The following is a 57,049-nucleotide window of genomic DNA, read 5'->3' on the forward strand; positions in this document are numbered from 1 at the left end:
TTGGCCGTAATAATGGGCGTGGTCGCCGTTCTCGGGGAGTTGCTCAAAAAGGAGAAAGGCCCACCTAAAGCTGACCTTGCAGAATCCCGCCACTGGCTGCTGACAAAGCATGAATGCGTGCTGTTTGATCTGCTAACGCAGTGCTTACCCGAGGGCATGCACATCCATAGTAAGGTTCGCTTGGCCGACTTAATCCGCTTAAAGAAAACGCAGGACCGTAAAGCATACGGCTCGATGCGGGCCCGTACGGACCGGAAACACGTCGATTTCGTAATCACGCGAGGATCTAGCGAAATAGCCTTTGCGGTCGAACTGGACGACTCGTCGCACCAGAGAGAAGATCGAAAGCAGAGAGACCAATTCGTTGATAGCGTTTTCAGCGCGGCAGGAATACCGCTGATCCATGTTATCGGAGACGCTAGCAAGATGACCCCAGAGGAAATCCGGGCTAAACTGCCATTAATGCCGCCGAAGCTGTAAGGCGTCTCTGCTTGTCTAGGTGTCATCAGTAGGGTGGCGAGGTTAACTTAGATGTTAGGCGTACATCAGCCTTATGTATCGAGACTGGGCTTACATACGCCTGACGTAAAGCAGATTGACAATTACTCCCTATAGTATAAGCCTCACTGAACTGATGCCGGGAACCATGGGTAAAGACTCGGCCAAGATTCAAGTAGTCGTGGACAAGAAATTCAAAAAACGCATCGAAGAAGCCGCCCGCAGGGACGGACGTTCTGCCTCCAACTGGATGCGTTTTCTTGCCGAACGAGCACTCGAATCGATGGCCCCCAAGAGCTGACCGTTAAAGGGATTGAGCCGTTTAACGGGATTTTTTAAATACCGTATAATTCGCACAATAAATATTATGTCTAAATTATTGCGCTGGTTTTTCAGGGTTTAAGGAATCCCCTAACCCGTTGGTTACGAAGCCTTTTTAAGGCGCTTCTCCACTTCTTCGCGAACAAGCAAGGCAATCCACTGCGACATTGTGCGGTCTTCCTTGGCCGCAACTTCACGCACTTTGGCCTTCAATTCCTTGCTGATAATCACGCCGATATGGTCTGAGTCTTTGCCTCTGCTACCTGACATAATGTTAGGTACCCTTATACGTTTTTAAATAGGAGTCAAACAGATTGACCGGCGTCTTATGCCATCTCATAGTCAATGGCATAAGACGCCATCAGATGAAGCTCAATCACCAGAAACGACTCTCCCCCTACTCGGGCCGCTTCGTCTCGTCATCAGCTTTAAATCGTCCCTGTAGGATTTTCTGTCCCTTCCGTGCGTTGGGTAGAATCAAGAACTTCGCGACAAGGAACATGACTGTTCCGGCGAATAAGAAGACTCCGACGACAAGTCCGATCATCAATTTCCAAGGGAATTCTGGGCTTACAATTTCATGCATGGCTAATGGCGTGATTAATGGGTTCCGTAGGCTGCTACCTGCGGGGCCTTACTTTTACCACTCTGTAATACGTTAGGACAAGACAAACCACTCAACCGAAGGAACCGAAATGACCACCGAGACAAGAAACCTAATTCTGAGATTACGCCGTAATGCGGCTTCAGCTCTCCGCGAGTTTCGCGCATGTGAACGAACAAACGATAGGGATTTAGACTATAGGGAAGGCATCCACTTCGGATCGTACTCCGGCTTTAGGACTGCGGCAGCCATGCTCGGGGACTCCAAGATTCAATCGATACCTCTATGGCGGTCGCTTCGCTGCCGCAAGTTCAAGTCCAAGGGAAAGGCCGTGGCATGAGCATTCTACATAAATTCTTTACCCGCACGGGGCGCTGCTCTGTGTTCTCTCATAAGCCAGAAGCTGCCGTTAGTGGCGTTCCACTGTCAAAGATTTATCGCTTCAGCGTCTACGGCCCCATGAAGCCAGATGCGGGTGATCCTGATGGGAGACACTTCTGTGAAGTCAATTTAGATACAAGCGCGGCGGGGGACGGAATTGTTCTTGCCCGGTTGCATGATCCGTCAGACGCAGAAGTGATTGAATGCCTCTTGAATACAGGGCTTGAGGTTTCTCGCGGGTTTGTCGTCCCACAGTTCGACGATTCGGATTACAGGGAAATTAAGGAGGAGCCCGAGTCATGAATATTGAACCCAAATATTCCTGCGAGGCTGAATACCAGAAACGTCTGGACGACGCGGTAGCAGAGTTGAGTTTTGCTGTCGAGCACGAGGAAATTTGCGTACGAGAGTTCATGGGCGTCTGTGCATTTTGGGGCGTACTCCCCAGCGCGGTATTTCGTGAAATTGAGGCCAAAGAAGCGAAAGCAGATGGGGGTGAGTCATGAGCACGTGCAATGCCCTATCGGCTTTGGAAGCTGTCCGTGAGCAGGTTAACAGGGTTCACTGTGGCCTATCGCATTCCTTCGGTTGCATGGGTGAATGTGCTCTAGAGGCTATGCGGGATGAACTCCTTGTGTTCATTGAAACTCAAATTTTGCTGTATCCGGCAGACCCTTCTAGCGGGCTGGCATCGGTTCGTCGGTCCGCAAGTGGTAACGGGGGTGAGGCATGAACTCTGCTCATACGTGTCTCACCCCTCAATCGCTGCTCGCGGTGTTGCCTCGCCGCAAGTCGCCGGTCCGCTTCCGTCGTGATACCTTGGCCTATCGCCTCCGTCTTGCTCGTTGGCGTCTTGTGACACTCACACTCAATAGAGGCCACCAGCCGAAGGCGGGTCTCCCGCCATCACTGACTGAACAAGCTTTAGCTTGTTCCCCTGCTCTATCTACTGTTTTTCCTTTTGAGCCTGATTTATCAGGCTCCCCACTCCTCCCGCCATCCACCCACTTGCAAGGCTGTACTCAGCCTTGCCCGCTAGAACACTTTGGGACGGCGAAGCGGACCAAAGGGGGGCGAGCGTGAGCAAGCCCCATCAAAGTCCCCTACTCCATCCTTCGCAACGGTCTAATCCGGTCGCATGTGTCGAAGCTAAGCAGGAGAAGGAAGCGCGTCGGGCACGGCTCACGGCATGGCGCTATCCTCCCGAATGTGAGCCCCAATATGATGATCCTTTCTGCACAAATGAGATTCGACAATCCGCTATCCGTCAGCAATTGGAAGACTTCGAATCTGACTCTGATACTCGTGAGGTTATCCTTACACGCTATGAGCCTGCGAACTGGTGGACCTCTTACGGTGCGAAAAAGAAGCTCAAAGAAATCGAGAAGAAGGGCATCCCTAATCTAACCGATTCTCGTTTTATTACCCTCACCTTTGACCGGGAGCGCTATCCCGATCCTGATCGCGCTTTTGAAATCGGCAGGGAGCATATTCGCAAATTCATGATGCTCCTTCGCAAGTATCTTGGTGTTACTGAAGACGAATGCCCCCACGCGACAAAGCTGGAAGTGCATGAAGACGGTTGGCCGCATTTTCATATCCCATTCCTTTACCGCAAAAAGTTCTCCTACGAGACTATGCGCTTCATTCATGAGGCATGGGGCAAAGGCCGTACTAACGTCCGTCGCATCAAAGGTGCCACTCTCGAATATGCGCTTAAGTATGTTACTAAATTTGTGGACCTCCCCGAATGGATTCTAAACCGCGTGAGAATCCGCGTATGGCAGCCCTCGCCGCATTTTTATACCAATTGCGCCCCCATTTCTAGGCGTCCTCCCGCCGGAAAACATAAAACGCGTAAGGAAGAAAAATCCCCTACGATTGGAGAGAGAATAGTGAACTGGGGGCGCTCAATTTCTGTTCGCTACACTGACGGTAAGCACTCCCGGCGATACCGGGTTTATAGCAACACTGGCTTCACTGATCTTCTGGTACGCGAATCCGTTGAAATGCTTTCGGGCAATGAGCATGTCAAAATCCGCTCTGCCCATGAACTAGTAACTACACAAGAAAGACTAAACCAATGCCTAACGAATCAAAGCCTACAAATGAACTGACTGCACCTCTGGCCGTAGGGTCAGCCTTTATTGAAGGGATTGTTCTCCAAACAGAGACAATCAAGGGTATCACTCGCAAGGAAAAGGGCGAACGCCCTTATCATTTGCAAAAGACAACGCTCCTGTGTCACGGCAAGCCTGTTGTCATGACAGAGTCTCGTCGGGGTGACGATGGCCCTTTGCCTCCGATTCCGGTCCAAGGCTCTGTACGTCGTTTTTCGATTACTCCTAGCATGCAGGACAATGGAATTCTCTGCCTCAACGGTGCTCTCGAATCGAAAATCTGACGCGCCCGAGTGCTGTACAGGCCGCTTGCGGCCTGTGCGGCACGGGCGCGGCCCCTTTCCTTGTTAAAGGGGCATGTTAACTGTGGATAACTGCCCCTGTATTTAGAAATCAATACACTTTCGGCCATGTGGCCGGGAAACGAAAACAAAACCATCAAACTACTGAAACAATGCATAAAATCAAAAATATCCTGAGTGTTAACGGCATGAAGCGCGCCTACCTTATCGGTGGGGGTACTGTTTGCATGACTGCTGCTGCACATGCTGAATCTGCCGATCCCCTTGGCGATCTTCAGAACGGTATCGACGGCGCCACCGGCATCGGTATCACCGTCGCCGGTGTGGCGGTCACGGTGTTCCTGATCAAGATGGCTATGAAGTTCGCTCGCAAGGGCTCTTAATCGTCAATCGTCTGGCCGGAGGGGTATTCCCTCTCCGGCTTTTATTTCTTCTACTGTGAAACCTTATATCCTCCGCTTGTTTTTCTGCTTCTGCGCTTTCTTCTTTTTGAGTCTCAGCGTAGAGGCCAGCACTGGGCTAATGGTTGCTCCGGCACTGGCGGTCAACTTCGTAACAGAGGCAATTCTATGTTATCTTTCAGGAGCTATTTTACCGGTTGTTTGGTATTTCTTCTGGGTGCTCTGAGCCTGTCCGCTCAGACTATCACCGTTAATGTTGACGCATACGGTTACTATGGTGGCCGCCCTAGTACCGTCGAACACTTCCAAGGTGATGACTGGCAAAGAGGGGCATTTACCTTTACTGACGGGGAAACCAAAACATGGCACACGACCTCTAGCTATTATATGCTTCGGGTTGACAATGTTGTACTTACCCATACCGACGCAGCGGTCGATGTGACTGTCACACAGTACGAGCACGACACGTCCTTAGCGACTACTGCAGGTACTTGGTCGTTCAATATTTTCTTTAGCGGTAACGGAACAAATCCCGGTGATGTTTACATGTACATTACCGCTAATTATTCTGGCGAAACTACTGACCCCGATCCTGATCCTGATCCCGATCCAGACCCGTCTTATCCTGATGGCTTTGCTGAAGTCCATACCGGGCAGTCACAGCAAATTCATAATGGCACAGACGAGACTCAAACTTATGTTTATACTATCGTCTATGAGGACGGGACCAGCGAAACGAGACAGGTAGAGCTTGGTCCGGGTGAGTCTTTTACTGTAGGTGCGCAGGATAAGGATCGTGCGTTTAAGATTTACATTTACCAATTAGATGAGGGTGATCCTGATCTTGTTTATGATGGAAACTCTACACTTGTGCAGGTCGTAGATAGTGAAGAAAATGACGTGCCATGGCTTGACGATGATATATCGCTCAAGAAAACGGATTCTAACGGTGATGTGACAATTGTGCATGACAACGATATTGAGTCTGAAGATAGAACAACGGTCGTTGATACCCTCACGCTGGACGAAAATCAGGAAGCAAGACACAAAGAAGCCCTTAAACAGCAAGACAGTCTCTGGAACTCCCAGAAACAGGAGCACGATCAAACACAGGCTAAGCTCGACATATCCAATTCAGAGCTATCAAACATTGACGGTACTTTAGGTGAAATTAGCCAGTCTCAGCAGGAAACGCGTGATGCTCTTTATGGTACTGAGGAAGACGGTTCTGAAAGTAGTCTGTGGGATAAGGTCAAGAAGTTGGTTAGTTTCTTCTTCCCTGACGACGGGGATACCAATGACTATGATTCAATGTCAGACGATCTTGTCTCTGACGGCGAAAGCTATGGTGATGGCTTGGCCGAAGGTTGGGACAATTTGAGCCCGGGCTCTGTTGGTGGGTCTGGTAGTGCTGATGGAGACTTTCAAGTCGATATTGCTGGGTTTGGCATTATCGACTTCAACCCTATGACGGCCTTGCCTCCGTCGCTTGTGACGGCCGCGACTATTGTCCGTGAGGTCATTCTCTGGCTTATCGTTGTTTGGTTCATCGTTGACGGTATCAAGATTGTGAGAGGTGAAGTCCCAAACTGGTTCAAGGTAATTCCTGCACCTCCTGTCACTGGTCCTGAGAATGTTGTCCCTCTAGCTCCACAAATCAAAACTTGGACTGTTGGCGCTGCTGTTATGGCCATCTTCGTTGTCTTGGCTGGCGCGTTGATCGGGTATTTAGACAGTCGTGTAGGCACTTTGTCTGACGGCAGTATGGATATTATGTCAGCCGTTACGGCTAATGTTCAATTCACCGGCCCATTAGGGCTGGCTTATGATTTCATGGATATGTTTTTGCCTCTGGCCGCTATCTTTAAGACTGCAACGGTTCAAGTCGGCATGCTGGCTATCGCCTTCGTTTCTGGTCTTACCGGTAATGCCATCGGTCGCACTGTAAACTTTTAATGTATTGAAATATGGATACAGAAACCTCATTGACGGCGGCGCAGTCTCTACAGTGGTTTTTCTACGGTATGGCCACCGTAATCCCCTTTCTCGTGATCAAGATTGCTAAGCGGTTATCCTCTCAAACGGTAAGCGAGATTTCCAATGATTAGTTTCATACTAGGGAAGCCGGGCGGGGGAAAAACGCTTTTCAGCGTGCAGAAGGCCGTTGAAATGCTGGTGCAAACAAGTTGCGTTATCATTACGAATGTAGAGTTTAAGCTGGGTGAGCTTAATGCCTACATTCAGCGCAAATATCCTGACGCAAACGTGGATATACATGAGCGGATAAAGATTCTTGATCGTGAGGAGGTTCCTGAGTTCTTCCGACACCGATCAGGCGGTCTAGTCTTGCCTGAGCCACCAGACAAGGACGCATCAGGAAAAAAGCTACCGATTAAGGAGTTCAATCGGCAAATGGACGTTTATTTTACGCCGATGAATGAAAAGCCGGAATACCGGCAACCGGTCTTTTACATTATCGACGAAACGCACGACTTTTTCAACGCTCGGGATTGGGCATCTACGGGGCGATACGTCCTGTTTTACATGAGTAAACATCGTCACTTGGGAGACGAGATTTTCCTTATTACTCAACATCTGGACCAGTGTGAAAAACAGCTTCGTAATCTGGGGGAACAGTTTCACAATATCCGCAATTTTTATCATCGTTCTTGGGGTCTGGTTAAAAGCCGTGGCCGATTCAAGCGGGATAGCTTTTATCAGCCTCCACTTGGTAACGCTAAGGCTTATGAATCGAGCAGTTTCCAATTGGATGCTGCTGGGGTAGCTAAGTGTTACCGTACTCGTGGCGCTCTTGGTGTTGTTGGCACTACAGAGCAGCGGAAACCGGTCAGCAATAAGGGTAAACTGCCTTGGTGGTCTACGTGGGTAGGCCTCGGGGCTGCAGGGATCGCTATTGCTATTGGCTTCTGGCAAGCTCCAAAGCTTCTCGGGAATTACTTCGCGGATATGAGCGGCTCTGTGGCTGATAAGATTGTTCCCGGCGCATCAGGTAAACAATTGGGTCAAATGCCTGCTACGGGCAGTGTTGATGCGTCTGATGGCAATGCCGTGGCAACTGTAGAGCCTACAGACGAAACCGACCGTTTACCGCCCTACTCGCGTGAAGCAACTCCGCGCTTTTACCGCAAGTTCAATGTGATTGAATTTCGCGATAAGAAGACAGTTACCGTTGTCCTGGACAATGGCACGATTGTCACCAGCAACGATCCTTTCTTTGAAGGGTATACTTCCCAGCGAACCGTCAGGATTGGTGGCATCATCTTTTATCCTCCCGAAAATAAAAGACGTGTTCGCACAATAGAAGATACGAGTGACGGCGTTTCCTCTGAGCCAGATATGGGCGGTTTGCAGTTGGTTAATCAACCTTCTGATACTTCGAAAAAGACGGCCTCCGTCAACGTGCGTAGGCCGTCTGAGTCGCTTTCAACGTCTGAAAAATTGAAGGCCGCTCGGGAATCTCTGTCAGATAAATTTAAGAAGACTCGGAATGATCATCAGTCTAATTGGGACTAAATATGAATGATATCGGCAAACTGGTGGCGTGTTTGTCGATGGTTGTGGATCATTGGACCCGGCAGCATATTCGTTATGGCTGGGGTGTCGTTTTGGGCCGCTTGGCATTCCCTCTCTTTGCTTACTTCGTCGCCTGCGGGGTCTCTAGAACGCGAAACGCGCGGTTGTATGTCGTGAGACTCTTAGTCCTCGGTCTAGTCACAGAGCCAATCTCACGCTTCGTATACGGGATGCATAGCCTGAATGTCTGCTTTACACTGGCGGCGGGTGCTGCGCTTTTGGCTGTGGAATCTCGGAAGCTCAATCTCCCTTGGCTTCTGTTGTCTCCTTGTGCGCTGTTCTCGGACTATGGCGCTTCAGGCGTTCTTGTCGTCTGGCTATTGGGGCACTCGCGTATATCACTTGCGATACTTGTTCTTATTGTCTCAACCGGCATGCATCCTTACTTGGTTATCGGTTATGCCTTCGCTGCTTCTTTTATTGCAACCATTCGTACCTTCCCCTCCGGTCCACGTCTTTTGCCGTGGTGGGTCTTTTACTCTGTGTACCCGGTACAGTTTTTGTTTGTCACACTGATATAGGCATTGGCCATGCAAATGGAATTTGAGTTTGTTCAACGGCCTCCGGTCGTGTCCATCGTGCATCGTAGAATTAAGGCCGGTGAGGTCATTAAAGTGTCCTCCTGTGATCCATCTGTGAGAGCTTTCTACTCCACTAGGTATCGTAAGGAAGCTATGCGTTGTGCTCGATATCTTGCCACTCAGATCAAAACGGGTATTGTATTCGTGTGGATCGGCAAGGATTGGGGCGTTAGGACTCCGCTACCAGCCTTCACAAGATAAGTATGTCTTATCGGAAGTCATTCAGGGATTCAAAAACGATTTGACCCTGAAGCTCATTCCCTGCTCACGCTGGGGGTAAAAGACTAAATATTATGTCTAAATTATTGCTAGGCATTTGAGAGGTAGTAAAAACTGGCAGATCCCCTGCTTCTTAAGCTTTGACGGAGGTGCGTCGTCCTCCCTAGCTTAACGATCATACTATGTCCGACCCACTTTTCCCTTGGTTGACCTCTCGACATGCGGGCGTGCTGCTGCACCCCACTTCACTGCCTGGAGATTTGGGCATCGGCAAGCTGGGGCGTGAAGCTCGCCGGCTGATTGATTTTCTCTCGGCGGCCGGGATGCGCTACTGGCAACTGTGCCCGATGGGCCCGACTGGCTTTGGCGACTCGCCCTATCAATGTTTTTCGGCGTTTGCCGGTAATCCCTACCTGATTGATCTGTATCCGCTGGTCGGCTTCGGACTGCTCAAGGACGACGAGCTGAAGCCGCTACGACGCCTTCCGGCTAATCACGTCGACTACGGGGAGCTTTACCAGCGGTTTTGGCCGATCCTCGACCTCGCCTGCGAGCGTTTCGATGGTGCCGCCGATGGACTTCCCGGCTACGGCAGTTATGTCGAATTCTGCAAGCGCGAGGAGGAATGGCTGAGCCCCTATGCAGCGTTCACGGCCTGCAAGGCGCACTTTGGTGGCAAACCTTGGTCCGAATGGCCCAAGAAGGTTCGCAGCTACGCCGCCTTCCAAAAGAGCGACCTCCCCGGCAAGCTCAAGGCACAGATCGAGGCTGTTCGCTTCACGCAGTACCTGTTCTTCAGTCAGTGGGGCGAGCTCCGGAGCTATGCGGCGGACAAAGGCGTGGAAATCATCGGGGATATCCCGATTTTTGTCGCCTTTGACAGTGCGGATGTCTGGTCGCGCCCCGAGCTGTTTCAGCTCGATGCCAGTGGCCAGCCGACGGCTGTGGCGGGTGTGCCGCCCGACTATTTCTCCCCGCTGGGACAGCTGTGGGGAAATCCCCTCTTCAACTGGGATGCGCTCAAGGCCGAGGGTTACGCCTGGTGGCTCAAGCGCCTGGAGGCAAACTTCGCGCTCTACGACGTCGTGCGGCTGGACCATTTCCGTGGCTTCGAAACCTACTGGGCGATCCCTGCCGGCGCCAAAGACGCGCGCGGCGGAGAATGGAAACCCGGCCCTGCACTGGACTTCTTCAAAGCGGTGCAAAAAGCCATGCCCGAGGCGAAGCTCATCGCCGAGGATTTGGGCGAAATCACACCCGCTGTGCGCGAGATGCATAAGGCGACCGGCCTACCCGGCATGGCGATCCTGCAGTTCGCGTTCGGGTCCGGCTCTGATAATCTTTACCTCCCGCATAACCTGGACCGCAACAGCGCGATTTATCCCGGTGTCCACGACAACGACACCACGCTGGGCTGGTACCGCTCGGTGGATGGGCGGACGCAGGACCACTTCCGCCGGTACTTCGGCGTGGACGGCTCCGTGCCGCAGTGGGACTGCATCCGTGCGGCCTATCGCTCGGTGTCACGGCTGGCGATCATCCCGCTCCAGGATTTATTTAACCTCGGCAGCGAGGCGCGCCTGAACCGCCCCGGCGAAGCCATCGGTAACTGGCAGTGGCGCTACGGCTCCACCCAGCTCGATGCACTCTGGCGCGAGAGCGCGGCCTACCTGCGCAGCCTGGGTGATCTCTTCGGACGCCTGCCGGAGGAATCAGAGGAGGAATAGCGTAAATCTGCTTCGCCCTACTCGCTCGCAGACAGAAAGCCCTGCGTGAGCTTAAGCGTCTGCTCGGGCTCGTCTTCCAATAAGTAGTGCCCGGCGCTGTCGAGACGGTGGACCTGCGCCTGCGGGAAGCGCTGCTCCCACTCGACGAGGAAGTCTTTATTGAAGCAGAAATCCTTCATGCCCCAGATGATCTGCATCGGGTGCTCCGCCAGTGCCGGCAGGTGCTCCTCGATGTCCACCAGCGTGGGATAGCTGGGATGGACGGGGCTCATCGGAATGTCCTGCACGAAGCGCGCCACGGCCACTCGGTCGTGCCAGTTGCGGTGCGGGTGCAGGTAGCCGTTTTTGACGGCCTCGGGCAGTTTTTTCTCCACGGCCATGCAGGTCGCGCTCCCGGCAAAACCATTCAACGCGCGTACGAAAAACTCTCCGATCAGCGGAGCCCGGCAAAGCCCGATCTGCCAGGGCATACGAGCAGACCGGAATGCCGCCGTATTCATAACCTGAATACGGCCAAGGCGGCCGAGGTGTTGCAGGGCGGCTCCTATGCCGATCGCACCACCCCAGTCGTGGACGACGAGGTGAAACTTTTTCAGATCGAGCGTGCGGATCATCGTATCCAGATGCTCGATACGATTCGCCAGACGATAGCTGAAATCCTGAGGCTTATCCGAGAGGCCCATGCCGAGGTGGTCGATGGCTACGCAGCGAAACTTGTCCCGCAGGCCGAGGATGAGATTACGGTAAAAGAAGGACCAGGAGGGATTGCCGTGAACAAATAAAACGGCCTGCTCCCCTGCCCCCTCATCCACGTAGTGGACGCGTCCGGCGGGCGTTTCGAGCCAGTGAGACTCAAAGGGGTACAGCGTGCGCCAGTCAGAGCTTGTCGTCATTGGGAGGCGGTTTGGTTTAGCACTCGAGGGCGAGCATGAGACAGCACAGACCGCTGCCGATACCGAGCAGCGCAACCTTGTCCCCGGCTGCGATCGCACCGGTTTCGAGGCCCTTGGAGAGTGTCAGCGGGCACGAGACGGACCCGGCGTTACCGAGCGTCTCAAAGGTGCTGTAGTCCTTCTGCGGAGCGATACCGAGCCCCTCCAGCAGTTTGACCTGATGCTGGCGGCCGACCTGGTGGCAGACGATGCGCGAGGGCGATTGCTCATCCCAGCCAGAGGTTGCCTTAAACTGTGTCCATGTGCGCTGCGCGAGCGCGACTCCGGCCTCCAGCAGTGCAACTGCGTCGGTCTGCATCTCCAGCCCACCTGCGCCAGCGGCATCGCCCTCACAGAGGCGGTTGGCCTCGGAGTCTGTCTGGGCCACGGCGGAGTGCAGGAGCGGCGAGCCCGCGGGTGCTAGGTCCTTACGGGTGAGCACGGCGGCCACACCACCAGCGCCGATGGTGAGATTGGCGAAAAAGGGTTTCACCTGCTTACGGGTCAGGGCCGGGTCGAGCAGCTGGGCCAGTGTGCGCTCGAGGAGGGGCTTGCCGTTTTCGCCGGAGACGAGCAGCGCGCGCTCGATCTGGCCGGACTCGATCATCCCGGCGGCCATAACGAGGGCGTTCATGAAGCCGAGGCAGGCGTTGGAAAGATCGAATAGCTGGGTCGTCGCGGGCAGGCCGAGTGCACCGTGGACATAAGAGGCCGTGGATGGCTCGAGCCGGTCACGGCAGACGCCACAGTGTATCAAAAGGTCAATACGCCCACGCTCTTCGGCGGGAAGTTTGGCGAGCGCCTTTTCACCCGCCTGGGCGGAGATAAAGGAGGGCTTCGTATCCACGGGCCAGAAACGGCGCTCTCGGATACCGGTCATCAGCTCAAGGCGTCCGGCGGGCAGTTTTACACGCTCGTAGAGGGGGCGCAGATGCTCCTCGATGTCCGCAGAGGTGACAACCTCGGGGGGCTCGACATGGGCGAGCGCTGCGATGGCGACGTTTGTAAAGCGCATGGCTTAAACCTTGGGCCGCATGGCGGCGTCGATGACTTCACGGTCGAAGTAGTTCATGTCCATCCCGGCGTTGACGACGAGCGACTGGCCGTTGATGCCGCTGGAGCACGGGCTCAGCAGAAAGGCTGCGGTGTTGGCAACCTCCTGCGTGGTGACGGCCTTTTTGCGCAGGGTCAGTTTTTCTGCGAAAAGGTAATTCTCCAGATAGCCGGGGATGCCGGCAGAGGCACTGGTCTTGAGCGGGCCGGGATTTACGGTGTTAAAGCGCACCTCGGTGTCCGCGCTGAAGGACTTCGCCAGGAAGCGCGTGGCGGAGTCGAGGGCCGCCTTGATCGGCGAGAGGTAACCGTAGTTCTCGGCCGTGACCTGCGAGGAGATGCCGATGGCAACCACGGAGGCCGCCGGGTCGAGATAAGGCTTAAAGGCACGAGCCAGCTCGACGAGCGAGAAACAGCTGATGGTCGTGGCCTGCAGGAAGTCCTCGCGGCGGGTGCCGTGAAAGGGCTGCGGCCCGGCGCTGAAGTTGGCGAAAGCGATCGAGTGCACGAGCCCGTGGAAGGGGCCATGCTCGGGACCAGCGGCCTCGGCGAGGGCGTTGATCTGCGCCTCGTCCTCGACGTCGCAGACGTAGACCGGGCGACCGTCCAGCAGCTTGGCGGTAGACTCACGGCGCTCCTCGGAGCGCACGCTGTAGACGACCTTGGCACCCTCCCCTTCGAGGATTTTTGCGATATGCCAGGCGACGCTCTTACGGTTGGCGACGCCGGTGATCAGGAAGGTCTTACCTGTGAGATCGAGAAAGCTCATGCCTCAGCCTTGATCATGGCCAGGACGAATTCAAGCGTAACGGCGGTCTTGCCGTCTTCGCGCTTGATCACGGCCTTGAGAAAGTGGAAGTCGGCCATCGTCTTCGTATAGCTGACGTCGATGATGAAGGCCTCGCCGGGGCGCACCATGTTCTTGAACTTCGCCTCCATGATGCGCGAGAGGATCGGCGTACGATTAGCCATGTCCACGCCTGCGCCCTCCATGCGCTTGACCAGATAGATGGCAGCAGTCTGAAAGGCGGATTCGCACAGCAGCACGCCGGGCATGAGCGGGTTACCGGGGTAATGCCCCTCGAAGTAAAACTCGTCCGCGCGCAGGGTGCGGCGGGCTGTGATGCCGTCTTCACGCAGCTCGTCGACCTCGTCCACGAAGAGGAACGGGGGGCGGTGCGGAATGGTTTTTACGAGATCATTCATAGGAAAGTATAGGGTAAGAGTATCAGCCTTGGGCAACGGTTTCGCCGCGCTTGGCGGCGCAGAGGAAGGAGTCGGCCTTGCTGGCGACGATAACGCCATAGTTGATCGTACCGAGCCAGCCAGACATGATGATGCCGACAGAACCGGCGTGGTAAAGACCGGAAACCTGCTCGGGCAGCTCCATGGAAACTTTCAGGCCCTCAAACTTCGTCCCGAAGGAAGTGCCGCCGAAGTGGCGCGTGTAGCTGTGCACGGTGCGGGGGGTGGCCGCCTCCTGCCAGTCCACCTTTTGCCGGATGTCGGGGATAAACTTCTCCAGTCCGTCCAGAGCCTGTGTGATGATACGCTCCTTGGCGGCCGAGTATTCGGTGTCAGAAAGCTTTTCCCAGTCCTTCCAGCGGGCATTCAGCGAGGCCACGATGGCGTAGCGGTCCACCGGGTTCTGCGGGCGGGTCTCCGGATAATAGACGGAAAAGGTACGGCTGGAGGTGTTGAAGTCCGTCAACTCGTCGCTGGAGAACTCCGGGGCCTCCGAGGTAAAGACGAGGTCGCCGATATTCGGGATCGACTCTCCCTCGCGGATGCCGAGGTAGACCTGGCACGAGCTGGTGTTGACGCGGACCTTTTCGGTCTCCTCTACAAACTCAGGCTTGAAGCTCTCCTTACCGGCGAGCTGGAGGACGGTGTTCTTGATATTGGAGTTCGAGACGACAGCCTTACAGGCGATGTCACGCGGCTCCATGCCGCGGGCACAGGCGCGAACGCCAACCACCCGGCGCTGGCCCGTGGCGGGGTCGTCCTCGGTGTAAACATGCTCGACGAGGGCGTTTTTATAGATCTCAACGCCGTTTTTCTCCAGCTCATCGGTCATCCGGGAGATGAGCTGATCGGTGCCCCCCTGGTAGATGTAGACGCCCTTGCTCATGAAGTTCGAGAAGACGATGCCGTAGGTGATGGCAGGGTCGTCCCAGGTGGAGCCGTTGGCGTAGGCGATGGGCTCCATGAGCAGGCGGTGCACGTCGTTACGGCCGGGGAAGAACTCTTCGAACATCTCCTTCGTCGTGCGGGTGTCCCGGTCGTAGTAGTTCATCTGCCGCAGGTGCTCGAAGAAGGCCTCGACCCGCTCGCGGGGCACCTTGAAGGTCTCCTGCAGGATGCGCGTGAAGTCCTCCCGCGTGAAGGTCGTGTCGATGTTGAACTGCGGGTTGATGAAGCGGATGGACTTGATCTGCTTGATCGAGTCGGCGATTTCCTTTGTCCAGTAGCGGCGGCAGGACTTGATCATGCCGACCGGGAAGCCGTGCAGGGAAATGTCGAAGATGTGGCGGCGCGGGCGCTTAAACCACGTGGCGAGACCGCCAAACTGATAGTGGTGCTCGAGGACAAGCACCTTGTGCCCCATCTTCGCAAGGATGTTCGCGCTGGTCAGGCCGCCCAATCCGCTGCCGATCACCACCGCATCGTAGGAGCCTTTGACACCTTCTAGCCAGTCTTTCGCCATAAGTAAAAAGGCAGAACGTAAGCCCCTTTGACTTATGGGCAAGGGCAAAGCGACACTCAAAAACCGCGCACGCTGTCCGGGGCCTTCTCCTGAGCCTCCTGGTCGGACTCGGCGTTGGCGACCTGCCGGGTCTCCAGCATGACCGCATCCAGCTGCGGGCTGAACAAGATCAGCGTGCCGCCCTTCTTGTTCGCAAGGACTTGCTTGTCGGCGCGTTGGAAATTGTAGCCGATCACGCTGGGGGCGGCGTTCTTGGCGTCAACACGCTCCCAGTTGGAGTCGCCTTTGTTTAAAACGAGGATACTCTCCATCTCGTAGCGGCTCATCGGGGCGCCCGCCCTCCGGTAGGCCTCAAAGACGGAACGCCCGTTATAGTAAATGACGTGCACGGTCCAGCCGTCGGGAAAGGGGTTTCGACCGGGCGTCTCCAGATCACTGGTGGCGGCAGCCTCGGCCTCTGCAGGCTTGAAGTATATCACCTGCTCGACCCCTTCGGGCAGCAGGGCGTAGATGTGCTTATACGGGATCGAGCGGTCCGCGAGCATCACCTCCTGGTTGCGGGCAGGGACTTTGACTGCGGTACGGTTTTTCAGCATGCGGCCCTCCAGCTCGCTCTGGGTCTCCCCAATACGAGCGGTGGCAGCAGATGCGGCTGCAAGCGTGAACAGGATAAAGACTTGGACGGGGCGCTTAAACTTCAGCATTTGCGGTGGGGTTATGACACGGAGTTTATCCCCGTAGAGGGGCACCGCAAATCTAATCATTCAGCCAATAGGGCGGCTGCGGAACATGGTCTAGAAACCTTCGAGACTGACCGAAGCCATGCCCTGTGCCTCCACATCCTGCGTCGCCGAGGCCTCCTCCTTGACATCAAAAACCGCCAAGTCGAAGTCCGTATCGAAAACCAGCATGTAGCTGCCCTTGGTCAAGGCGCGTACCTCGCCATCCTCACGCACCATATTATAGCCAAAGGCGCTCGGTTCGGCGTCTTTCGAGCTGACGCGCTTCCATTCCGATTCGTCCTGGTTGATTTTCAGGATACCCTTTTCCTCGTAGCGGCTCATCTTTTCACCGCAGCGGCGATAGGACTCAAAGACGGAGACATTGTCCACGTAGACCACATGCATGATCCATCCGGGAGGCAGCAGGGAGTCTGCACGGCGGCGAGTCTTGTCATTACCAGCGGCAGCTATCCCCTCCTCCAGGTCGGAGGTGGTGGCCTGGCCATCCTCGGCGAGCTTATAGTAAACCTCCTGCACAGATCCTTCCGGAAAATACAGTATCTCGGTCCGGTACGGGACAGAGTCGAGCCCCAGAAGGATATCGGCACTGCGGGAGGGCAGCTTCACGGCATTACGCCCGGAGAGCATGCGACCCTCCAGTTCGCTTCTTTTTTCGCCAATTCGCGCGGTGAGAGTTGTGGCGGCTAAAGCAGCCGCGGTGAGGATCAGGCTAAAACGCTTTAAGTTCGACATTTAGGGTATCTTTACAAAATAGAGTTATCTCGCTTGGCGAAATCCGCAAAGAAAAATCTTATGCCATCCCTTTTTTACAATGATTTTGATAATGAACGTCATGGCGCAAACCATGGTGGTTCAGACGCCGACGAACGCACAGCCTTTCAGCTCGACCGCGACCGGGTCATCTTCTCCTACGCCTTTCGCCGCCTGCAGTCCAAGACCCAGGTTTTCCAGTCCGGGGAGTACGACTTTTACCGTACCCGGCTGACGCACTCCCTCGAAGTCGCCCGCATCGCCCGCTCCATCGGTGAGCACCTGAACCGCGAACACCCGGAGGTCGACCTGGATGGGGACCTGCTGGAAGCTGTGGGGCTTTCGCACGATCTGGGGCACCCGCCCTTCGGGCACATTGGCGAGCGTAAGCTCAATGAACTGATGGCGTCATGGGGCGGTTTTGAAGGCAATGCGCAGACTGCCCGCATCCTGACCGAGATATTCTGGCAGCGTAAAGATGGTCCACGCGGCATGCAGCCGAGTCGCGCCTTTCTGGACGGTGTCCTCAAGTACAAGGCCCTCTGGCTGGACTGCTGGACCCATCAAACACCGACCACCGACGCCACCCCGCCGGACAACCATTTCCTCTACGATGACCAGGCGGTGCTGCGCGACTTCGTCGCGGGTGGCGAGTGGCCATCCTCCTCAACAGAGCCGTACCTGGCCAATGCCGCCAAAAGCCTCGAATGCCAGGTCATGGACTGGGCCGACGACACGGCCTACTCTCTCCACGACATCGTAGACAGCGTCAAGGCCGGCTACCTGACCCGGGCCTCTGTCGAGCGCTGGGCTGAGGATCAAGGGGAGGAAACGGCACGATCGCCCGTACTGCTCTCCCTGCTGGACCAGCTCGAAAAAGACCACCTAGAGGCAATCTTCGCGCGCAAGCTGGGCGAATTCGTCCGCTCGTCCACGCTTGAGCCCTTTGAGGGGGTACTGGCCGCACAAACGGCACGCTACCGCTGGCGCCTCTGTGTGCCGCAGGAAATCCAGGATGAATGCGCCCTGTACAAACGGATCGCGTTCAACCTGGTCTTTCGCTCCCCTCGCATCCAGCAGGTCGAGTTCAAAAGCGGATTCCTGATTGAGCGGCTCTTTAACGCCTTCTTTGACTGCCACCTCAAGCCCGGAGGCAAGGGCTTGAAGCTCCTGCCGGAGCCTGCCCTGAGCTGGGTGGAGCGCGAGACAGAAATCCCCGCGCGGGCGCGGTTACTGTGCGATTACCTGACGCAGCTCACTGACCACGAGGCGATCCGCCTCTACCGGCACCTCTTCGACCCGGAGTTCGGCTCCATCACAGACCTGCTCTAGGTCTGTGCACGCTTAAGCGCCAAGCTTACTTATCCGCTTCGACCTTCGCCTGATGGAAGGCCATGAAGTTATCGTAATTGGTCCCCATGTAGGAACGCAGCAGGCGTGCATCGGCCTGCGTGAGGTCAACCACGATGAGCCCGTCCACACAGTGCCCGAAGTCGGTATCCACGTTAAAGGAGAGCAGGTTACCGTTCATCTTCAGGTAATGGCGCAACAGAACCGGGATGCCCTTATGGTCGGTTTCAATCTCCGAGATGAGGGCCGAAATATCGTCGATGTCCTTAACCGCTTCGAGGAAGGCCTGCTTTTCGGTGCCGCGGATCTGCGCCCCGCCGCGCGGAGGATTCTTCGCTTTCACAAACTGGGCCAGTGACGGATCCAGCCTGTTTTTACGCAAGAACTTAACCATCAAGTCCTTGGAGATTGCATTGTACTCCTGACTGATGCTGACGGGGCCGAAAAGCGTCTTATACTGCGGATGGCGGCAGACGAACTGCCCGATGCCCCGCCAGATGAGCGAGAGCGAGGCGTGTTTCTTCTGGTACTCAGAGACGATGAACGAGCGTCCCATCTCCAGTGCCGGATCGAGTTTTTCGAGGAAGTCGGACTTAAACTTAAACAGCGTGGAGGTGTACAGGCCGGATTTGCCGTGGGTGAGCAGAATCTCGTCGGTGAGGCCAACGCGATAGGCGCCCACGATTTTGCGGGCCTTCACATCCCACATAAACAGGTGCCGATAGTACAGATCGAAGCGGTCTGTATCCGAGGGCTCACCAGTTCCCTCGCCTACCTCCCGGAAGGTCTTCTCGCGGAGACGTCCCAACTCATCGAGGAGGTTCGGGATCTGCGAGGCAAAGGCGTAGTAAACCTGAAAAACACCGTGCTCGACCAGTAACTGCTCGGACGGGATAGAGGATATCTCCTTTTCGAGGGTCTCAGGCGGCACAGCGGTCGCCAGCGGCTTCTCAGCCCCCGCCTTGCGCTGGACGCGTGGGAAATTAAACTTGCGGCGCGGCGTGTCGTCCATCGCCCGTTTGGCCAGGATATAGGTGTTCAGGCGCAGGTACTGGACGAGCTCTTCGTTAGTGCTGAACTCGGCCAGCTTGCGGTACGGGATCGGGTTACCGACTCGCAGGCGCAGCGTGCTGCCCATCATGCGAATCATCTCGCGCGGCAGCATAAGCGTACGCAGGCGAGGATGCACGAGGCCACCCATGTGAAAGAGCATACCGTTCCCGCCCTCAAAGTAACATGGCACCACGGTCGCCTGAGACTTGTGGATCAGGCGAGCCGTATTCGGCGACCAGGTCGGGTCCGTGATCTGCCGCTGTCTCCAGCGATAGTGGGAAACCGTACCAGAGGGGAAGGTGCCGATACAACCGCCATTACAGAGATGGCGGATCGTTTCCTTCATGGCTTTAAAATTGAAACGTGCCGAGTCGGGGCGGTCGAAGGGGTCCACAGCAATCAGCCAGGGCTTGATCTCCTTCATAACCTCAAGCAGGTAATTGGCCAGCAGCTTGGCATCCTCGCGGACGGAGGTCAGCAGCGCCCCGAGCACAACACCATCGAGGCCGCCATAGGGATGATTACTGACAACCAGCAGGGGCCCTTCTCGCGGGATACGCTCAAGGTCGCGGTCGGAGATTTCGTAGGAAATGTCCATCGCCCGCATGGCCCGCTGGAAGAAATTCGGGGTCGTCGGGTCGTCAACGACACGCAGGTAAGCCTCATCGAGTTCATTGAGCTTGAAAAGGCGTTCGAATGCGGGGCCGGCCGCCTTGTAAGCGACACCCATAGCTCCGCCAGACATACTGTGGCGGATAAGAGCTAGTGGCGTTTCAATACCTTCTCGGGGCATACGTGGGTAGACTAGCGCATTTGCTTCTGAAATAACAAGCGGTAAGTCACACTCTGAGACGGCGTCAGCCGAGACGTGAGAAAAGGTCTAGCGGAAACTCGCGCCGCAGGTGGTACCAGGTATGGGCAAGTCCTCCTGGCTGCTCCTCGGCCCGGTCCAGAAACTTGCTCAGGTACCCCTCTATGCGTGAACGCCTGAAAGGTGCCTCGTCATCGCCTCTCTTTTCTGCCGGATGGAAAGCCTTCTGGAAGTGGCTGAGGGGCTCTTGCAGGTGGTTTTCACGGTCGAGTGCGCCGAGTAATTCCTCAATGTCATGCAGGACATGGCGGGCATCATTTACCTGTGGAATATTTCCATAATCAGCATTGCCGTAGAGGAGAAAATTTACACTGACCCCAAACAATGCTGCGAGACGCTCATGGGTGTCACTGGATGATGGGACGCGTCCATTCTTCCAGGTACCGACTGTAGAGACGGCATTATCCGTATGACTGGCAATATCTTTCAGGGTGAGATCGTGGTAGCTCATCAGGAGCCGGAAGCGCATACTGAACTGCTGCGCGTCAATAGATGGAGAGGAGGCCTGTTGTGACATGGTTGTAGATTATTTCTATCACAAAGTAGAATAATTCCACTTTTTTCATTTACATCCTGTTTCATTTGAGTATCGTCTTCTATCACTCCAAGACAATCTAAAACTTAATAATATCATAATATAACACCACAAACCGCCAACCACCTCACAGGGCATTTTATCCCTGCGCGAATATCATACCGCATGCCATGAACCGCACTGCCGCGAACCGCCTCGTCGACTACATCCTCAACAAACTTGAAACCGAACCCGTGGCCAGCCGCGCCGATCTTTATGAAGACCTTGCCGATTTTCTGCCTAGCGAGGCGATGGCTTGCCAACTACGCGAGCAGGCTCAAACCCTGCGGGATGTGGAAAAACGAGCCCATGCCATCAAGCTGGCCATGCGCTTTTCCTCAACCACGGCCCCGGCCAAGCTTTCATGACTTTTACCGCGATCTCGACCATGAAAGCGAATCATCACTTTGCCTTCCTCCTTCCCCAAAACCAGGAGTGGTTTTCCCCCAAGGAAGTCGCCGCCATCATCGGTAAATCCGACCAGTATGTGCGCGACGCCTTTGACAATCAGCGCATCCTCGGGCATGCCTCCAACGCCCGCTCAACTCAGGTACGGCGCAAGACCTACCAGATCCACCGGGACGGCCTGCTTCTGTTTCTGATGGAAACCGCCAACTACGAGCCGTCCGACTTTCTTCAGCGGCTGACCGGCCTGCTCCGCCACCGCACGCGACCTGAACTGGAAAAACTCCAGGGCGAACTGGGCCGCCTGATCGCGAGGCAATTTTAGACTTTGACCGAGGCGCGCGCACCGTCATTGTTGCGGCATGGGTAACAGCTTCGGCAAGTTCTTCCGTATCAGCACCTGGGGCGAAAGCCACGGGGGTGGCATCGGCGTCGTCATCGACGGCTGCCCGGCCAATATGCCCCTGAGCGCGCAGGAGGATATCCAGCCCGCGCTTGATCGCCGTCGCCCCGGCCAGAGCGACATCACCACGCCCCGTAAGGAGACCGACACCGCCACCATCGTTTCAGGTGTCTACGAGGGCCGCACCCTGGGCACCCCTATTGCCGTCACGGTCCCCAACTCTGATCACCGCCCCGAGGCCTACTCTGAGATGAAGGAGAAGTTCCGCCCCTCGCATGCGGACTTCACCTATCAGAGCAAATACGGCATCCGCAACCACGAGGGCGGTGGCCGATCCTCCGCCCGTGAAACCATCGGCCGTGTGGCCGCTGGAGCCATCGCGCAAAAGGCCCTTCTTTCCGCCGCCGGAGACATCGAAGTCCGCGCCTACGTCGAGCGTATCCACTCCATCGGACTGGACGACTTCGATAGCGGAGAAGCCCCCTCCTACCCCTTTCCGAGCCTCGAAGAGGTCGAGGCCAGCGCCGTGCGCTGCCCGGACCCCGTCATGGCTGAGCAGATGATTGCCCGCATCAAAGAGGCCCGCTCAGTGGGCGACTCGGTGGGGGGCGTTATCGTCTGCCGCGTGCGCGGGCTGCCGGTTGGCCTGGGGGAACCCGTTTTTGACCGTCTGGAGGCCGAGCTGGCCAAGGCCATGCTCTCGCTCCCGGCCACCAAGGCCTTCGAGATCGGAAGCGGCTTCGCAGGCACCCTCATGAAGGGCTCTGAGCACAACGATATCTTTGAAAACCGCGAGGGACGCGTTCGCACCCGTACGAACCGCTCCGGCGGGACCCAGGGGGGCATCAGCAATGGCGAGGAGCTGTATTTCCGGATCGGATTCAAGCCCACCGCAACCATTCTCCAGCCCCAGCAAACGGTCGATCATTCCGGCTCGGAGACCGAGCTTATCGGCCGGGGCAGACACGACCCCTGCGTCGTCCCGCGTGCCGTCCCCATCGTCGAGGCCATGACCTGGCTCGTGCTGACAGACCTGTGGATGGCTCAGAGCGCCCGCCAGGCAGGGCAAGCCCCGCACGCGTGATGCCCCGCGCATCATGCCGGAGGGAACTCATGTTCCCCTCGGCTGCTCTAAATTCATAAACTCAACCTTTCCCCTGTTATGACCGAAGCCTATTTGATCCTCGGCACCCCCGGCTCGGGACGTCGCGAAATCGTTTACGACCTGATCGACGGCGGGTTGCCGAGCGACCAGCCAGTCAACGTCATCCTCACCGAGAGCGAAGCAGATTCTCCCTTTGACGAGCAGCTCGCCGCCCTCCCCCAGGTCGAGTTGATCGACCGCGACGCCAACGACATCGCCCCCAAGCCCGATGACGGAGCCGTCGTCTTTTATATATCGGATGGATCGGCAGACTTCCGGGACGAGATCGAGTACTTCAAGCGCTGGGTGGATGCCATCGGAGCCAAGATGCATCGGGTGATCGTGGTCGTCGACTGTGCGCTGGCTGAGCGCTCCCCCGCTCTGGCGCCGTGGTATGAGGCGCAGATACACTTCGCCGACTGCGTGCTCCTCAATCGCCGAGAGGGCGTGGAAAATCGCTGGATCCGGGAGTTTGAGCAGTTTTTCCACAAGAAGCACTTCCCCTGTGTCTTTGAGATGGTGAAAAAAGGGCACGTGGCCAACCCGCCCCAGCTGCTCCATCCCGAGCCCCGGCGGCTCAGCCACCTCTTTGATAATCTCGATGCGATCGATGAGCTGGAGCTGGACGAGGAAGAGCTCCCGGACGAGATCATCGACCTGAACCAGAAGGGCGACCCCTATCTGGTGCGCCTGCCTTCCGGGCACCGTGAAATCGCCCTGCCCGACATCCGGGAATACCTTTGAGAGCCCCGCGCACGTTTCTTTTACAAAAAAGAAAAAACTGTGCGCAAAGTCGCTTGACAGTCAGCCCCGCGCGCGCTTTTCTCTCACCCTTCCCCGGCTGCTCAGGTGGTGGAATTGGCAGACACGCTGTCTTCAGGCGGCAGTGCCGCAAGGTGTGAGGGTTCGAATCCCTCCCTGAGCACCATTTTACTTTTGCCCGCATCGATGCGGGCTTTTTTTGTGCCTAGGATTGGGGTGCGTGGCTCGGGGCTGAGGTGGGTGCGCCAAGGCAGTTCCTAACGTGTCGGAATTGTAACACGCCGATCCTTGATCCCGTGCGCTTCAAAAGCATCGTGGCATCTGTATTGCTCTGCACAGGTACTCCTGCAATCGGGACCGGCCCAGGCTTTTCTCTCACAACCAACACCGCCGGGCCACTGGCGGCGAAACCAAAGCAAGATCGTGACTCAGACCACCCTCCCCCCTGATATTCGGCAACTCCTCGGCGACGGCAACGAAGAGGCACTGCGCGACCTGTGCCATAGCGAGCACCCGGCCTCCATGGCCGAGCTCATGGCTGACCTGTCGCCTACAGAGGTCTGGCAAGTCGTGCACCTGGTTGAGCCGGAGACTCAGGCAGAGATCGTCTGCCAGCTTCCCGGAGACCTGCAGGCTTCGCTTGTGGCCAGTCTGGGCCGGGCCGATGCCGCCAAGCTGCTCACAGCGATGACGCCTGACGACCGGGCCGATATTTTTCGCCAGCTCGATGATGCCCAGTGCGAGGCGATCTTTCCCGCCTTGGCGAAGGCGGCCCGTGAGGACATCCGCCGCCTGACGGCCTACCCCGAGGGCACCGCGGGCTCGATCATGAGCTCCGACTATGTCTCGTTGGGTCGGAACATGTCGGCCGCTGAAGCGCTTGAACAGATTCGCCTGGAGGCGCCCGACAAGGAAATCGTCTACTACGCCTATGTGCTGGACGAAAACCGGCACCTGCTCGGCTCGGTTTCCCTGAAGGACCTGATCGTGGCCAAGCCGGAAGCCAAGGTCAGCGACCTGATGCGCACGGAGGTCATCAGCACTCACGCCGACGAGGATCAGGAGACTGCCGCCCGCATGATCCAGAAATACGACCTCATCGCCCTGCCGGTGGTCAACGGCGAGGGCGGGCTCGTGGGCCTGATCTCACATGATGATGCCATCGACGTCATCACGCAGGAGCAGCAGGAAGACCTGGAAAAGCTCATGGCTATCAGTGGCTCTCACGAAGCAGGGACCTACCTGAAAACACCTTCGCTGCGGCACTTCCAGAATCGTGCCTACTGGATCGTGGGGCTGGCCGCCCTCGGGCTTGTTTCCGGGTTCATTATCCACAGCTTCGAGGAGTCTCTGGAGGCGCTGATCATCCTCGCCCTCTACATGCCAATGGTCGCCGATACCGGCGGTAACACCGGCAGCCAGTCGGCCACGGTGGTGGTACGCGCGCTGGCTCTGGGCGAGATCAAGCCCGGTGACGCGCTAAAGGTACTCTTTAAGGAGCTGAAAGTCTCCGTCCTGCTGGCGCTGGTGCTCGCAGTCCTGTCCTTTGGCAAGGTGCTGTGGCTCTCGCATGGCACGGAGATCCCGCAGGGGTTCACACTGGATATGATCGGGCTCGCTATCGCTCTGGCCCTCGGGTTGCAGGTAATCACTGCCACCCTGATCGGTGCCGTGCTGCCCCTCATCGCCTCCAAGCTCAAACTCGACCCGGCGGTCGTGGCGAGCCCTGCTCTGACCACGATTGTGGACATCACCGGCCTGCTCATCTACTTCTCGACCGCCAGAATGCTGCTGCACATCTAGTCGCTGTCGGCGGGTACGGGCTACGTAGGCCCGCAAAACCCCTTAAAACAGTCCACCCTGGCTGGCGGCTTCTCGTTTACTGGCGGAGGCCTGACTGTGAGTGATGAGCCACTCGATGCTCATGTTCTCAAAGCCCTCCTGCTCGCCCAGTCGCTCCAGCAACAGCGCCGAGGCCAGCGCATCGTAGAGGGCGCAGTGGTACTTGCCGCGCCGCTGCGGGCAGTGGCGGTCGCCTTCGGCATTGAGGCGGTCCTGTAGCTCAAAGGTCGCAACCAGTTCGGACAGGCCGTAGCCACCGAGGTCCGGGTACACCTGCGCGTAGAGTTGGCGGGTGTCGATCCAGGGGCCCCAGTCGGCGATTTCAGCGCCCTCATGCAGGAAGTCCGGGGAAGCTGGCGGGTAAGCCCACTGAGCCTTGAGAAAGCCATTCTCGACCATGGCGTGGTGGGCGGCGAGCGGCCCCTTTGCGCGCATGCCAGTGAAGCGCTCCCACTCGGCCGCGAACGGCTCAAAGAGCCGCGCCTCATCCTCGACGATCCCATGCTGGGCCCGCTCCTGCGGGGTGATCTCGCCACGCGGGCGGCACAGACGCGTCGCACAGCTGGCGATATCACCGTCCCAGAGCGTAACGACACCGAACTCGACCACACCGCTGCTGCGGCTGCCTTCAAAGTCCACCACATGGATGGGGCAATCTTTCCAATGCATCAATCTGCGGTCAGTTTACAGGCATTGGGCCGGATAAAACAAGTTTTGCTTTAAATATCGCCCGAAGTTTCCAGAGCTGCCGACAGCCTACGCTTGCGCAGGAGCGGTTTATCCAAAAAACTCCCCGCATGGACGCCTCCCTGCGCGACGAACTCAAAGCCTTTATGACCGAGCTGGCGATGGCCAGCGGCGAACTCATCATGCGCTACTGGCGCGACGAGGATAACCTGCACGTCGAGCGCAAGGCCGACTCCACCCCGGTGACCGAGGCCGACCGCGGCGCGGAGAAACTCATGCGCGCGATGATCGCCGAGCGCTACCCCACCCACGGGATCATTGCAGAGGAGTTTGGCAACGAGCGCGAGGACGCGGAATTTGTCTGGGTCCTGGACCCGATCGACGGCACCAAGAGCTTCATCAGCCACGTCCCGCTTTTCGGCACCCTGATTGCGCTCATGCACAAGGGCCAGCCCCTGCTCGGCTGCATTCATCAGCCCGTGCTGGGTGAGCTGCTCATCGGCGATGGCGAAACCTGCACCCTCAACGGCCAGCGCGCACAGGTTCGCCCGTGCGCGGAGCTTTCGCAGGCGGTTTTAACCACGACTGATCCCGCGCTCTTTGCCCAGGGGCAGCACCATGTCGCCGGGCTGGACAAGCTGGCCGGCGAAGTCTGGCTCACGCGGGCCTGGGGCGACTGCTACGGCTACCTGCTCGTGGCCACAGGCCGCGCAGATGCGATGCTCGATCCTGTACTGGAGACCTGGGACCTGATGGCGCTGATCCCGATCATACGCGGGGCCGGAGGCGTGATCACCGACTGGTACGGAGAAGATCCTGTCACCGGGCGCTCAGCCGAGGGCGCAGCCGGAGCCTCTGCGAACAGCTGCTCAGCGATTGCCGCCGGGGTGGACGTTCACCGGGCCACGCTGGGCGTGCTCTTGGGATAATCCCGGCGCGGCACGCGCCCCACGACTGGACGGTTAAAGGCCAGTACCCCTTCCTCCAGATAGCCCCCAAAGGCCATTGTAGGCATGACAGCGGCGGCTTTTCCAAGGATCGTGCCTGGCTGGAGCACGGCATTGCAACCGGCCTCCGAGGCATCGCCCATCAGCGCCCCGAGCTTACGCATGCCGGTATCGACACGGCCGTCCGGTGTATTCACGATCACGCCGCCCTGGTCGAGGCGGAGATTTGCGCAGATGACACCGGCACCGAGGTGAGCCTTATTACCGAGGACAGAGTCACCCACATAGTTAAAATGCGGAGCCTGCACGTTTTCCAGCAGCAGGGCATTTTTCAGCTCGGTGGAGTTCCCCACGACAGAGCCTGCGCCCACGATGACCTTGCCGCGAATGTACGCGCCGGGGCGGATCTCCACCTCCGGCCCGATCCAGCAGGGGCCTTCGATCACGGCGTAGGCGGGCAGCTTGACGGTGCGGTGGATAAAGACCTGGCCGGATATGCTGACCCCGGCGGGGATGTCCGTGTGGGCATCGGCCGCGCCGTCGAAGTCAAACCCCTTGAGGGCTTCGGCGATGTTGGTCACCCACTCCCAGGGGGCGGCATCCGGGCTGAAATGTGCCCCAAAAGGCAGGCTGGCGGGAAAATCGAAGAGGTCGCTGGCTTTCATGGTTCCTGCGGGCAACCTAAAGCCTGTCCGCCCGACGACAAGACATTAACAGATGTCGGTTGCTCGGTTAGCAGTTACCCGTTGTTCAGTTATCGAACAACAAGTAACCGTTTACCGGGTAACCGAATTGTCACCTGTGCGCTTGTTAAAGAAAGTTGCCAGCCGGTCCACTTTATGCTTATAGTTTTACTCCGTAAGTGGAAGGGCTTGCTACTAACCTCAAAATTCCCGACCTGTGGCAGCAGGAGGCGGTGAATTTTCTTCGGGACGGTAAGGATGTCGTCGTCCATGCGCCGACGGGTGCCGGCAAGACCTACATCTTTGAGCTGCTGATGAAAAGCGGCTTCAAGCGTCAGGCCATCTACACCGTGCCTACGCGCGCGCTCGCCAATGACAAGCTCTATGAGTGGCGCCGTCAGGGCTGGAACGTTGGCATCTCCACCGGTGATGTCTCGGAAAAGACCGATGCCCCCGTGGTGGTGGCGACGCTGGAGACCCAGAAGGGCCGCTTTCTCAAGGGCGAGGGTCCGGGCCTGCTCGTCATCGACGAGTACCAGATGCTCGGCGACCCCAGCCGCGGTGTGAACTACGAGCTGGCCGTCGCCTCAGCCCCACCGGGCACACAGCTGCTTCTGCTCAGCGGCAGCGTCGGCAATCCGCAGAAAGTCGTCTCTTGGCTGAAGCGCATCGGCCGCGACGCTGAGATGGTCTACCGGCACGACCGCCCTGTCCCCCAAGACGAGATCATGCTGGAGGGGCTCTCGGGCCGCCTCCCCGGCAACATCCGGGGCTTCTGGCCACGCTTTATCGCACGGGCGCTGGCGGCAGACTTTGGGCCGATTCTGGTCTTTGCTCCGCGCCGTCACGCCGCCGAGGATCTCGCCCGGCAGCTCTCTGCCGCCCTGCCCCTGCCCGAGTGGCTGGAGCTCACCCCCGAGCAGCGCCAACTGGCCGGAGACCCGCTGGCCAAGCTTTTAAAAAACCGCATCGCCTTTCACCACAGTGGCTTGAGCTACCAGCAGCGGGCCGGGCTGATCGAGCCGTTGGCCAAAAAAGGACAGCTGCGCGTCATCGTAGCAACGACCGGGCTGGCCGCAGGGATCAACTTCTGCATGAAGTCCGTCCTCGTCACCGACCGCGAATACCAGGCCGGCAGCCGCAGCCAGCTGGTGCGTGCGGACGAGCTTTTGCAGATGTTTGGACGGGCGGGACGCCGCGGGCTCGACGAAAAGGGCTACGTGCTGGTAGCCCCCGGTAAGCCTCGCCTCAACGAAGCCCGCCCCCTCCAACTGCGGCGCTCCCCCCACATGGACTGGGGCAGTTTTCTCACCACCATGCACGGCGCCCGCAAGCACGGGGAGTCCCCTGTCAGTGCGGCGGATAAACTCGCCGAGCGGCTCTTCAGTGAGCGTCCAGTCGAGCTGGGGCTACGTCAGCTCAATGTCTCGCGTGCACGCCATAGTCTGCGCCAGCAGGCCGAGGCCGAGAGCGCCGCCAACCCTGCCCGCCCGAAGATCAAGGAGATGCTGAACTCCGAGGGCCAGTGGGAGCGCCAGCGTCCGCGCTGCAGGGCGAAGCTGGGCGAAACCTTTATTTATGGCAAAGGCCACTGGCGCAACGCCCTGCGCCTGCCCGAGTCACTGGCCCGCATTCAGATCGGCAATCTCTGCCAGCTCCACGGCGACGAGGGCAAGGTCTACGGGCGGCAGGTCGCCCTGGCGATGCTGCCCCAGAAGGCCAATTCCGGCTCCGTCACGCTGGTAAAATGGATGTACCAGCAGGTGCGTGCCCACTACCAGAAAAGCGACCCGGAGGCACCCGTCCCCGGACGCCGCTGGACGCTGGAGCACTTCGAGCGGGATTTGATCCCGCTGCTGCCGTACTTCACGCAGGGCGGAAAGGTGCGCGATCTGGTCGAGAATAACGGCCTCATCAGCGCACGCCTTGACTACTCCGGGGCGCAGGTGTTCGCCCGAGTCGACTCCCATGGCCGCGCCTTGATCAACCCGCCTTTCCGGGTCGTCGAGCCGCCCCCCTTCCCCACCTTTGCCGAGCTGGCCGGTCCACCCGTCCACGAGAAGCAGCACCGCTCCAGCCCGGCCGAGTGCTGGCATCAGCTCGGTCTTATTGACGAGCACAAGTGCCCCACCCGCCGCGGGGTCATTTTCAGCTTTTTCAACCACGGAGAAGGCCTGGCCATCGCCGCCGCGCTGGAGGACGAGAGCTACGCAATCGAAGACCTCCTCTACGACTTGGCGAACCTGCGCGCGGGGCATCGCTTCGAGGAGTACGAGGACGCCAGCTCACGCCTCGGTAATGTCTGCCGCCTGCGCTACCACGGGCTCACCTGCCCCGGCTATCTGGAGCAGGGCGTGCCCCCCGAGTACGGTAATGGCGCGGCCGAAGTTTTAGCGAAGATCCGCACCACTCCCGGTGCGCGGGCCGAACTGGTCTCGGATAACCTCCGCCATGGCGACATCGAGCGCGCCCTGCTGGAGTGGCGCAGCATCCTTAATCACGTTTGCTTCGCTCCTGACTACGCGTGGGACCGCTGGAAGGAGCTAAAGGAGTTGGCACGGGTCTTTGTGGCCAGCCACTTTGCCGTCACTCAGGTGGCGGAACTCCCCGAGCTCACCCCCGCCCAGCGTGAGCGCTTCAACTGCCGCCTGCGCTGGTAGCGGGTGGCACCCGCTGGCATTGATGGGGCCTTTGCCGGCCGCCAAAAACGACCCTAGCGCCAGCAGTCGCGGCGGTGGAACATGAGTGGGAAGGTGTCCAACCTGGTCAGGATCCAGAGCCACGCGGCAACAAGCAGCGGGGATAAATTGATGCCCATGATGCGGTAGTCCGTCATCATTTTCTGCCCATTGACCAGCGACCAGGTGGCGTAGGACTGGTCCAGGTGCGGAGGCAGACAAAAGTCAACCCAGGCACCGCTCGGATCGAAGCCCAGAATCGGGATCGCCGTAAGCAGCCATAGCGCAAGCGCGAGCAGGCCGGGACGATACTTGAACAGTATCCAGAGCAGCCCGACCAGCCCCAGCAAGGCATGGGCGGGGCGCGTCACGGTAGCGACCCCTAAGACCTGCCAATCGACGCGAATGAGCTCGAAAACAACGCAGAAGACGATGCCTGCTAGGGTCAGCCAGCCGGGAATGGCCTGCCAGCGGAACCGCCGGACGGGCTGAAGCCGTGAGCCCCAGTTCGAGTGTCCGTACGGCCCGTTCCAATCCCTGTCATCCATCGTGTTTTGGTATGAAAAGACCCCCTCCGATAAGCAAGCGGGAACTGCTTCGGGGGGCCGCTTTTTTACCCCGCACTACTGTGGAAGCGTGATCCAGCCTGATGGTAAAAACAAGCGGGGCGCGGTCACCGAAGTGTCCACGCCCCACTCTTAATTATCTACCTGTGAAAAAGGTACTTATTCAGCGGCAGTCAGAGCTGCCCAGTCAACATCGTGCATGTCGCCACTCTTGAGGAACTGCTGATGCATGCCGTAGGCCAGCCCGAAGGTCTGGGGCGTGTAGCCGCTCTGGGCGTGCGTGCAGTAGTCCTGGAGGATTCCCTTGTAGGAGGGATGGACACACTTATCGATGATCTCCTCGGCGCGCAGCTTCGGGTTCTTGCAGCGCAGGTTGGCGTAGCCCTGCTCAGTGATGACCGCCTGCACAGAGTGCTCGGAGTGGTCGATGTGCGAGCACTGCGGGACGATGGCGCTGATCTTGCCACCCTTGGCCACGGACGGGCAGGTGAAGATCGAGAGGTACGCACTGCGGGTAAAGTCACCCGAGCCGCCGATCCCGTTCATCATGCTCTTACCGAGGATGTGGGTGCTATTGATGTTACCAAAGATGTCCACCTCGATCGCGGTGTTGATCGAGACGATACCGATGCGGCGGGCGACCTCCGGATGGTTGGAAATTTCCTGCGGGCGCAGAACCATGCGCTTACGGAACTCATCCAGGTTGTCGTAGATGAGCTGGAGCTTTTCATTACTGACGCTCAGTGAGGTGCCGCTGACGAAGTTGATCTTGCCCTCCAGCATCATGTCCACGACGGAGTCCTGAACGACTTCGCTGTACATGTCGAAAGCCGGAATGTCCGGGTGCTCACCCAGTGCGCTCAGCACGGCGTTGGCGACATTACCCACGCCGGACTGAATCGGCAGGAAGGTCTTCGGGATGCGGCCCTCATGCATTTCCTTGGCCAGGAACTCGGCTACGTTTTCGCCGATCTTCTTGGTGGTAGGATCGAGGTCCTTAAAGGGACGGGCTTCGTCCGGGATATTGGTACGGACGATACCGACGATCTTCTTCGGGTCCACCTTGACGGCTTCGGAGCCGATGCGGTCGCTGACCGAGTAGATCGGGATCTCGCGGCGAGCAGGCGGGTCGAGCGGCTCGTAGATGTCGTGGATACCGCGCAGGGCAGCCGGGTGAGCGCTGTTGAGCTCGATCAGGATCTTGTCGGCGTAGCGGCAGTAGGTCGGCGAAACACCCACCGAGGTGGTCAGGATGATCTCACCGTCGGCAGTCACATCACAGGCCTCGACGATAGCCCAGTCGACCTTACCGAGGAAGCCGTAGCGCACGTACTGCGGTACGACCGACAAGTGCATGTCGAAGTAATTCGTCTCGTTCTTGTTAATGAGCGCGCGCAGGTCCGAGTCGGACTGATACGGCGTGCGCCAGGAGACAGCGTTAGCCTTGGCCAGCTCGCCATCGAGCGAGGCACCCGTCGAGGCACCCGTGAGCACACCTATCTGGAAGGGGCGACCGGCTTCATGCTCGGTGCGGGCCTTGGCGGCGATAGCGCGGGGGATGGCCTTGGCGGCGCCGGCGGGGGTGAATCCGCTGAAGCCGATGGTCTGGTTATGGTTTACCATCGCTGCTGCTTCTTCCGCGCTAAGCACGGGAAACGGCAGGCTGGACTTGGATTTATCGAGGGTTGCCTCCATGTCGGTCGATTATTAAAACTATTCAGAAAGCTTTACTGCATCAGCAAAAATAATGCAACAAGCATCTGTTATTTTCGGAAAATTCTTTCTCAGAAACGCAGCATTAGCCAAGCAAATAGGACGCCAACTCCGTCGCTAAATGAGGCTGCGACCGCACTTAACAGCCGCAGCGCCCTCAGCTATTAGAAACTGATGGCGTTTAGTTAACACGTTCAGTTCGAGCGGCCTTGACTCGCCTCCTCCAGCTCCGTAACATAAAGTTTTAGCCAAGGAATAGATAAAGTTTACATGAAGGTCATTTCGAGAAAGAAGCCCCACTACCCGATCAGTCGGGACTTCCGCTCGTACCTGCGTCAGTACAACCGGGAGTGCGAGCTGCCCGTCGAGTACAAGGACCTCATGCAGTTCCGCCAGGGCGTACCCCTTACGGATCGCAACGGCAAGGATACCCTCTGGGAAACCGTTTTCTACGAGCCGCTGGATTTCCGCCGGATCAATGAAGGGCTGATCCGCATCTACGCCATCCTCAAGGCCGCCGGTAACACGGGCGTGATGGAGCACCTCGTCATCGACCGCATCGACTTTTGCATCTTCGGGAACTCGTGCCCCTTCCGCATCCGCATCGTCAACCAGTACAATGACAACGCGGACTACTTTTACGTCAAAAAGGCTGACGCCTCCCGCATCTACGGGCTGGAGCTGGAGGAGCTGCTCTCCCCCAACTCGATCAACTTCCTCGTCCACAATGAGACCCTGATCGAGCAGCACATCATCGGCATCCCCGGCGACATTTTTATCGACGACTACTTCAAGCGCCCCTCGCTGAACAAGGTCCGCGTCGCCAAGGAATTCATCCGCTTCAACGAGCGCTGCTTCGTCCGCCTGCTCGGGGATATGCGCGCGTACAACTATGTCGTGCGTGTCACGCCGGACTTCGAGGATGAGCAGTATCGCGTACGCCCGATCGACTTTGACCAGCAGAGCTACGAAGGGCGGCGCACGATTTACCAGCCCCAGTTCTTTAAGGACAACCTCGCCGTGGTCGAGCTGTGCACCGGCCTGCTCAACTACGAGACCATGGTCCAGTACCAGAACGAGGAGCGCGCCCTCATCGCCCGGCGTGCCAACACCGCCCCCTACCGCCTGAACAACCTCAAGGTCTGCATGAGCGAGGACCACCTCTCCGAAGAGGAGAAAATCCACCAACTGCGAAAGGAGCTGGCCGATTATCACGGCAACAAGGACTTTTTACGCTGCGAAACCATGGGCGAAGTCGTATTTACAAACATTGAATATTGCTTGTCGTCCGCGGAGCAAATGGGTATTAGTCCATAACCGCTCCAGGCATAAAATAATAATTTACCCTGTACCCCTCAAGTTGAACACGTCTGCTTATGCCAGTTACCGACATCGACACGATCCTGATTAGGCGCTACCCCAACCGCCGCTTCTACGATACCTCACGAAGCGGCCACGTCACCCTCGAAGAAATCCGCGACATGGTAGCCGAAGGCTATACCATCCAGGTCGAGGACTCCAAGACCGGGGAAGACATCACCACCAAGGTCCTGCTCCAGGTCATTATGGAATTCGAGTCCTCCAAGCTCGATATCCTGCCCCGACAGCTCCTCTGTGAAATGATCCGCATCCACGACCGCTTGGCCAGTGAGATGCTCGGCCAGTACTTCTCCACCACCTTCAGCTCATTCGAGGAGTTGCGTGAACGCTCGGGCGCCATCCAGCGCACCCCGGCCACACGTACCCCCGCGCGAGTGACGGCGACGGCCAGCGCTACCGCAGTTGCCGGCTCCCTCGCCCGTCAGCACTAGGATCGTACCTTTATCATACCGACATCTTCGCGACGGAACGGCACGGAGATCGGGATGCGCTGCACCGCGCGTACAGCAAGGCCTACACGAGGCCGTTTTGAATTAGCGACTGACGCCTGCTAGAGACTCTGCGGCTTCAGCTCGTCGGCGACAAAGGCATTGGTCCATGCGTCGAAGTCGCGATCAAAGTCGATGTCCAGCTCCAGACGCTCACGCAGACGCGTAGCGCCACCGGCCACGAGGGCCTCATCCAGACGCCGCGCGCAGCCGCAGAAGTCGTCGTAGGAGGTGTCCCCCAGCCCGACCAGCATATACTCGACACCTGAGACCTCAGCCTCCTGGGCATAGAGTGACTCGCAGAAGTCCACCGCGTCGTCCGGCGGCTCGCCATCGCCCCAGGTTGAGAATATCAGGATCGCGCGGCGTACTTCCTTGAAGCGCTCCAGCGGCCATTCTTCGGCGGCTGTCAGCGTGGAGTCGATGCCTTCTTTTGCACAGCGTTCGTGCAGGCGTTGGGCGAGGTCTTCGGAGTTGCCGGTCATGGTGCCGAAGATGATGTGGTACGTCAGGTCAGATGCTTCCATAGGTCGGGATTGAGAGAATGAGAGAGCGGGATGGTCCGGGATGAGAAATGGGCTTCAACCGCCCCGCTCTGCTCCATGGGCCGAACGCCGGAGACTCACAACATGACCAGGCGTCCGACCCTAGAGAAGCGGGAGGATGCACTCACAAAAATCCCTACCTTAAACTCCGTCAACATGAAAATGAGACTCATGCTCAAATTTAAATTTAAAAGCCTCTCTCATTGAAGTTGATGCATCCAAACCACTGAGATCCAAGCCAACCCATTCCCTACCCGATCAAGGCTCTACCGGAACGAGTTTATACTGTTTAACGGTTTTTTCACCCTCATTGCGCGTAAGTATCTTGATCCATAAGTCATCAGGGTTCAGCGACTCATCCTCAAATCTAATGATCATCCCATCTCGCTTTTCATTTATAATGAGAATCTGCTCCAAAAGAGTGCCGTCAAGATAAGCAGTAACCTGGGATCCATCATCATCTGCAGCAACCATCACGGACGACTCACTTGGCTCATCTGGATCGACAAACACGCTCGAATAGACGCCTGAGGTCGCATGAATCTCCTTCATCTCGCCAGGGTGTACAACGATCTCTGAGCACTCGCAGCCCAGGAGTAAACACACTGGCAAACTCAAGAGCGTGCCTCTCAAAAATCTATATTTCATCAGCATAGCCCTCCCCTCCTAGCGGACTTCGATACCTACCGCACAAAGGTCTCGATCCACTCACCTGCGCGGGCGCAGCAGCTTTTCATAAAGTCCGGGCTCGGTGGCGCAGTCTCCCGCAGTTGCGGTGAGAGCGCATTCTTCGGGTCGAAAGCCTGCAGGTAATAGGCCTGCCCGCCGACCAGCTCGCGAGCGATTTCACCGATGTCCTCCGCCGTATGGATGGCGGGCACGACCGTGGTGCGAAACTCCACCGGGATACCGCTGTGCTTAAGGATGGCGATGGATTCGCGCATCAGCCGCGTCGGCACGATACGCCCGGCGGCTTCGTCATAGCGGTCGAGCGGCGCCTTCACATCGAGCGCGATGCAGTCCACGAGGTTTTCCCGCAAGAGCTTGCGGATCACCCCCGGACGCGTGCCATTGGTGTCGAGTTTTACCAGGAACCCCAACGACTTGATCGTGGCCAAAAACTCCGGCAGATCGACGTGTTGCGTCGGCTCACCACCGGTCACCGTCACAGCCCCGACCTTGCCCTTACGGCGCAGGAGCAGGTCCCAGCACTCGATCTCGTCAACCGCGTTGCGGCAGCGCGCACTGATCAGGTCGCCATTGTGGCAATAGGGGCAACACAGGTTGCAGCCCTGGGTGAAAATCGTGCAGCAGGTCTGACCGGGGAAGTCGACCAGAGAGCAGCGCTGAAGACCGGCGAGTAGCATGTCTAGGGTAATGGAATATTAAACAACGAGAAGGGTAAGAAAAACCGGGCCGATACGCTCGGATGACAGGCTCACGCCTGCGTTATAAAGTATCACTAAAAGCACAGACATTGTCCACCCTAAAGCATAGGACATAGTCCTGCGCTTGATTGACTGGTACATCACTGAATCGGTAACGACATAATTTACGGGGCAGCGAACGCAGTGAGCGATGGGGCGGAGCCCCATCAACGCCAGCAGAGGCACTCTGCACCTACTCCACGGGCAGAAAAACCTGCTCGGTGCGCTCGGGGCGCGGGCGCTTGCTGCCGTTGGTGTCGATGCGTAGCGTCTTGCGGCGCGTGAACTCCGACTGCTTGCCGTCGTTCCACTGGGAAACGGGGCGCAGGTAGCCCACGATGCGCGAGTAGATCTCCGTCAGCTCGCCGCAGTGCGGGCAGTTGTGGTGTTCGCCGGAGAGATAGCCGTGCACCGGGCAGACCGAAAAGGTCGGGGTGAGCGAGAAGTACGGGATGGTGTAGTTCTCGGCCACGCGGCGCACGAAGTCGCGCACCGTGCGCAGGTCGCTCACGCGCTCCCCGAGAAACAGATGGATCACGGTGCCGCCGGTGTACTTGGCCTGCGTCTCCTCCTGCAAGTCGAGCACCTCAAAGGGGTCGTCCGTGTAGCTGACCGGGAGCTGCGTGCTGTTCGAGTAGTACGGCTGGGCGCCGCGCTCGACCTCCTGCGGATTGGCGACGACTGCCTCCGGGAACTGCGCGCGGTCCTTCAGGGCCAGACGCATGGAGGTGCCCTCTGCCGGAGAGGCTTCCAGGTTGTAGTTGTTGCCGGTCTTCTGCTGGTACTCGACCAGACGCTCGCGCATGTAGTCGAGCACTTCGGCGGCGAAGGCCCGCCCGTCGTCCGAGCCGATGTCCTTGCCGAAAAGATTGATGCAGGCCTCGTTCATACCGTTGAGGCCGATCGTGCTGAAGTGGTTTTTCCAATACACCCCGAAGCGCTCCTTCATGTCGCGCAGGTAGTGCTTGGTGTACGGGTAAAGGCCCGCGCTGGTCAGCTCCTCCAGCAGCTTGCGCTTGATCTCCAGTGAGTCGCGCGCCAGGTCCATCAGCTTGCCGAGGCGGCGCAGGAAGTCCTTCTTCGACTTTGATACGATGCCCAGGCGCGGCATATTGATCGTGACCACGCCGACGCTGCCCGTCAGCGGGTGCGCCCCAAAGAGCCCCCCACCCCGCTTCTCCAGCTGGGTGTTGTCAATGCGCAGGCGGCAGCACATCGAGCGGGCGTCGTCGGGGCTCATGTCCGAGTTGATGAAGTTCGAGAAGTACGGGATCCCGTACTTGCCGGTCATTTCCCAGAGCCCGTCGAGGTTTGGATTCTCCCAGTCGAAGTCCCGCGTCAGGTTGATCGTGGGGATCGGAAAAGTGAAGATGCGGCCGTTGGCGTCGCCTGCGCTCATCACGTCGAAGAAGGCGCGGTTGAACAGGTCGATCTCCTCCTGGAAGTCCCCGTACTTCTCCTCCATGAACTCGCCGCCGCGCACCACCGGCTGGTCCCGGTAGTGGGACGGGCACGTCAGGTCGAGCGTGATGTTTGTAAACGGCGACTGGAAGCCAACGCGCGTGGGCACGTTTACATTAAAGATAAACTCCTGCACGATCTGGCGCACCTCGCCGTAGCCGAGACCGTCGTAGCGGATAAAGGGCGCCAACAGCGTGTCGAAGTTACTAAAGGCCTGCGCCCCAGCAGCCTCGCCCTGCAGCGTATAGAAGAAGTTGACCACCTGGCCAAGAGCGCTGCGCAGGTGCCGGGCCGGCGACGACGCGACCTTACCGGGGACGCCCCGGAAGCCCTCCACCAGCAGCTGATAGAGGTCCCAGCCGACGCAGTACACGCTGATCAGGTTGGTATCGTGAATGTGGAAGTCGCCCGACTCGTGGGCATGCTCGATCTGTGGCGAGTACACCTCCTTCATCCAGAAGGTCTTGCTCACCCCGGAGGAGATGTAGTTGTTCAACCCCTGCAGGGAAAAGGCCATGTTGGAGTTTTCGCGCACCTCCCAGTCCAGCTTCTTCAGGTACTGGTTCACGATCTCCGTGCGGGCACTGTTATGAATCTCGCGGCGCTTGGCCTGCTGGTCGCGATAGATGATAAAGGCCTTTGCCGTCTGGCGGAAGGGCGAGCGCAGCAGCACATCCTCGCACACGTCCTGAACCGTCTCCACCGAGGGGCAGTCCGTCTCGACCGCCTGCTGGCACTGCTCGACCACCTGAAAGGCCAGCCCGAGCGCCTGCTCGTCGCCATACTCGCCGGTCGCCTCCCCGGCCTTGGCGATGGCCCGGTGGATGCGCCCCATATCAAAGGCTACCGTGCGCCCGTCACGCTTACGGACGCGCTTGATGATGGGAGTGTGCGCGCTCAGGTACGCGCGGATAGAGCCGTGCTCGTCAGAGTGTTCCAGCGGCAGTTCGCCGTTTAATGCCTTAACCATAGGACGTAAAAGTTGAGAGTTTACAGGGTGAACTAAGGGATGGGATCGAGGCACGCGCCCCGGCAACAACACTAGTCCTAGATGATTTAAAAAAAACATCCACTATATCTAGTAATTCAGGCCATCTAGAAGCTTTCCTAAGCCCCGTGAGAAAAATCACTTTTCGGGGACTAAAGCACCCTTGACAGTGAACACAATTTCAATATACATATGTACATCGACTGACGCCTGCCATGAAAGACCTGACCACCCGCCAACACGAGATCCTTGGGTTCATCCAGCTGCACTTCCGGCAGGAGAACTTCTGGCCCAGCATTCGCGAGATCCAGACGCACTTCGGCTTTCGCAGCACCAACGCCGTCATGGGCCATCTGCGCGCCCTCGAGCGCAAGGGCTACATCAGCCGCGTGGCCGGTCAGGCGCGGGCCTTCCGAGTCACCTATGACGACGGCGAGACTTTTCCCGAGAACTCCACCGAGGTCATCGACATCCCCATCTACGGCCACATCGCCGCGGGCTACCCTGATGGCGTGGAAACCGGAGGTGAGATTGGCCGCCTCCAGATCGACGTGGACACAGCCGGCGTCCGCCGCAACCGCCGTGCCTTCGCCCTCAAAGTCCGGGGCGAGAGCATGATCGGCGCGGGCATCTTCGATGGGGACATCGTCATCGTCGAGCCCGGTCTCCCGAAAAACGGCGACATCGTAGCCGCACTCATCGACGGCGAGACCACCCTCAAACGCTTTATGCAAAAGCCCGGCCACCCGCCCTACCTGAAGGCGGAAAACCCGGACTACCCCCAGCTCCACCCGGTCTCCGAGCTGGTCATCCAGGGCCTGGCCAAGGCCGTCGTCCGCAGCCTGTAGATAAGATCAAAGACACTACCGATAAGCATTCAGGTAGCGTAATGCTCACTTGAGAAGGAGCCCACTCACATCCAGTCTCCTGCGATGCCACCAGAATAGAGCGCTCAGGAAGCTCCTTCAGCATGGGACGAGGACTCATATGGTGGGAACCGTACCACCATCAATGATATAATCGGCACCGTGGATCGACGCGGCACGAGACGAAGCAAGAAACGCAACTAACTCCGCGACCTCCTGCGGCCAGGCTGGTCGGCCAATCGGAATGCCTCCCAACGATTTGAGAATCTCCTGCCGCGCAGTCTCCTCATCTGTAGAATTGTGATTGGCCAAGCGGTGCACCATGGCTTGCGCGGCCTCGGTATAGATCCAGCCAGGAGAAACGGACGTGACTCTAACGCCCTTGGGGCCAACTTCCTTAGACAACGCCTTGCTATAAGTCGTTAGCGCTGCCTTGGCCGCGGCATATGCGGTGGTAGATTCCGGAAGGGGTAATTGCCGCTGAATCGATGATATGTGGATCACGACTCCCGTCCCACGCTTCACCATACTTGGGACGATTGCCTTGTCGATGCGTACCGCAGCCAGGAGGTTCAAGTTTAATTCTGCGGCCCACACCTCTTCACTGAGGGCCGCGAAACCTCCACCCTGCGCACTCGAACCGCCAAGATTGTGGATAACGATATCGGGCACACCAAATACGTCCAGTAACACGGTAGTGAGTTTGCTGGCTCCTTCTGCGGTAGACAAATCACCCGGAATAAAACGTGCAGGCAAGTCAGACTCGCGAGGAGCATGGCGGGCACTGGTAGCGACCGAGGCGCCTCCCGCTGCGAATCGACGAACCATTGCCTCACCGGCACCTTTGGTCCCTCCGGTAACGAATACGCGCTGGCCAAGAAAGTCATCCGGGCAAACCGGGAAATTTGGGTGTTCAGTTTTCATTGTATGTGAAGTTTTGAGATTCTTCCCCCCTGAAGGCGGAGGTCATAGTTAAGCTCGACGGGGCTACCCGGGAAATTACCCGTTACACAGACGACCATCTCGACCGTATCGGCTAGCGTCTTGGCGCTCGTCACCACTACATACGGTCGATACTTATGACTGGTTTCTGCAACCCAGTCTCCAATAGCAGCAGGGCCGACATAGTCCCTCTGCTCGTCGCGAACGACGGCGTCGTCTGTGAAGCAAGAAGCCGCGCCTACAGCGTCAAAACGATTAGCGGCTTCAAGGTAATTTGATACAATGATCGGAAGTGCAATTGTGTCATTCATGTTCATCACGTTGGTGTGGCTAGCATGATACCGTAAGACCCGCACAGCGTCCAATGCCGTGTTTTTGGGCTCGCTAATACTTTTAGTATGAGCAAGCGTGTCAGGGTGGAACTTCGGCACCTCCGCTATTTCGTTACCGTGGCAGCTCACGGTTCATTTAATCGTGCCGCTCAGGTCCTCCACCTCACCCAACCTGCCCTCAGCCGCCAAGTGCGTGATCTCGAGGATGAGCTGGGCGTAGCGCTATTAGTCCGGGGGAAGAACGCGGTAAAACTCACCGATGCAGGCGAATGCTTCTACTCCGAAGCGAGCGATGTGATCGCCCGTGCGGAGCTGGCCGTGCAGCGAGTGCGAAACGAAACGAGTGGTGAAGTCTTGCGTGTCGGTTATTCACCGTCGGTGACCGCTGGCATCCTGCCTCGCGCGCTACAGAACTTTCAGGCGGAATACCCGAAGGTACGGATCGAGCTCACGGACGCTTCCCCCATGGACATGGTTCAGATGGCAACTGAAGGGCGACTGGATATTGCCATTGCTCTAGAGCCGGCAGTGATGGCTACACCTGGTTTTCGTTGGACTGAGTTGCGCCGCTTAACACACGTACTGGTGATGCGGGCGGATCACCCACTGACGAAATGGAAGCGTATCGCGCCTTCACGCCTCCGTGATGTTCCGCTTGTGGGGTTAGAGCCTTCAAACTTTCCAGACTACGTACCCCATATCCGAAGCATCTTGAAGCCCTATGACATCGAGCCGCATTTCGTCTCTTTGGAAACGGATGGCGTTTCGACCCTGTTCGCCAGTTTGGAGGCATTTGATGCTGCGGCAATTCTTGCCGATAGCGTGATCGACTTCATGCCGCGCTCCCTCGTGTCCCGACCATTTCACCCGAAGTTTGAGCCCCTAGTCGCTAAGATTGGGCTGTCATCAACATACCCCAAAGCGCATGCTGAGCTGTTTGCTAATCTTTTGCGCAGAGAAGCCCGACAAAACTGAGTTCAGGATCTGCAAAATGATCCAACCACAATGCATCTACAGATTTCGGCGATTGTATCCATACTTGAGTTTATTGGCCCCATGTCTTGCCCAGTTAACTGAATGATGGGACACCAGTAGGCTTATGTGATCGAAGCGCTGAAAGAGGCCTCCATTTCGTGAAACACCTTGAGCCGACGTTCGGCGAGTTTTCGGTCTTGAGTTCGCAGGGATCGACGTATTTGCTTCCCGTTTCTTTTAACACGAGTGCTGGCTGCTCACAGCTCTCCCACTCTATTTAAAAGAAATCCGGGCCTATAGCTCAGCGGTTAGAGCAGGGGACTCATAATCCCTTGGTCCTCGGTTCGAATCCGAGTGGGCCCACCATTTTAGCGAGCACTTGGCGCATCGTTTACCAGCCACCATCATCGGGATGCCTGGCGATATGGGATGACTCCGTGCGGTAACGACGGCCGGATTTAATACAAATTAAAAGGGTTTTCATCGCCGCGTTTTTGAGGCAAGATCTTGGGTGCAGGTAGTTACATTTACCCCTCGTTTTTCCAGAAAATGGCGAACCTCGTTACCCAGAAAGACATCGCGCGCCTCACCGGCCTGAGCCAACCTACCGTGAGCCTGGCCCTGCGCAATGACCCGCGTGTAAACGAGCAAACCCGCCAGCAGGTCATGCAGGCGACCCGCCAACTGGGCTACCAGAAAGACCCCATGCTCACTGCGCTGGCCTCCTACCGTGGCGACCGGCAGCAGCACACTTACCGCGGGACACTCGCCTGGCTGAATGATCCCGATGTGTACGCGCTTGAGGATTACGACGACTCGGTCTGGCACCACTACCGGGACGACGCCGAGAGGCAGGCCCTCCAGCACGGGTACAAGCTGGATGTGCTTGAGGTGGACATGCGAGCCTCGTCGCATCAGCGCGTCTCTGACATACTTTTTAACCGGGGCATTGAGGGCATCATTCTGCCTCCCCTGCGGCACGTCGGGCCAGCCCCGAAGCTGGAGTGGAGAAACTTCTGCACGGTCACGTTCTGCTGGACGGTCATGGACCCACGCTTTCACTCCGTCAGCCCAAACCATTACTACAACAGCTTCGAGCTTGCCCGTAATTTCAAAGCCTTGGGCTACCAGCGTATCGCTGCCGTGCTTCTGGTTCCGCCCGAGGATTTGGATAAAAAGCATATCCAGCTCTGGGAGCATGGGATTCAGTCGGCAGCCGCTACCCTCATTCGCCAGGAGCCGATCCCAGCGCTCAGGCTGAGTTCGACCGATGCTGATCAGGCAAAGCAGGTGCAGGGCTGGTTCCGAGCGCACCGGCCAGATGCCATCGCCGTCATGCGCGAGTGTGCCCCCTTTGTCGAAGATGCGCTGCGCCAGACAAAGATCCTCGCGCCCCGCGATGTCGGCATCGCGAACTTCGCACGCCTGCAGCAGGACGACCACTATGCCGGGATCGACGAGAACGACTCCTGCATCGCAGAGGCCGCTGTAGACGTGCTAGTGGGCGCTATCCGGCGGCGTGAGTTCGGTAGCCCGCCGGTACGCCGCATGGTGCAGATCGAGGGTTTTTGGAAAGACGGTAAAAGCCTCCAGAAACGCCGCCGCAAGTCTGGCTAGCCTCCCGGCTAACGATCAAGGTGCCCTACCCGCTTGTGGCGTTTCTAAGCCCTGGGCGCTAGCGGGATGACTGTGTTCCAGGAGTCGGTGATGGGCGCGTGGCCATGCGTACCAGCCGGGCTTTCGCCGACAGCGAAAAAGAGATGCGTGGGCTTATGGTTTTCGACCAGGAGCTGCGGCCGCTCGACGAAGTTCGGCTTTGTGCTCGTCCCATCGGTCCAGTGCAGGGTGCGGCTGTAGGCAAAGGCCGGATCGGACAGGTGCCAGTTCGCCCCATCCATCGAGGTCGCGTGAATGCCGCCGCCATATTCACGGTCGTTACGACCCTCGCAGGGCATTTCCTTGGCGATCATTTCAAAGTGACCTTCCGCGTTCTGCCAAACGTAGGGGTCCTCTACCCCGCCGGTTCCGTCTCCAAAGCTCAGGATCGGGTCCTCACTGATCCGTTCGTACGGCCCGTTAAAGTTCGGTGCCATAGCCGCTCCAAAGCGTAGCGTTTTACCGCGGGCCAGCGTGGACTTATAGATGAGCAGCACGCGTCCATCATCCATCACGCAGGGAGCCGGATTTGTCGTGATCAGGTGATCCCACTTACCGGGGCGAGGCTCTATAATCGGCTGGTCCATCCGGGTCCACGGTCCCTCCGGCGAGGGCGCTGTGGCGACTCCGATACGCTGGTTGCGGTGAGCAGTCGCCACGAGATCGGAGAAATCCTCGATCGTGTCGCCGACGACGGGGGGCTCAAAGTCGTAAGTCGTCCCCGTGTAGTAAAGCAGGTAGGTCCCCTTGTAGCGGTGGATGGTCGGGTTATGCGTCATCAGACCATCCCAGTATGCCGGACCGCGACGCGGTAGCACGACCTCCTGAAAGGTATACGGTCCTTCCGGTGTGGGCGCTGTGGCCCGCACAACCTCGGAGCTGGTGATCCAGGCCGGGTGAAAGGCAAAGGCACGTGGCCAGCGAGAGGCAAACAAATGATAGGTGCCAGCATCGTCCCGAATCGCAGACCCGCACCAAATCCAGTGATCATCCTGGCGAAAACCTGAGTCGCGAGAGGCAGGGAGCAGGTTGTAGTCAAAGCTGGAGGAGGGAGTACGGGGCAAACTCATAATCAGGCTTAATGAACAGTTCTTAAATGATAAGCCACCCAACTAGATGGATAAACCTTCAATGGTTCCCAAGTCTGCATTGAAAAAAGGCTCCGTCGAACGTATTCAATAGAAATTGAACGGGTTCAATAAGTCTTCATTTGCTCCTTCAGTTGGGTGTTTGTTTTGTCTTTTTTGTACCCGTATTTGCTTTATCTGAGAATTTTTAGTTGATGAGAAATCGCTTAATACCCTACGCGAAGGTAGCTGGCCTGTTCCTGCTGGCGGCCTTCCTATTCACGCTCATTTTATATATCTGGTCCTGGTGGATGCGTCCCGAGCTGAAGGACCACCCAAATCCGGTTGATGCTGCTGCGGTAGCTGAAGCGGAGGACCTGCGCTCGCTGGATTTTGATCCCGAGCACCCGCCGGTGGTTTCAGTCGAGGTGGACTACTCGGAAGGGCAATCTGCCGCATGGTACCCGAAGGGAGAGTCGCCGATTTTACACCAGTTGGTCGAGTCTGGGGATTTGCCGCCAGTAGCCGAGCGAGTGGGCTCTGAGCCTGCGGTGATGGAGGGGCCGGACGGGATAGGTGTTTACGGGGGTACGTGGAACCGCGTGGCGAGCTCCTCAGGTGACATGAGTGTGATCCAGAATCGCCTGGGTGCACCAACGCTGGTGCGCTGGTCGCCGATGGGCTACCCGGTCAAGCCGCACCTGGCCAAGGGCTGGAGCTCGAACGCCGACAAGACCGAGTGGACCATCTACCTGCGCAAGGGAATCCGCTGGTCGGACGGTGAGCCGTTTACCGCCAACGACATTATCTACTGGTGGGAAGACCAGAAGGACTACTCGGACACACCGCCGGTGTGGATGGTCAGCGGAGGCGAAGGCGGAGACATCGTTAAGGTGGACGATTTTACGGTGAAGTTCATCTTCAAGTACCCGTACGGGAACTTTTTGGAGACGCTGGCCTCGCCGGTGCTGCCGTACTCGCCGGAGCACTATCTGCGCCCCTACCATCCGACCTGGGGGGACCCCGAGCTGCTCGAGCAGGCACTGGCCGCACGCGGGCTCAACAGCGCACGCACGCTTTACAACAAGCTGGGCGACTACCGCAACCCGGAGCGTCCGCGAATGTGGCCGTGGATCTATCGCACCTACCAGAGCACGCCGCCGGAGTCCTTCGTCCGCAACCCCTACTACTGGGCGGTGGACCCGGAGGGCAACCAGTTGCCGTATCTGGACCGGGTGCTCTTCCATGTGCGTGCCCCCAAGTTGATCCCGGTCTCGGCCTCCTCGGGTGAGATGGGGATGCAGGCCCGCCACATCCGTTTTGCGGACTACACGCTGCTGATGGAGAACCGCAAGCGCAACCACTACCAGGTCTACCACTGGGAGCAGGCGGACCGCTCGATCTGGGCGCTGTGGCCGAACCAGAACCGGCACATCGACCCGGAGGACCCGGTGAGCGCGATGAAGGCAAAGCTGCTCAAGGATAAGCGCTTTCGGCAGGCGATGTCGGTGGCGATCGACCGGCAGACCATTATCGATGCCGTTTATAACGGCTTTGGAGAGCCCGCGCAGATTGCGCCGGGACCGACCTCCCCCTTTTACAGCGAAAAGATGCTGCACAGCTACACTCAGTACGACCCTAAGCTGGCCAACCAACTGCTGGACGAGCTGGGGCTGACCGAGCGTGACAGCGCGGGCATGCGCTGCTTCCCGGACGGCACACCGATGACCTGGTACATCGACTACACCGACTACACCGGCGAGGGCCCGGTACAGTTTGTGGTGGACAACTGGGCGCAGGTGGGCGTGCGCGCGGCCCAGCGCGAGCGTTCACGTCCGCTGTTCTGGAACGAACGTACGGGCCTGCTGCACGACTTTACGGTGTGGGCGGGCATGAGTGAGTACAACCCGAGCGTGTCGATGCGCAGCTTCGTGGCCGACAATACTTCCTCGCACTTTGCGATCCTCAACTCGATGTGGTTCATCCGCGGTGGGCTCTACGGCAAGGAAACCGCCGAGCAGGTCAACATCCCCACGCCGCAGGAAGGCGACCCCATCCTGCGGGGGCAGCAACTGCGTGAAGAGTTTATGCGCCAGCCTGACCAGGCGGGCCAGATCAAGGTGTTTGATCAGATCATGGAGCTGTCGGCCGAGCAGCTGTGGTCGATCAGTATCGCCACGCCGCCTCCCCAGCTGGTGGTGGTCAAGGATGGCTTCAAGAATGTGCCCAAGATGGCGCTCAGCGGCTACACCTACCTGACTCCCGGTAACACCGGACCGGAGACCTACTTTTTAGCGGAGCCGGACGACTCGCCCGGAGCCGTGGCGGAAATCACCGCTGCGATGACCACGATCACGCCTGCGCCGGACACACTGGCCGGGCAGCAGGCCAGCGCCGGAGACCTTGAGGTGGGCAAATGGATCCGCAATCTCTTCGTAGCACTGGCAGTGGTTGCCCTGCTACTGGTGGCCGTAAAGCATCCCTACATCGGCCGTCGCCTGCTGATCCTGATCCCGACACTGACGGTGATCTCACTGGTGATCTTTTACATCATCCAGCTGCCCCCGGGCGACTACGTGGAGACGCGTATCCTGGAGCTGAAGCTGACCGGTGACGAGTCGGCGATCGAGGAGGTGGAGCGCCTGCGTGAGAGCTTCCACCTGGACGATCCGTTCATCAGCCAGTACATCCGCTGGATCGGCCTGAAATGGTTCGTGACCTTCGACCAGACGGACAAGGGCCTGCTGCAGGGCTACATGGGCCGCTCGATGGAGACGCAGACCTCGGTCAACGCGCTCGTCGGTGACCGTGTGCTTTTGACCTTCGCGGTGTCGTTCTCGACGATCCTCTTTACCTGGATCGTGGCGATCCCCATCGGGATCTACTCGGCGGTGCGCCAGTATTCGGTGGGCGACTACATCCTCTCGATCATAGGGTTCATCGGTATGTGTGTCCCGAACTTCCTGCTGGCGATCGTGTTGATGTACTGGAGCGGTAAATATTTGGGGATTAATGTCACCGGTCTGTTCTCTCCCGAGTACGCGGCGAGCCCCGAGTGGAGCACCGGTAAGATCGTGGACCTGCTCAAGCACATCTGGATGCCGGTGATCGTGATCGGTCTGGCCGGTACGGCCGGGATGATCCGCATCATGCGCGGCAACCTCCTCGATGAGCTGCGCAAGCCCTATGTAACGACCGCTCTGGCCAAGGGCGTGAAACCCTTCAAACTTTTGATGAAATACCCTGTACGTCTCGCTTTAAACCCCTTCGTCTCGGGCATCGGCACAATATTCCCGCAATTGGTCTCGGGGGGTGCCATCATTGCTATCGTTTTGAGCCTGCCCATGGTCGGGCCGCTGCTGCTGCAGGGGCTGATGACCCAGGACGTTTACCTCGCTGGCTCGATGCTGATGGTCCTCAGCATGCTCGGTGTGCTCGGCACGCTGGTCTCTGACCTGCTTCTGCTCTGGCTGGATCCGCGCATCCGCATGGAAGGAGGCTCTAAGTGAGTAGCAAGCACCCGCACTCCTCCGACGGCCTCGAGCGGGCCCATGACGAATTTGACGAGCACAACGTGCGCCTGCCTGATGACACCATCCCCGGCAGCGCTCCCCTGCCCCACGACGAGGACGAGCATGCTCCGCACGCGGACATTGCCACCTACTCGCAGTGGCAGTTGATCCGCAAGCGCTTCAGCCGTCACTTTCTGGCGGTGATCTCGCTGTTCATCCTGGCGGTGCTGTACCTGACGGCGATCTTCGCCGACTTTATCGCCCCGCACAGCACCGGCTGGGGCGATGTGGAGAACATCTATGCCCCACCGCAGCCGCCGCGCTTCAGTTGGGAAGATGGACTCTATATCGAAAAGCTCCAGCGTCACCGCGACCCGGTGAGCTTCAAGCAGTACTACACCCGTACCGGCGAGAAAGTGCCTTTGGGCTTCTTCGCCAAGGGCGAGCCGTACAAACTGTGGGGGCTGATCCCGATGGAGCGGCACTTGCTCGGCCCCAAGGAGTACAACGCCGATGAGGACGGCAAGGGCACAAGCTTCTACTTCCTGGGAGCGGACCAGTACGGTCGTGACATCTTCAGCCGGCTGATTCTGGGCTCGCGTATCAGCCTGTCCATTGGGCTCGTTTCGATCTTTGTGAGCTTCATCCTGGGGGCCTCGATCGGGGGCTTCTCCGGCTACGTCGGTGGGCGCACGGACAACTTTATCCAGCGCTTGATCGAGGTGATCAACTCCTTCCCGCACTTGCCGCTGTGGTTGGCTCTGGCCGCGGTGGTGCCCGGTGAGTGGTCCCCGCTGCGGGTCTACTTTGCCATCACGGTGCTGATGAGTATCCTGGCCTGGACGGGGCTGGCGCGCGTGGTGCGCGGTAAGATCCTGTCCCTGCGCGAGGAGGACTACGCGGTAGCTGCCCGCCTGTTGGGTGCGAGCCACCCGCGCGTGCTCTTCCGGCACCTGCTGCCGGGCTTCACCAGCCACATCATCGTGACCCTCTCCCTCGGTGTGCCGGGCATGATCCTGGCCGAGACGACCCTGAGCTTCCTCGGACTGGGGCTGCGCCCGCCGGTGGTCTCATGGGGCGTCATGCTCCAGGAAACCATGAATATGGACGTCGTCGCCAACTACCCGTGGCTGCTCTTACCGGTCATTGTGTTGATCATGACGGTGATGTGCTTTAACTTTGTGGGCGACGGCATGCGCGATGCGGCCGACCCGTACAGTGGCCGCTAACCCTCCTTCGTACCCGATAACCCCCTTTGCCGCCCATGAGCGAACCGACCCTTCAAACCAACCCCACCGCCGCCGACCAGGATGTATCCCTGCGCATTCAGGGCCTGCGCACTTGCTTCCCCTCCGAAGAGGGCGAAGTCTCGGCCGTCAACGATGTAAACCTCACCCTGCACCGCGGCAAGGTGCTCGCCATCGTGGGCGAGTCCGGCTGTGGCAAGAGTGTGACCTCCTTCTCCATCCTGCGGCTCATCCGCAAGCCCGGCCGCATCGCCAACGGGAAAATCCTCTACCATCCGACCGGTGGCGAGCCGGTGGACATCCTCTCGCTGCCCGAAAAGTCTGACCGGCTTTACCAGATTCGCGGTGGTGACATCAGCATGATCTTCCAGGAGCCGATGACGGCCCTGAGCCCGGTGCATACGGTGGGCAACCAGATCTGCGAGGCCATCCTGCTGCACCAGGATGTGACCAAGGAAGAAGCCCGTCGCCGTGCGATTGAGATGCTCGACAAGGTTGGTATCCCCGGAGCCGACCGGCGCATCGACCAGTACCCGCATGAGATGAGCGGCGGCATGCGCCAGCGCGTGGTTATCGCCATGGCTCTGGTCTGCAACCCGGATGTGCTCATCGCCGATGAGCCCACCACCGCGCTCGACGTTACCATCCAGGCCCAGATTCTTCAGTTGATCAGAGACCTGCAGCAGGAGCGCGGTACCTCAGTCATTTTTATTACGCACGACCTCGGTGTGGTCGCCCAGATCGCCGACGAGGTCGCCGTCATGTACCTGGGGCGTGTGGTCGAGTCCGGCTCCGTCCGCCAGGTCCTGAAGAACCCTCTGCACCCCTACACCCGCGGTCTTTTAAAATCCCTGCCCGGCATGCACGGCGGGCGCGGCGGACGCCTGCCAGCCATTAAGGGCAGTGTGCCCTCGCTCACGCAGGTCCCGCCGGGATGCCCCTTCCACCCGCGCTGCGAGCACGCGCTGGCCGGACGCTGCAACACAGGAGGCCCGCCGGAGCTGGAGAGCTTCCCCGAAGGCCGCCAGGCCGCCTGTATCCGCGTAAACGAAATCCTCAGCCAAGAACAAAAGGACGCACGATGAACGCCCCCGCCCCCGTGGCCGAACCGGCCGCCGCCCCTCAGGGCCAGCCCCTGCTCAGTGTCCGTAACCTGTGCAAATACTTTCCGATCTACAGCCGTGGCTTCATGCGCAAGCAGGTCGGCAACGTCAAGGCTGTCGACGACGTCAGCTTTGACCTCATGCCCGGCCAGACCCTCGGTCTCGTCGGTGAGTCCGGCTGTGGCAAGACCACCTGCGCCCGCTCAATCCTGCGCGCCCTCAAGCCCACCTCCGGTGAGGTCCTGCTCAACCTGCCCGATGGCTCCCACTACGATCTGGCCCAGCTAGAGGACAGCCAGCTCAAGCCCCTGCGTCAGCAGATGCAGATGATCTTCCAGGACCCCTTTGCCTCGCTGAACCCCCGCATGACCGTCGGTGAAATTATCGCCGAGCCCATGCGTATCCATAAGCTGCTACACGGCAGCGAGCTCGACGACCGCGTCGAGTCCATCCTCATCAAAGTCGGCCTCAAGCCCGAACACCGCCACCGCTACCCCCACGCTTTTAGTGGCGGCCAGCGACAGCGCATCGGTATCGCGCGCGCCCTCATCATGAACCCCGCGCTCGTCGTGGCCGACGAGGCCGTCTCCGCCCTCGACGTCTCCGTCCAGGCACAGGTCATTAACCTCCTCGGAGACCTGCAGGACGAGTTTAACCTCACCTACATCTTCGTCGCCCACGACCTCAGTGTCGTGCGCCATCTGTGCGACCGCGTCGCCGTCATGTACGCCGGGCGCATCGTGGAGCTCGCCCCCACCGATGAGCTCTTCGACGACCCCCAGCACCCATATACAAAAGCCCTCCTCGGCGCCGTCCCCTATCCCGACCCGGATATCCCCATGGCCGCCGACCTCGGCGGGGAAGTCGCCGATACCGGTAAACTTCCCGGCGGTTGCAGCTTCCACCCACGCTGTAAGGAATGCTTCGAGCCCTGCGACTCCATCACCCCAGAGCTCCTCGACCGACCCCAGTCAGGCCAAGTCGCTTGCCACCTCTTCGACAAAAAATAAGGGGTATGTCCTAGAGGTGAAAGTTTACTTACCTGCATGAGTAACCTTCTTTTCCAATAATCTTGCGGCCCATGAAGGGGCAAAGGTAGCGTTAACGCCTTAAACGTTCGTTAACCGTATACCTCCACTCCCCCTTATGCCACATGGATTCCTTTCCCACTTGCGGCCCCACTCCGGGCGCAGGCTTTTAACTTTTGCTGCCTGCCTGCTGTGCACAGCATCATTTGCGGCTTCCCCGAGCACAACCGCTGGGAGTAAAGCTCCCGATGCTGACGCATCGTCATCCAAGCCGGAAGAGCAAGCCGCCCAAACCCCAGCACCTGAAAAGGAAAAGTTCTCAATGGGCGACATCCAGCACGGCCACCCGAAGCTCATCCTCACCGAAGAGCGACTGGATGATCTGATGGATATGGAGATCGATGACCCGGATCTCCAGCGCTACCTTTCTATGGTCCTGGAACGGGCCGACAAGATCGCGGGCGAGCCGATGCTCAAGTACGAGATCCCCGACGGCAAACGGCTGCTGAAGATCAGCCGCAAGTGCCTCGACCGCGTGCTCACGCTGGGCGTGGCCTACCGCTGGACGGGTGATGAAAAATACCGCAAGGCACTGCTGGACAACCTGCTCACCGTCTGCGCCTTTAAGGACTGGAATCCCTCGCACTTCCTCGACACGGCTGAGATGACCGAAGCGGTCGCCCTCGGCTATGACTGGCTCTACCACGACATGAGCGAAGAGGATCGCGAAACGATTCGCCAGGCCATCATCACACACGGGCTTGAGCCGGGCCTCGCCAGCTACTCCGGTCAGGAAAAATATGGCTGGTGGACGAATGCCAACCACAACTGGAATCTGGTCTGTAATGCAGGCATGATCACCGGCGCGCTCGCTGTCGCCGATACCGACCCGCAGTATGCCCAGGTCATCATCCCTGCTGCGCTGGAGTCGATCCCGCGCGCGCTCAACCAGTATGGGCCCGACGGTGCCTGGGCAGAAGGCCCCGGCTACTGGGACTATGCCACGAAGTATGTGCAGTTTGGCATCAGCGCTCTGGTGTCAGCAACGGGCACGGACTACGGCCTGCTCGACACTCCCGGACTGTCAGAGACGGGACGCTTCCCCGTAGCCAGCAGCGGCCCCACCGGCCGCCCGCTCTCCTACGCCGACTGTAACGGCAACGGACGCCTCTTCCCGGCTTCGGCCATGTTCTGGCATGCTGGCGCCTATGACGACGAGTTTGTCGCTAACTTCGAGCACTCATTGCTGGACAATTCCACCTGGATGAAACCCGGACTGGTCATCTGGTACGTCCCGCGCCCGGACAAGGACATTGATAACGCACCGCTCGACCAGAAGTACCGTGGCCCGGTGGAGCTGGCCTTTATGCGTAGCGCCTGGAACGATCCCGACGCGCTCTTCGTCGGCGTCAAAGCCGGGGACAACAAGGTCAACCACGCGCACCTCGACTTGGGTAACTTCGAGCTCGACGCGCTCGGCGTCCGCTGGGCTCGCGATCTGGGTGGTGACAACTACAACATGCCCGGCTACTTCCACGGTGGCGCCGACGGCCCCCGCTGGCAGTACTACCGCCTCAATTCCCAGAGCCACAACGTCCCCCTCATTGACGGTAAGAACCAACGTCCGCGCGGAACGGCCTCCATGGTCCGCTTTGAGGCTGGTGATGAAAGCAGCACCGAGGGCGACATCCCCTTTGTCGAGATCGACCTGACCGATGGTTATAAGGGGCAGGTAACCTCGCTCAAGCGCGGCATCGCGCTGGTCGGTGGCCGCCGGGCTGCTCTCGTCCAGGACGAGTTCGTCCTGCCTAAAGCCTCCACGGTTTCCTGGGGCATGACGACGGAGGCCGACATCGTTTACGACAAGTCGACCGCCCTGCTGACGCAGGATGGCAAACAGCTTCAGGTTCGTGTTCTCTCCCCCGCCGGTGCGACCTTCAGCGTCGAATCAGCAGAGCAGGCTCCTCCTCAGAATCCGAATAAGGGCATCCAGCGCCTGATGGTTCATCTGCCCGACCAGAGCGATGAGGTGCGCCTCGTGGTGCTGCTGTCCCCGGTCTGGCCGGACGGTAACGTCATTGAGTCCTGGGATATTCAGCCGCTTGCCGATTGGTAATCGCTCCCCACATTTCACGAAAAAGGCCGTTCCCCGATGGGAACGGCCTTTTGTTTGATCACGACTGAGTGCGCCCTACTTACTGGCGGCTTTAAAAGAGTCTGTCTTTTTGCCATCGGCGCTCGTGCGTACGGCCTGAACGCCTGCCGAATCATAGGTGACGGTGTCGGTCCAGTCAGCACCTGACACAATGACGACGGTCTCCCCGTTGTCGCCGGTTTCCGTGCGGATCGACTGCACGGGATTCTGCTCGCCCGTCGCGTTCGGGAAAAGCGCGACCACGAAGTTCTGCCTGGTGCCTTCGGTCTTGAACGCCATGGTCTTCAGACGAGTCGTATAGATGTCGTAGTGCTCCACCGTATGCTCGCGCACCGAGAAGGCTGCATCTGCCGGAATCAGCGCCTGGATGGCAAGCTCGCCAATGTCGCTTGCGACCTCTATGCGATCTCCCTCGAAGGTAGCCTCGGGCAGGACCTGCGCCAACCACTCGACAGTGGCGGGCTCGGGGGTCACCACCTCATCGAAGACCAGCAGGTAGGCATTTCTGCGGTGCAGGACATCGCGATGCACACGCGTCACATCGTTATAGGCTTCGTCGAGGTTGACGCTGATCCAGCACCAGTCGTTCTCGCTGACAAAGTTCTCGATCGTCCCACGCGCATCGTTGTCGAAACGCTGGTTCTCGCCGTTAATCAATAGCGTGGACTCGCCCTCTGTACTCGGGGAGAAATAAGTCCAGCGGCGACCGGTTGTGCGGTCCCAGTAGCCACCGGTACCGTCGCGCTTGCCATGGCCGTAGCCGGGCGTAGTCAGCAGCCATTTATTGCCATAGGCCAGAGCGATGGCACCAGCGTCGAGGTGCCCGTGGTTGCGGTTGTTGATACCGGACTTAAGGCTAAAGACGTAGTCGTCGTCTTCCCAGCCACTGCGCGAGGTGACCACATCGATATCGTCCAGATGGTAGTCGAGCACTTTCGGCGGCACGCTGGGGACGTCTGGATTGTAGACGATGGTCGCGATGGCTGTAGTGGCGTGGCATGCTCAACTCCATGTGATCGGCCAGGAACTGGCCGGTCGAGTCATCATAGTGGCTGGCCAGCGCATAGAGGATGGCCCCGGAGTTGCTTTGAGTACTGGTCGCCCCCCATGGGAGCACGGCGATATAGTCCGGCGCACTGCTGTAGAGGCGGTAGTTGATCGCGTTACGCAGGAAGTCGCTCTCGAAAAGTCCCTCCACATCCAGCACGTGATGCGTGGCCGCCGTAAACTGCGTGATCGAGTTTAAGCTGTAGTTCCAGTAGGATGCGCCCTCCGGCGTGCTGCCATCGGAGTTGTTGTACTCGACCACACGCTCCATGTCCAGGAGAGCACCCCCAGCCCAGACGGCCGCGTCCGGGATCTCATCCAGAAACGCCACTCCGCACATCCCCAGAGCAGCCACACTGACGTGGTTGTGGTTATTTGAGAGCGCGGTGGCCCAGAAAACATTACCGTACAGCCCATGCTCGATGTCGGATACGTGGTACTCGATGGTCTTGCGGATCAGCGCCTTTTCGTCCTCGCTCCACAGCTCGGGCAGCCAGTCGTAGGCGACAGCAACCCCCCGAGCCATGTGACTGGCCGCCAGATGCATCTTTCGCGAGCGGAGCCCCCAGGCGGGATAGCTGCAGGCCGTGAGCACATAGTCGCGCAGGCGCTCGGCAAAGGCTTCCTCGCCGGTGAGGTGGTAAGCCAGGCTCAGGACAACCATGTTGTCGCCGATTGGCCGCTGCCAGAGCTCGGCCTGCGCGGATCGCAGCGCGCGCTTTTTACCCACATACGCTTCCGGCGGCTTATAGGCAGGAGCGGGCTTATCCAGCAGTGTGCGCGCAAACTCCAATGTCGTCTCGAACAGCTCGCGCTCACGCCCCTCGGATTCTTCGTACCGGAACGGTAGCTCGGCCCACTGATCGGGCGTATAGTACAGGCGCGGACGGCCCTCGGCGATAGCGTCACGCCAGTAGTCAATATCGTCGGCCGCCCTCGCCTCTGCCTCGGCGCGTGTCAGCGGCTCTGGGCGGACCTCCTCGGCATGGAGCATCGCGGCTGTGCCGACAACCGCGGTAAACGCCCATGAGGCGTTACGGATTATTTTCAACAAGCAATACGTCATAACAAGATGAGAAAAATGGGGATCATAAAAAGGGGCTGCGTCCAATGACTACAGCCCCACTCGAAAAAGGTCGAAAGCGAATTAGCGACGACGGCGGCGCAGCATCAGCAGCGTACCTAGCGTGCTAAGCCCGAGAATCAGGCTGGAGCTGGATGCCTCGGGGATCACACCGACCGCACCATCCCAGTCCGTGCTCACCACAATGTCGTCCACCAGATAGTCTCCTCCCGTAGCCAGGTAAGTCCGAACCTGGATGCCCTTAAAGCCATTCGATCCACCCTCGGTCGAGGTCATGGACGCTACGATTGAGGTGTCTGTAGAATTCTCGTCTGCGCTTGTCGGGTTCAGCCAGATCTTAACCTCACGGTATGCCTGGGCCGTTTCATCCCAGCCCGTGTATTTGATCACCACAAAGTAAGTCTCTCCAAACTGCATGCCTGTGCTGACTCTGCGTGAGGAGCTATCACTGCTGTTATTGATACGGACCCCTGCCCGTCCGCTCAGGCCAGTGTAACCGATCGTGTCGGTCTGGTAGGATGAGTCATCCCCCATCGCCTGCCAGCCCGCATAGGTGGTGCCGATGTCATCACCGCCGGTTGTGCCATCCAGCGGCGAGATAATATAGCTGACATAGTAATCCTGCCCGCTCTTATCGGTCGTCCCAAATACACTACGCGACATGGCATTGTTACTATTAGTGGTCAGGAGGATACTGTTACCCCCGCCACGCGTAATGCCGCCCGCGCTATAGCTTATCGAGGTATTCGAGACAGTCGTCCCCGCAGTGGAGGTGGACCAGTTACCGGACCAACCGGTGCCACCGCTTTGGCCATCGAGGGCTCCGACGCCATAGTCGACCGTGTCGTAGGCGATGACATCAGCCCGCAGCGCGGGCGATGCAATAGCGCAAACAGCGGCCAGTACGGAAGTCGCACCAAGCAAACGCCGGGCAAGTGAAGAGGGGTACATTTTCAGCATGGGATATCGGGATTTGGGTTAAACGAAAATCAGCACAGTGTGCCTTTTAAGCGCATTATGATGCATCAGGATAACGGGGCAAAAATTGCATTGTTGAACCTGTTCAACAATGTGTGTAGGCTTTTTACAGATTGCCACAGGATGCTTTTAAATTGCTAGGAACCTTGAGGTTCTG

General features: G+C 58.4%; 52 protein-coding genes and 2 tRNA genes (1 of these 54 cut by a window edge). 31 read left to right on the forward strand and 23 right to left on the reverse strand.

Annotation, left to right across the window (positions count from 1 at the left end):
• Nucleotides 1-480, forward strand: partial view of a DUF2726 domain-containing protein gene (locus K0V07_RS12760; protein WP_220621774.1) — the 3' portion only. It extends 21 nt beyond the left edge of the window; 480 of the gene's 501 nt are visible here — the last part of the coding sequence; its start codon lies off the left edge, out of view; its stop codon occupies nt 478-480.
• A 166-nt stretch (nt 481-646) separates the two neighbouring features.
• Nucleotides 647-799, forward strand: coding sequence for a hypothetical protein (locus K0V07_RS12765; protein ID WP_220621775.1), 153 nt, complete (start codon nt 647-649; stop codon nt 797-799).
• A gap of 122 nt (nt 800-921) precedes the next feature.
• Here the strand turns inward: K0V07_RS12765 and K0V07_RS12770 are convergent, their stop codons facing one another.
• A complete protein-coding gene (locus tag K0V07_RS12770; RefSeq protein ID WP_220621776.1) occupies nt 922-1,089 on the reverse strand; it encodes a hypothetical protein in 168 nt (55 codons plus the stop codon).
• Nucleotides 1,090-1,708: 619 nt separating this feature from the next.
• On the opposite strand from K0V07_RS12770, the gene K0V07_RS12775 reads away from it, so the two are divergent.
• The 9 genes from K0V07_RS12775 to malQ all read left to right on the forward strand — a co-directional run bounded on the left by K0V07_RS12775 (nt 1,709) and on the right by malQ (nt 10,748).
• The gene (locus tag K0V07_RS12775; protein WP_220621777.1) at nt 1,709-2,107 is read left to right on the forward strand and encodes a hypothetical protein; all 399 of its coding nucleotides are present in this window, start codon (nt 1,709-1,711) and stop codon (nt 2,105-2,107) included.
• A complete protein-coding gene (locus K0V07_RS12780; protein WP_220621778.1) occupies nt 2,104-2,310 on the forward strand; it encodes a hypothetical protein in 207 nt (68 codons plus the stop codon). Before K0V07_RS12775 ends, K0V07_RS12780 begins: the two co-directional genes overlap by 4 nt.
• 573 nt (nt 2,311-2,883) lie before the next feature.
• Nucleotides 2,884-3,921, forward strand: a complete 1,038-nt coding sequence (locus tag K0V07_RS12785; protein WP_220621779.1) for a hypothetical protein — start codon at nt 2,884-2,886, stop codon at nt 3,919-3,921.
• Nucleotides 3,888-4,208, forward strand: a complete 321-nt coding sequence (locus K0V07_RS12790) for a hypothetical protein (RefSeq protein WP_220621780.1) — start codon at nt 3,888-3,890, stop codon at nt 4,206-4,208. Before K0V07_RS12785 ends, K0V07_RS12790 begins: the two co-directional genes overlap by 34 nt.
• A 170-nt stretch (nt 4,209-4,378) precedes the next feature.
• Nucleotides 4,379-4,609 (forward strand): hypothetical protein, encoded by a 231-nt coding sequence (locus K0V07_RS12795; RefSeq protein WP_220621781.1) that lies wholly within the window; start codon nt 4,379-4,381, stop codon nt 4,607-4,609.
• Between the two features lie 186 nt (nt 4,610-4,795).
• Complete coding sequence (locus K0V07_RS12800; protein ID WP_220621782.1) at nt 4,796-6,583, forward strand: hypothetical protein; 1,788 nt, start codon at nt 4,796-4,798, stop codon at nt 6,581-6,583.
• 144 nt (nt 6,584-6,727) lie between these two features.
• The gene (locus K0V07_RS12805) at nt 6,728-8,161 is read left to right on the forward strand and encodes a zonular occludens toxin domain-containing protein (RefSeq protein WP_220621783.1); all 1,434 of its coding nucleotides are present in this window, start codon (nt 6,728-6,730) and stop codon (nt 8,159-8,161) included.
• Between the two features lie 2 nt (nt 8,162-8,163).
• Nucleotides 8,164-8,742, forward strand: a complete 579-nt coding sequence (locus tag K0V07_RS12810) for a TraX family protein (RefSeq protein WP_220621784.1) — start codon at nt 8,164-8,166, stop codon at nt 8,740-8,742.
• Between the two features lie 461 nt (nt 8,743-9,203).
• The gene (gene malQ, locus K0V07_RS12815) at nt 9,204-10,748 is read left to right on the forward strand and encodes a 4-alpha-glucanotransferase (RefSeq protein WP_220621785.1); all 1,545 of its coding nucleotides are present in this window, start codon (nt 9,204-9,206) and stop codon (nt 10,746-10,748) included.
• A gap of 17 nt (nt 10,749-10,765) precedes the next feature.
• Here the strand turns inward: malQ and K0V07_RS12820 are convergent, their stop codons facing one another.
• The 7 genes from K0V07_RS12820 to K0V07_RS12850 form a co-directional block, all read right to left on the reverse strand.
• A complete protein-coding gene (locus K0V07_RS12820; protein ID WP_220621786.1) occupies nt 10,766-11,641 on the reverse strand; it encodes an alpha/beta fold hydrolase in 876 nt (291 codons plus the stop codon).
• Nucleotides 11,642-11,657: 16 nt separating this feature from the next.
• Nucleotides 11,658-12,695, reverse strand: a complete 1,038-nt coding sequence (locus tag K0V07_RS12825; RefSeq protein ID WP_220621787.1) for a 3-oxoacyl-ACP synthase III — start codon at nt 12,693-12,695, stop codon at nt 11,658-11,660.
• Nucleotides 12,696-12,698: 3 nt separating this feature from the next.
• Nucleotides 12,699-13,502, reverse strand: coding sequence for an SDR family oxidoreductase (locus K0V07_RS12830; RefSeq protein ID WP_220621788.1), 804 nt, complete (start codon nt 13,500-13,502; stop codon nt 12,699-12,701).
• Nucleotides 13,499-13,939, reverse strand: a complete 441-nt coding sequence (locus K0V07_RS12835; protein ID WP_220621789.1) for a 3-hydroxyacyl-ACP dehydratase FabZ family protein — start codon at nt 13,937-13,939, stop codon at nt 13,499-13,501. The genes K0V07_RS12830 and K0V07_RS12835 overlap by 4 nt, the downstream gene beginning before the upstream one ends.
• A 22-nt stretch (nt 13,940-13,961) precedes the next feature.
• The gene (locus K0V07_RS12840; RefSeq protein WP_220621790.1) at nt 13,962-15,440 is read right to left on the reverse strand and encodes an NAD(P)/FAD-dependent oxidoreductase; all 1,479 of its coding nucleotides are present in this window, start codon (nt 15,438-15,440) and stop codon (nt 13,962-13,964) included.
• A 56-nt stretch (nt 15,441-15,496) separates the two neighbouring features.
• Nucleotides 15,497-16,144 carry a hypothetical protein gene (locus K0V07_RS12845; protein WP_220621791.1) on the reverse strand — a complete coding sequence of 216 codons (648 nt, stop codon included), beginning with the start codon at nt 16,142-16,144 and terminating at the stop codon, nt 15,497-15,499.
• Between the two features lie 90 nt (nt 16,145-16,234).
• Nucleotides 16,235-16,915, reverse strand: a complete 681-nt coding sequence (locus K0V07_RS12850; RefSeq protein WP_220621792.1) for a hypothetical protein — start codon at nt 16,913-16,915, stop codon at nt 16,235-16,237.
• A 60-nt stretch (nt 16,916-16,975) separates the two neighbouring features.
• Here K0V07_RS12850 and dgt point away from each other — a divergent pair, with 60 nt between their 5' ends.
• Entirely contained in the window at nt 16,976-18,265 is a 1,290-nt protein-coding gene (gene dgt, locus K0V07_RS12855; protein WP_220621793.1) for a dGTP triphosphohydrolase, read from the forward strand.
• Between the two features lie 25 nt (nt 18,266-18,290).
• Here the strand turns inward: dgt and K0V07_RS12860 are convergent, their stop codons facing one another.
• Both K0V07_RS12860 and K0V07_RS12865 read right to left on the reverse strand, forming a co-directional pair.
• Nucleotides 18,291-20,081, reverse strand: a complete 1,791-nt coding sequence (locus K0V07_RS12860; protein ID WP_220621794.1) for a lysophospholipid acyltransferase family protein — start codon at nt 20,079-20,081, stop codon at nt 18,291-18,293.
• A 112-nt stretch (nt 20,082-20,193) separates the two neighbouring features.
• Entirely contained in the window at nt 20,194-20,724 is a 531-nt protein-coding gene (locus tag K0V07_RS12865) for a helix-turn-helix transcriptional regulator (protein ID WP_220621795.1), read from the reverse strand.
• Nucleotides 20,725-20,912: 188 nt separating this feature from the next.
• Here K0V07_RS12865 and K0V07_RS12870 point away from each other — a divergent pair, with 188 nt between their 5' ends.
• The 6 genes from K0V07_RS12870 (at nt 20,913) to mgtE (ending at nt 25,298) form a co-directional block, all read left to right on the forward strand.
• Nucleotides 20,913-21,149: a hypothetical protein gene (locus tag K0V07_RS12870; protein WP_220621796.1), complete on the forward strand. Its 237-nt coding sequence runs from the start codon at nt 20,913-20,915 to the stop codon at nt 21,147-21,149.
• Nucleotides 21,150-21,169: 20 nt separating this feature from the next.
• The gene (locus tag K0V07_RS12875; protein WP_220621797.1) at nt 21,170-21,511 is read left to right on the forward strand and encodes a hypothetical protein; all 342 of its coding nucleotides are present in this window, start codon (nt 21,170-21,172) and stop codon (nt 21,509-21,511) included.
• A 37-nt stretch (nt 21,512-21,548) separates the two neighbouring features.
• The gene (gene aroC / locus K0V07_RS12880; RefSeq protein ID WP_220621798.1) at nt 21,549-22,673 is read left to right on the forward strand and encodes a chorismate synthase; all 1,125 of its coding nucleotides are present in this window, start codon (nt 21,549-21,551) and stop codon (nt 22,671-22,673) included.
• A gap of 78 nt (nt 22,674-22,751) precedes the next feature.
• Complete coding sequence (locus K0V07_RS12885) at nt 22,752-23,477, forward strand: hypothetical protein (RefSeq protein WP_220621799.1); 726 nt, start codon at nt 22,752-22,754, stop codon at nt 23,475-23,477.
• 99 nt (nt 23,478-23,576) lie between these two features.
• A tRNA-Leu gene (locus K0V07_RS12890) sits at nt 23,577-23,661 on the forward strand.
• Between the two features lie 257 nt (nt 23,662-23,918).
• Nucleotides 23,919-25,298, forward strand: coding sequence for a magnesium transporter (mgtE, locus tag K0V07_RS12895; RefSeq protein WP_220621800.1), 1,380 nt, complete (start codon nt 23,919-23,921; stop codon nt 25,296-25,298).
• A 42-nt stretch (nt 25,299-25,340) separates the two neighbouring features.
• Here mgtE and K0V07_RS12900 read toward each other — a convergent pair whose 3' ends face one another.
• Nucleotides 25,341-26,006 (reverse strand): 3'-5' exonuclease, encoded by a 666-nt coding sequence (locus tag K0V07_RS12900; RefSeq protein ID WP_220621801.1) that lies wholly within the window; start codon nt 26,004-26,006, stop codon nt 25,341-25,343.
• A gap of 128 nt (nt 26,007-26,134) precedes the next feature.
• Here K0V07_RS12900 and hisN point away from each other — a divergent pair, with 128 nt between their 5' ends.
• Nucleotides 26,135-26,953 (forward strand): histidinol-phosphatase, encoded by an 819-nt coding sequence (hisN, locus tag K0V07_RS12905; protein ID WP_220621802.1) that lies wholly within the window; start codon nt 26,135-26,137, stop codon nt 26,951-26,953.
• On the opposite strand, the gene K0V07_RS12910 is transcribed toward hisN, so the two are convergent.
• The gene (locus K0V07_RS12910; RefSeq protein ID WP_220621803.1) at nt 26,920-27,636 is read right to left on the reverse strand and encodes a UDP-N-acetylglucosamine diphosphorylase; all 717 of its coding nucleotides are present in this window, start codon (nt 27,634-27,636) and stop codon (nt 26,920-26,922) included. The genes hisN and K0V07_RS12910 overlap by 34 nt on opposite strands.
• A gap of 197 nt (nt 27,637-27,833) precedes the next feature.
• Here K0V07_RS12910 and K0V07_RS12915 point away from each other — a divergent pair, with 197 nt between their 5' ends.
• Nucleotides 27,834-30,314: a DEAD/DEAH box helicase gene (locus K0V07_RS12915; protein ID WP_220621804.1), complete on the forward strand. Its 2,481-nt coding sequence runs from the start codon at nt 27,834-27,836 to the stop codon at nt 30,312-30,314.
• Between the two features lie 53 nt (nt 30,315-30,367).
• Here K0V07_RS12915 and K0V07_RS12920 read toward each other — a convergent pair whose 3' ends face one another.
• Complete coding sequence (locus K0V07_RS12920; protein ID WP_220621805.1) at nt 30,368-30,880, reverse strand: hypothetical protein; 513 nt, start codon at nt 30,878-30,880, stop codon at nt 30,368-30,370.
• A 177-nt stretch (nt 30,881-31,057) separates the two neighbouring features.
• The gene (locus tag K0V07_RS12925; protein WP_255567981.1) at nt 31,058-32,593 is read right to left on the reverse strand and encodes a succinate CoA transferase; all 1,536 of its coding nucleotides are present in this window, start codon (nt 32,591-32,593) and stop codon (nt 31,058-31,060) included.
• Between the two features lie 288 nt (nt 32,594-32,881).
• Between K0V07_RS12925 and K0V07_RS12930 the strand changes: the two genes are divergently transcribed.
• Both K0V07_RS12930 and K0V07_RS12935 read left to right on the forward strand, forming a co-directional pair.
• Entirely contained in the window at nt 32,882-33,928 is a 1,047-nt protein-coding gene (locus K0V07_RS12930) for a hypothetical protein (protein ID WP_220621806.1), read from the forward strand.
• 59 nt (nt 33,929-33,987) lie between these two features.
• Nucleotides 33,988-34,422 carry a polyhydroxyalkanoate synthesis regulator DNA-binding domain-containing protein gene (locus K0V07_RS12935; protein ID WP_220621807.1) on the forward strand — a complete coding sequence of 145 codons (435 nt, stop codon included), beginning with the start codon at nt 33,988-33,990 and terminating at the stop codon, nt 34,420-34,422.
• Nucleotides 34,423-34,541: 119 nt separating this feature from the next.
• Here K0V07_RS12935 and K0V07_RS12940 read toward each other — a convergent pair whose 3' ends face one another.
• The 4 genes from K0V07_RS12940 to K0V07_RS12955 form a co-directional block, all read right to left on the reverse strand.
• Nucleotides 34,542-35,006 (reverse strand): flavodoxin domain-containing protein, encoded by a 465-nt coding sequence (locus K0V07_RS12940; protein WP_220621808.1) that lies wholly within the window; start codon nt 35,004-35,006, stop codon nt 34,542-34,544.
• A 276-nt stretch (nt 35,007-35,282) separates the two neighbouring features.
• Nucleotides 35,283-35,576 (reverse strand): hypothetical protein, encoded by a 294-nt coding sequence (locus K0V07_RS12945; protein WP_220621809.1) that lies wholly within the window; start codon nt 35,574-35,576, stop codon nt 35,283-35,285.
• A 131-nt stretch (nt 35,577-35,707) separates the two neighbouring features.
• Entirely contained in the window at nt 35,708-36,391 is a 684-nt protein-coding gene (locus tag K0V07_RS12950; protein WP_220621810.1) for an anaerobic ribonucleoside-triphosphate reductase activating protein, read from the reverse strand.
• A 253-nt stretch (nt 36,392-36,644) separates the two neighbouring features.
• Entirely contained in the window at nt 36,645-38,747 is a 2,103-nt protein-coding gene (locus K0V07_RS12955) for a ribonucleoside triphosphate reductase (RefSeq protein WP_345778177.1), read from the reverse strand.
• Nucleotides 38,748-39,115: 368 nt separating this feature from the next.
• On the opposite strand from K0V07_RS12955, the gene lexA reads away from it, so the two are divergent.
• Nucleotides 39,116-39,748 (forward strand): transcriptional repressor LexA, encoded by a 633-nt coding sequence (gene lexA / locus K0V07_RS12960; RefSeq protein ID WP_220621812.1) that lies wholly within the window; start codon nt 39,116-39,118, stop codon nt 39,746-39,748.
• Between the two features lie 135 nt (nt 39,749-39,883).
• On the opposite strand, the gene K0V07_RS12965 is transcribed toward lexA, so the two are convergent.
• The gene (locus tag K0V07_RS12965) at nt 39,884-40,690 is read right to left on the reverse strand and encodes an SDR family oxidoreductase (protein ID WP_220621813.1); all 807 of its coding nucleotides are present in this window, start codon (nt 40,688-40,690) and stop codon (nt 39,884-39,886) included.
• 416 nt (nt 40,691-41,106) lie between these two features.
• Between K0V07_RS12965 and K0V07_RS12970 the strand changes: the two genes are divergently transcribed.
• The 3 genes from K0V07_RS12970 to K0V07_RS12980 all read left to right on the forward strand — a co-directional run bounded on the left by K0V07_RS12970 (nt 41,107) and on the right by K0V07_RS12980 (nt 43,632).
• On the forward strand, nt 41,107-42,015 hold the full coding sequence (locus tag K0V07_RS12970) for a LysR substrate-binding domain-containing protein (protein WP_220621814.1): 909 nt from the start codon (nt 41,107-41,109) through the stop codon (nt 42,013-42,015).
• 290 nt (nt 42,016-42,305) lie between these two features.
• Nucleotides 42,306-42,381: transfer RNA gene (locus tag K0V07_RS12975), tRNA-Ile, on the forward strand.
• Between the two features lie 183 nt (nt 42,382-42,564).
• Complete coding sequence (locus tag K0V07_RS12980; protein ID WP_220621815.1) at nt 42,565-43,632, forward strand: LacI family DNA-binding transcriptional regulator; 1,068 nt, start codon at nt 42,565-42,567, stop codon at nt 43,630-43,632.
• A 44-nt stretch (nt 43,633-43,676) separates the two neighbouring features.
• On the opposite strand, the gene K0V07_RS12985 is transcribed toward K0V07_RS12980, so the two are convergent.
• Nucleotides 43,677-44,741: a glycoside hydrolase family protein gene (locus K0V07_RS12985; protein ID WP_220621816.1), complete on the reverse strand. Its 1,065-nt coding sequence runs from the start codon at nt 44,739-44,741 to the stop codon at nt 43,677-43,679.
• Nucleotides 44,742-44,953: 212 nt separating this feature from the next.
• On the opposite strand from K0V07_RS12985, the gene K0V07_RS12990 reads away from it, so the two are divergent.
• From K0V07_RS12990 to K0V07_RS13010, 5 genes are all read left to right on the forward strand, one after another.
• Nucleotides 44,954-48,247 (forward strand): ABC transporter substrate-binding protein, encoded by a 3,294-nt coding sequence (locus tag K0V07_RS12990; protein ID WP_220621817.1) that lies wholly within the window; start codon nt 44,954-44,956, stop codon nt 48,245-48,247.
• Between the two features lie 143 nt (nt 48,248-48,390).
• A complete protein-coding gene (locus K0V07_RS12995; protein ID WP_345778178.1) occupies nt 48,391-49,479 on the forward strand; it encodes an ABC transporter permease in 1,089 nt (362 codons plus the stop codon).
• Nucleotides 49,480-49,514: 35 nt separating this feature from the next.
• Nucleotides 49,515-50,582 carry an ABC transporter ATP-binding protein gene (locus K0V07_RS13000; protein WP_220621819.1) on the forward strand — a complete coding sequence of 356 codons (1,068 nt, stop codon included), beginning with the start codon at nt 49,515-49,517 and terminating at the stop codon, nt 50,580-50,582.
• Nucleotides 50,579-51,610, forward strand: coding sequence for an oligopeptide/dipeptide ABC transporter ATP-binding protein (locus K0V07_RS13005; RefSeq protein WP_286653043.1), 1,032 nt, complete (start codon nt 50,579-50,581; stop codon nt 51,608-51,610). Before K0V07_RS13000 ends, K0V07_RS13005 begins: the two co-directional genes overlap by 4 nt.
• Before the next feature lie 340 nt (nt 51,611-51,950).
• Nucleotides 51,951-53,744, forward strand: coding sequence for a heparinase II/III family protein (locus K0V07_RS13010; RefSeq protein WP_220621820.1), 1,794 nt, complete (start codon nt 51,951-51,953; stop codon nt 53,742-53,744).
• Between the two features lie 75 nt (nt 53,745-53,819).
• Here K0V07_RS13010 and K0V07_RS13015 read toward each other — a convergent pair whose 3' ends face one another.
• The 3 genes from K0V07_RS13015 to K0V07_RS13025 all read right to left on the reverse strand — a co-directional run bounded on the left by K0V07_RS13015 (nt 53,820) and on the right by K0V07_RS13025 (nt 56,874).
• Nucleotides 53,820-54,728, reverse strand: coding sequence for a heparinase II/III family protein (locus tag K0V07_RS13015; protein WP_220621821.1), 909 nt, complete (start codon nt 54,726-54,728; stop codon nt 53,820-53,822).
• Nucleotides 54,640-55,884, reverse strand: coding sequence for a DUF4962 domain-containing protein (locus K0V07_RS13020; RefSeq protein ID WP_220621822.1), 1,245 nt, complete (start codon nt 55,882-55,884; stop codon nt 54,640-54,642). Before K0V07_RS13020 ends, K0V07_RS13015 begins: the two co-directional genes overlap by 89 nt.
• A 93-nt stretch (nt 55,885-55,977) precedes the next feature.
• Entirely contained in the window at nt 55,978-56,874 is an 897-nt protein-coding gene (locus K0V07_RS13025) for a hypothetical protein (protein ID WP_220621823.1), read from the reverse strand.
• Between the last annotated feature and the right edge of the window lie 175 nt (nt 56,875-57,049).

The organism is Ruficoccus sp. ZRK36 (assembly GCF_019603315.1).
Taxonomy (GTDB): domain Bacteria; phylum Verrucomicrobiota; class Verrucomicrobiia; order Opitutales; family Cerasicoccaceae; genus Ruficoccus.

Excerpts from the sequence above, each read along its gene's own strand:
- K0V07_RS12765 (WP_220621775.1), top strand. The coding sequence starts at position 647 with ATGGGTAAAGACTCGGCCAAGATTCAAGTAGTCGTGGACAAGAAATTC.
- K0V07_RS12770 (WP_220621776.1), bottom strand. The coding sequence starts at position 1,089 with ATGTCAGGTAGCAGAGGCAAAGACTCAGACCATATCGGCGTGATTATC.
- K0V07_RS12775 (WP_220621777.1), top strand. The coding sequence starts at position 1,709 with ATGGCGGTCGCTTCGCTGCCGCAAGTTCAAGTCCAAGGGAAAGGCCGT.
- K0V07_RS12780 (WP_220621778.1), top strand. The coding sequence starts at position 2,104 with ATGAATATTGAACCCAAATATTCCTGCGAGGCTGAATACCAGAAACGT.
- K0V07_RS12790 (WP_220621780.1), top strand. The coding sequence starts at position 3,888 with ATGCCTAACGAATCAAAGCCTACAAATGAACTGACTGCACCTCTGGCC.
- K0V07_RS12795 (WP_220621781.1), top strand. The coding sequence starts at position 4,379 with ATGCATAAAATCAAAAATATCCTGAGTGTTAACGGCATGAAGCGCGCC.
- K0V07_RS12800 (WP_220621782.1), top strand. The coding sequence starts at position 4,796 with ATGTTATCTTTCAGGAGCTATTTTACCGGTTGTTTGGTATTTCTTCTG.
- K0V07_RS12805 (WP_220621783.1), top strand. The coding sequence starts at position 6,728 with ATGATTAGTTTCATACTAGGGAAGCCGGGCGGGGGAAAAACGCTTTTC.
- K0V07_RS12810 (WP_220621784.1), top strand. The coding sequence starts at position 8,164 with ATGAATGATATCGGCAAACTGGTGGCGTGTTTGTCGATGGTTGTGGAT.
- malQ (WP_220621785.1), top strand. The coding sequence starts at position 9,204 with ATGTCCGACCCACTTTTCCCTTGGTTGACCTCTCGACATGCGGGCGTG.
- K0V07_RS12820 (WP_220621786.1), bottom strand. The coding sequence starts at position 11,641 with ATGACGACAAGCTCTGACTGGCGCACGCTGTACCCCTTTGAGTCTCAC.
- K0V07_RS12825 (WP_220621787.1), bottom strand. The coding sequence starts at position 12,695 with ATGCGCTTTACAAACGTCGCCATCGCAGCGCTCGCCCATGTCGAGCCC.
- K0V07_RS12830 (WP_220621788.1), bottom strand. The coding sequence starts at position 13,502 with ATGAGCTTTCTCGATCTCACAGGTAAGACCTTCCTGATCACCGGCGTC.
- K0V07_RS12835 (WP_220621789.1), bottom strand. The coding sequence starts at position 13,939 with ATGAATGATCTCGTAAAAACCATTCCGCACCGCCCCCCGTTCCTCTTC.
- K0V07_RS12840 (WP_220621790.1), bottom strand. The coding sequence starts at position 15,440 with ATGGCGAAAGACTGGCTAGAAGGTGTCAAAGGCTCCTACGATGCGGTG.
- K0V07_RS12845 (WP_220621791.1), bottom strand. The coding sequence starts at position 16,144 with ATGCTGAAGTTTAAGCGCCCCGTCCAAGTCTTTATCCTGTTCACGCTT.
- K0V07_RS12850 (WP_220621792.1), bottom strand. The coding sequence starts at position 16,915 with ATGTCGAACTTAAAGCGTTTTAGCCTGATCCTCACCGCGGCTGCTTTA.
- dgt (WP_220621793.1), top strand. The coding sequence starts at position 16,976 with ATGCCATCCCTTTTTTACAATGATTTTGATAATGAACGTCATGGCGCA.
- K0V07_RS12860 (WP_220621794.1), bottom strand. The coding sequence starts at position 20,081 with ATGTCTGGCGGAGCTATGGGTGTCGCTTACAAGGCGGCCGGCCCCGCA.
- K0V07_RS12865 (WP_220621795.1), bottom strand. The coding sequence starts at position 20,724 with ATGTCACAACAGGCCTCCTCTCCATCTATTGACGCGCAGCAGTTCAGT.
- K0V07_RS12870 (WP_220621796.1), top strand. The coding sequence starts at position 20,913 with ATGAACCGCACTGCCGCGAACCGCCTCGTCGACTACATCCTCAACAAA.
- K0V07_RS12875 (WP_220621797.1), top strand. The coding sequence starts at position 21,170 with ATGAAAGCGAATCATCACTTTGCCTTCCTCCTTCCCCAAAACCAGGAG.
- aroC (WP_220621798.1), top strand. The coding sequence starts at position 21,549 with ATGGGTAACAGCTTCGGCAAGTTCTTCCGTATCAGCACCTGGGGCGAA.
- K0V07_RS12885 (WP_220621799.1), top strand. The coding sequence starts at position 22,752 with ATGACCGAAGCCTATTTGATCCTCGGCACCCCCGGCTCGGGACGTCGC.
- K0V07_RS12900 (WP_220621801.1), bottom strand. The coding sequence starts at position 26,006 with ATGCATTGGAAAGATTGCCCCATCCATGTGGTGGACTTTGAAGGCAGC.
- hisN (WP_220621802.1), top strand. The coding sequence starts at position 26,135 with ATGGACGCCTCCCTGCGCGACGAACTCAAAGCCTTTATGACCGAGCTG.
- K0V07_RS12910 (WP_220621803.1), bottom strand. The coding sequence starts at position 27,636 with ATGAAAGCCAGCGACCTCTTCGATTTTCCCGCCAGCCTGCCTTTTGGG.
- K0V07_RS12920 (WP_220621805.1), bottom strand. The coding sequence starts at position 30,880 with ATGGATGACAGGGATTGGAACGGGCCGTACGGACACTCGAACTGGGGC.
- K0V07_RS12925 (WP_255567981.1), bottom strand. The coding sequence starts at position 32,593 with ATGGAGGCAACCCTCGATAAATCCAAGTCCAGCCTGCCGTTTCCCGTG.
- K0V07_RS12930 (WP_220621806.1), top strand. The coding sequence starts at position 32,882 with ATGAAGGTCATTTCGAGAAAGAAGCCCCACTACCCGATCAGTCGGGAC.
- K0V07_RS12935 (WP_220621807.1), top strand. The coding sequence starts at position 33,988 with ATGCCAGTTACCGACATCGACACGATCCTGATTAGGCGCTACCCCAAC.
- K0V07_RS12940 (WP_220621808.1), bottom strand. The coding sequence starts at position 35,006 with ATGGAAGCATCTGACCTGACGTACCACATCATCTTCGGCACCATGACC.
- K0V07_RS12945 (WP_220621809.1), bottom strand. The coding sequence starts at position 35,576 with ATGAAGGAGATTCATGCGACCTCAGGCGTCTATTCGAGCGTGTTTGTC.
- K0V07_RS12950 (WP_220621810.1), bottom strand. The coding sequence starts at position 36,391 with ATGCTACTCGCCGGTCTTCAGCGCTGCTCTCTGGTCGACTTCCCCGGT.
- K0V07_RS12955 (WP_345778177.1), bottom strand. The coding sequence starts at position 38,747 with ATGGGGCGCATCCACCGGGCCATCGCCAAGGCCGGGGAGGCGACCGGC.
- lexA (WP_220621812.1), top strand. The coding sequence starts at position 39,116 with ATGAAAGACCTGACCACCCGCCAACACGAGATCCTTGGGTTCATCCAG.
- K0V07_RS12965 (WP_220621813.1), bottom strand. The coding sequence starts at position 40,690 with ATGAAAACTGAACACCCAAATTTCCCGGTTTGCCCGGATGACTTTCTT.
- K0V07_RS12970 (WP_220621814.1), top strand. The coding sequence starts at position 41,107 with ATGAGCAAGCGTGTCAGGGTGGAACTTCGGCACCTCCGCTATTTCGTT.
- K0V07_RS12980 (WP_220621815.1), top strand. The coding sequence starts at position 42,565 with ATGGCGAACCTCGTTACCCAGAAAGACATCGCGCGCCTCACCGGCCTG.
- K0V07_RS12985 (WP_220621816.1), bottom strand. The coding sequence starts at position 44,741 with ATGAGTTTGCCCCGTACTCCCTCCTCCAGCTTTGACTACAACCTGCTC.
- K0V07_RS12990 (WP_220621817.1), top strand. The coding sequence starts at position 44,954 with ATGAGAAATCGCTTAATACCCTACGCGAAGGTAGCTGGCCTGTTCCTG.
- K0V07_RS13000 (WP_220621819.1), top strand. The coding sequence starts at position 49,515 with ATGAGCGAACCGACCCTTCAAACCAACCCCACCGCCGCCGACCAGGAT.
- K0V07_RS13005 (WP_286653043.1), top strand. The coding sequence starts at position 50,579 with ATGAACGCCCCCGCCCCCGTGGCCGAACCGGCCGCCGCCCCTCAGGGC.
- K0V07_RS13010 (WP_220621820.1), top strand. The coding sequence starts at position 51,951 with ATGGGCGACATCCAGCACGGCCACCCGAAGCTCATCCTCACCGAAGAG.
- K0V07_RS13025 (WP_220621823.1), bottom strand. The coding sequence starts at position 56,874 with ATGCTGAAAATGTACCCCTCTTCACTTGCCCGGCGTTTGCTTGGTGCG.